This is a genomic window from Burkholderia lata (assembly GCF_000012945.1).
In the GTDB taxonomy this organism is placed as follows: domain Bacteria; phylum Pseudomonadota; class Gammaproteobacteria; order Burkholderiales; family Burkholderiaceae; genus Burkholderia; species Burkholderia lata.
In genome coordinates this window covers 346,029-403,699 of record NC_007509.1, presented here as the reverse complement: position 1 = coordinate 403,699, position 57,671 = coordinate 346,029, and the positions used below count along the sequence as shown (strand labels likewise).

Genomic DNA, 57,671 nt, shown 5'->3' with positions numbered 1-57,671 from the left:
ATGAAGAACAAGATGGGCGGCATGGACACGGCCGACCTCGACGCGACCGCCGTGCTCGGCACGCCCGACACCGTGCGCCAGCGCATTCGCGCACTGGAAGCCGATCTCGGGCTCGACGCGATCCTGTGGCACATCGACTATGGCGCGCAGCCGTACGAGCTGATGAGCAACAACCTGGAGGTGTTCGCCCGCGACGTGCTGCCTGGACTATGACGCCATGCCGATCCCTTCCGGACCCACAGCGAACCCGCCCATGACACCTTCCCTGTCACTCGACACGATCGTCGTCGGCGCCGGGATCGGCGGCCTGGCCGCCGCGCTCGCGCTGCGCCGCGCCGGCCATCGCGTCACGGTCCTCGAGCAAAGCCGGGCGTTCCGGGAAGTCGGCGCGGGGCTGCAGGTCGTGCCGAACGCCACGCGCGCGCTGCGCGCGCTCGGCGTGCTCGACCGGCAGCGGCTGGCCGCCGTCGCCCCGACCGCGACGATCCGCCGCCGCTGGCAGGACGGCAGCCTGCTCGGCTCCTTCCCGCTCGGCAACGAGGTTGAAGCCGCCTTCAACGCACCGTACTGGAACGCGCATCGCGCCGACCTGCATGCCGCGCTGCTCGACGCCGTGCGCGACCCGTACACGGCGGGCCCGCCGGTCGCCGTGCTCGGCGGCATCGCGGTGCGCGGGCTCGATGCATGCGGGCCGGACGGCGCGACGCTCGTCGATGCGGCGGGCACGCGCTGGCGCGCGGATCTGGTCGTCGCGGCCGACGGCATTCATTCGACGCTGCGCCACGCGCTGCTCGGCGACGACGCACCGCACTACAGCGGCGACGACGCGTATCGCGCGCTGATCGACGTCGACGCGATCGATCCGCAATCGCCCGTGTTCGAGATCGTCAAGGAACCGCAGGTGACGATCTGGCTCGGGCCCGGTCGGCACGCGATCCATTACTGGGTGCGCGATCGCCGGCTGCTGAACCTCGTCGTGATCGTGCCGGGCGACGGCAGCACGCGCGAATCGTGGAGCAGCAAGGGGGATCGCGCGACGCTCGAGGCCGAGCTCGACGGCTGGGATCCGCGCCTCGTCGGGCTGATCCGCTGCGCGTCGGACCTGAGCCGCTGGTCGCTGCACGACCGCCAGCCGCTCACGCGCTGGGTGTGGGACAGCGTGTGCCTGCTCGGCGACGCGTGCCATCCGATGCTGCCGTACCAGTCGCAGGGCGCCGCGCAGGCGCTCGAGGACGCGGTCGTGCTCGGCCGGTGCGTGACGGGGCTCGCGTCGAAGGAAGCCCTCGGCGCCGCGCTGGTCGAGTACCAGCGCTTGCGGATCGACCGCAGCGCACGGATCCAGCTTGCGTCGGCCGGCAACGGCGGCGTGTTCCACCTGCCCGACGGCCCCGAGCAACAGGCGCGCGACGCCGAGCTCAAGTCGCGCCGCGCCGACTTCAAGTCCTACCACTGGACCTGGGCCGACGCGTACCAGCTTTGACGCCCGCCCCGGCGCCGCGTGGCGCGAGCCATGCGGCACCGGGGCTTCTCGTGACAGGACCGCACCATGATGAACACCGTGGACATTGCGCAGCAACTGAAACAGGCGATGCGCGGCGTAGCCGCCACCGTCACGATCGTCACGACCGGTGGCGACGGCGCCGCAGCCGCACCGTGCGCGCTGACCGCCAGCTCGTTCACGTCGGTCGCGCTCGATCCGCCGACCGTGCTGGTGTGCATCAACCGGCGCGCCAGCATTCACGCGTCGATCACCGGCCACCGGCGCTTCTGCGTGAACGCGCTGCGAAGCTGCCACGTGCCGCTCGCGCTCGCGTGCAGCACGACGGGCTCCGATGCGCGTTTCGCGCACGACGCATGGCGCACCGACGCGGCCACCGGCCTGCCGTACCTCGAGAACGCGCAGACGTCGTTCTTCTGCGACACGCTCGAACAGGTCGAGGTCGGCTCGCATTCGATCCTGGTCGGACGGGTCACGCGCGTCGCGATGTCCGACGACGTGAACCCGCTGATGTACGTGAACGGCGCGTTCGCCGCCGTCCGCTCGCTGCCGCCCGATGCCGGCGCCGGCCAATGACACCCCCGATGCGTGCGTCACGCGTGATGCCGCGCGCAATCGTTGCGTGCGCTGCAGTTACGCTGCGCGCGCGTATCCCGCACTACCATTGCGCCGCATGCACGCGATGACACGGAGAAGCCGATGGCACCCGACCTGAACCTGCTGATTTCGCTCGACGCGCTGCTCGAAGAGGGTAGCGTCGTCGGCGCCGCACGCCGCATGAACCTCAGCCCGCCCGCGATGAGCCGCACGCTCGCGCGCATCCGCGAAACGGTCGGCGACCCGATCTTCGTGCAGGCCGGCCGCAAGATGGTGCCGACGCCGCGCGCGCTCGAACTGCGCGGCGTCGTCCGCGAGACCGTGGAGCGCGCGTCGCAGTTGCTCGCGCCTTCCGCGGAAATCGATCTCGGCACGCTCGACAAGCAGTTCAACGTGCGCGCGAACGACATCTTCGTCGGCCTGCACAGCAGCCGCCTGCTCGAGGAGATGGCGCGCGGGATGCCGCGCGCGATGCTGCGCTTCATGCCCGAGGAAGACGACATCGACGACGACGCGTTGCGCAGCGGCCGCATCGACCTGTTCATCAGCGCATCGCGCCGCCTGGGGCCGGAGATTCGCGTGCAGCCGCTGTTCACGACGACCTTCGTCGGCCTCGCGCGCGACGACCACCCGATCTTCGACGACGACATCACGCCCGAGCGCTTCGCGCGCTGGCCGCACATCGGCGTGTCGCGGCGCGGCAAGTCGGCGGGGCCGATCGACGACGCGCTCGCCGCGCGCGGGCTCGCGCGGCACGTGCTGCTCGTCGTGCCGACGCCGTATGCGGCGATCTTCGCGCTGCAGGCGTCGGACCTGATCCTGCCATTGCCCGAGCATCTCGCGCGCGGCGCGGTGCGGGCCGGGCTCGGCGTGCGCGCGTTCGAACTGCCGGTGCCGCTCGAAACCGTGCTGATCACGCAGGCGTGGCATCCGCGCTTCCAGAGCGACCCCGCGCACCAGTGGTTGCGGCGTGTCGTGCGCGGGCTGTGCACCGGCCAGCCGGCGCTGCATCCGGCGCACGCATGACGCATGCGCCGCATGCACTCGTCGAGTGCAAAGACGTCACTGTTCCGCATGCATCGCTCGACCGTAGACTGGCTTCGTCCTTTCTCATGGAGCGTGCGCAGTGCATGACGCAGCAGATCAGACGCGCGCCGTCGCGCCGCCGCCCCGCCGCCTGAATCGCGCGGCCGCGGCGCTGATCGCGCGCATCGACATCTTCACGCCACGCGGCGCGTATGTCGCGCGCTCGGTCATTGCCGCCGCGCTCGCGCTCGGCGTCGCCTACCTGCTCGAACTGGAAACGCCGTATTCGGCGGCGTCGACGGTGCTGCTCGTGATCAATCCCGTGCAGGGCGCGGTGATCGGCAAGGGTGTGTGGCGCGTGGTCGGCACGATCGCGGGGATGGTCGTCGCGTTCGTGCTGATGGGCTGCTTCGCGCAGCAGCCGCTGCTGTTCATCCTCGGCTTCGCGTTCTGGCTCGGCGTCTGCGTGGCGGGCATGACGCTGCTGCGGCACTTCCGCGCGTCGGGCACCGTGGTGGCCGGCTACACGATCGGCCTCGCGACCTACGGCGCGATGCAGCATCCCGAGCTGACCTTCGAGCACGTGATCGGGCGCGGCTCGACCGTCGCGATCGGCGTGCTGTGCATGAGCCTCGTGTCGATGCTGCTCGGCACGCGCGACGTGCACGCGAAACTCGACGCACTGGTCACGCGCGTCACGGCCGACGTCGCGCGGGTCATCGCCGCGCAGCGCAACGGCCTCGCGGCGGCGCCCGCCGACGACAAGCGGCACGCGCTGTTCGCCGGCATCTACGGCATCGACGATCTGCTCGCGCTCGGCAAGGCCGAATCGGAAGATCTCGCGCAACGCGCGGCTGCCGTGCGGCACGGGATGGCGTCGCTGTTCGGCGCGCTCGCGGGCGGCACGCCACCGTTGCCGGCCGACAGTCCCGGCGCGCAAGCGGTCGCGTCGCTGCAGCCGCGTCTCGCGGCCGCGTGGCAGGCCGCTGCCGACGCATTGGGCAGCGGCCGCGGCGGCGCGGCACACGCGCTTGCGCTGCTGGCCGATGCGCGCGAAAGCCTGCGTGCCGCGCTCGACGGCATCTCACTCGGCGATCCGCGCGACGACGCGGCGCTGCTGATCGCCGGCGAGCGGCTGATCGAACAGATCGACGACTACTGCGCGGCGCTCGACGGGCTCGTCGAATTGCAGCGCCCGCGGCCGGGCTATCGGCCCGCACGGGTGCGCTTTTACCGCGACACGGGTGCGGCCCTGCGCAACGGCGTGCGCTCGGCCTGCGCGATCGCGATCTCCGGTGCGTTCTGGCTCGCCACTGGCTGGAACCAGGGCGACATGATGCTGCTCGTCGTCGCACCGTACTGCGCGCTGCTCGCGACCGCTGGCAACCCGGCCGCCGGCGCGCAGGCGTTCATCAAGGGCACGGTGCTGGCCGTGCCGGCCGCGTTCGTGTGCGCGTTCGGCATCCTGCCGCGCATCGAAGGCTTTCCGTTGCTCGTCATCGCGCTCGCGCTGTTCTGGATGCCCGGCATCTATGCGACGAGCGTGCCGAAGACCGCGCTGGCAGGGCTCGCGTATCTCGTCGCGTTCAACACGCTGACCGGTGCGACCAATCCGTTCCGCCCCGACGTCGCGCTGTTCCTCAACCAGTCGGTCGCGTGGGTGCTCGCCACCTTCCTCACGCTGCTCACGTTCCGGTTGATCCTGCCGCGCAACCTGGCCACCGACGCGACGCGGCTGCGCCGCACGATCCGCGACGACACGCTCGCGCTCGTGGCCGGCAAGCGCGTCATGGCGGCGGGCTGGCAACAGCGCCAGCAGCACCGCATCGCGCAGCTCGGCGCGCTCCTCGCCGGCCAGCCGGCCGCGATGACGCAGGCGAGCATCGAGGCGCTCGCGGCGCTGCACGTCGGCAAGGAACTGCTGCGCATCCGCCGAGGCGCCGCGCGCGACGGGCTGCCCGACGCCGCGCAGCGCCGCGTGCGCGCCGGGCTCGCCGGCCTCGCACGGCACGCGTCCGCCCCCGCGCGCGCGGCCCGGCATGCACGACGTGCCGCGCACGCGCTTGCCGGCCTCGCCGCCGCGCAGCCGGGCAATACCGAACTGAAGTGGCTGATGGCCGCGTTCGCCGACGTCCATGTGCTGCTGCATACGTACGCCGCCTATTTCACCGCCGTTCCGGAGCGCGCCCGCGATGCTCAGTGAATTCCCGCTGGCCGGCATCTACCTGCCGCCATTCTTCGTCTATGCGTGCGCAACGGTGCCGATCTACATGGCCGTGCGCGCGCTGCTCGCCCGGCTCGGCGTGTTGCGCCGCGTGTGGCATCCAGCGCTGTTCGAGTTCGCGATTTCGCTCGTGCTGGTCGCCACGCTGATCCTCTACTTCTAGTCTCCCGTCGGAACGTATCGCGTCATGTCGCTCAAACCCCTCACCCGCTCCCTGCTGACGCTCGCCACGGTGGCCGTCGCGATCGTGCTGGTCGCCGCGCTCTGGCATGCGTATGTCCTCGCGCCGTGGACCCGTGACGCGCGCGTCAGCGCGCACGTCGTGCGGATCGCGCCCGAAGTGTCGGGCACCGTCGTCGACGTCGCGGTGGTCGACAACCAGCGCGTCGCGAAAGGCGACGTGCTGTACCGAATCGATCCGCAGCGCTTCACGCTGGCGGTGGAACAGGCGGAAGCGCAGGTCGCCGCGACCGCCGAGTCGATGCGCCAGAAGCGCGACGAAGCGCAGCGGCGCACCGGTCTCGACGATCTCGTGCCGCGCGAGGACATCCAGCGCTCGAGCCGCGCGGTGTCGATCGCGCAGGCCGAGCACCGCAAGGCACTGGCCGCGCTCGACGTCGCGAAGCTCGACCTCGAACGCACGACGCTGCGCTCGCCGGTCGACGGCTACGTGACGCAGCTGCGCCTGCGTCACGGCGACTACGCGGTCGAAGGCAAGCCCGGGATCTCGGTGCTCGACGCGCACAGCTTCTGGATCACCGGCTATTTCGAGGAAACCAAGCTGCGCCGCATCGCGACGGGTGCGCCCGCAACGATCCGGCTGATGGGCTTCGATCCGCTGCTGAGCGGGCACGTGACGAGCATCGGCCGCGGCATCGCGGACGAGAACGGCACGCTCGACGAGCTCGGCCTGCCGGCCGTCAACCCGACCTTCAGCTGGGTGCGGCTCGCGCAGCGCATTCCGGTCCGCATCGAAATCGACCAGGTGCCGGCTGGCGTGCTGCTGGCGGCTGGCATGACGTGCAGCGTCGAAGTCGGCGAACGCGGGCATGAGCGCACGCCGCGCGGGCGGCTCGCGTCGTGGCTGCACGCGTGGATGTGAGGATGGCGACGATGCGATGCCCGTTTCCTCCTTCACGCTTGACGTGCCGCGCGCGCGCCTTCATCGCGGCCTGCACGTGCGCGCTGGCTGCATGCACGACGGTCGGCCCTGATTACGTGTCGCCGCAGTCCACGCATCCGCCCTCCTGGAGCGCACCGCGCGACACGGTGACCACCGATCCCGCGCAGTTGCAGAACTGGTGGCGCACGTTCGGCGACACGCAACTCGATGCGCTGGTCGAACAGGCGATCGCGCACAACCAGGATCTCGCGATCGCGCGCCAGCGGCTGCTGCAGGCGCGCGCCGAACGCGACCAGATCGCGAGCCGCCTCGGCCCGACCGTCACCGCCGGCGGAAATGCCGATGCGTTGCGCTCGTCACGGGCGCTCGACTGGCCCCCAGGCATCGGCCAGTCGCGCACCTACCGGCTCGGCTTCGACGCGTCCTGGGAACTCGACCTGTTCGGCGGCACGCGGCGTGCGGTCGAATCGGCCGATGCGCAGCTCGATGCGCTCGACGACGATCGCCACGCGATCCTCGTGAGCCTGCTGGCCGAGCTCGCGTCGGACTACGCAGCGTTGCGCGCGACCCAGGAGCGGCTGCGAATCGCGACGGACAACGTCGCGAGCCTCGACGCCACGCGGCGGCTGACCGAGCAATCGAACCGGCGCGGCCTAGGCACGTCGTTCGCGGTCGCGCAGGCGCGTGCCGAACTGCAGCTCGCGCAGGCAACGTTGCCGCCGCTGCATCAGGACGTCGCGCGGTTCGCCCACGCGATCGGCGTGCTCGTCGGCGGTTTTCCGGAAACGCTGCGCGACACGCTGAGCGCGCCCGGCGCGACATTGCCGGTCGCGCCCGCCCTGCCCGTCACGTTGCCGTCGGACGTGATCCGCGAGCGCCCCGACATCCGCGCCGCCGAACGGCGGCTTGCCGCCGCGACCGCGCAGATCGGCGTCGCGCGCGCCGAGCAGTTTCCGCATTTCGCGATTCCGCTGAGCCTCGGCACGACGGCAAGCCTCGTGCAGGACCTGTTCTCGGGCGCGAGCGTCGCGTGGTCGGTCGCGCTCGACGGCACTCAGACGCTGTACGACGGCGGCCGTGCGAAAGCCGGCGTCGACGCCGCCCGCGCGGCGGCCGAGGCCGCCCGGCTGGCATACGAGCAGCGCATTCGCAGCGCATTTCGCGATGTCGAGGACGCGCTGGTGGCGATCGGCGCCGCGCGCGACCAGCAGGCCATGCTCGCCGCGGCGGTCGACAGCAGCCAGGATGCGCAGTCGCGTGCGACGCGGCTGTACCGCAACGGCCTCGGCGAATACCTGTCGGTGCTCACCGCACAGCGCGCGACGTACCGCGCCCGCGATGCGCTTGCCCTCAGCCGGCTCGCGCAGGTGCAAGGCGCGATCGCGCTCTACAAGTCGCTCGGCGTCGGCTGGCGCGATGCGCCGCCGCTCGCGCAGGCCGGCGCGCCGCGAGCGAACGCGCATTGAAGGCCGTCCTGCGACCGCCCCGACGCTTCGGCGTCGCTCATCCACCGGAGAAATTTCGATGCCTGCTCTCAATCCGAATGATTTCGCGTTACACGACATCCAGCTCTTTCCGGTCTGCGTGTTTCGCGCCGAACACGCAACGCCGGGCTACGCGCCCCGCTGGGAAGGCGAGATCGATACGCTGATGCGCCACGGCGAGCCGTTCGTGATCGTCTACGTCGAACTCGATACCGACGAGAGCCACGACGACCGCAAGCATCGCGCGGTCTGGCTCAAGCAGAACAAGGAAGCGCTGGGCGCCGTCTGCAAGGCGCTCGTCAGCGTCGAGCCCGATCCCGACCGTCGCGCGGAAGTGGCCGCGCAGGGCGAAGTCGCCGTCAAGGCATTCGGGATTCCGCATCATGCGGTGGCGTCGTTCGGGCAGGCCGTCTCGCTCGCCGCGCGGCTCACGCGGCAGCCTTCGGGGAATGATGCGCGACAGGCCGGACAACAGGCATGACGCGGCCGGTGCGTCACGCCAGGTTGCATTCACCACCGACACGAGGGCCGGCATGCGCTACCCCACCCTGACGATCACGGGCTCGCACACGCTTGCGTCATGTCCGTCGCGGCTTCCCGATCCCGGCGAAATCCTGTTGTGGCGACTGCGCGGCGAATGGCAGCTCGTCACCAGCGAGCGCGGCCATCTCTACCTGTCGAAGACGGAGCTGCGGCGTGCCCGCACGCATCCGAACCGCGTGCACGGCCGCCGCTTCGCGATCGGCCGGTCGGCGCTGCGCGCGATCCTGGGGACGCTGGCCGGCCGTGCGGCCGACGAGCTGACGCTGATCGACCGCGATGCCGACCATATCGCGGTCGCGGGCTGCGACTTGCTGGACGGGCTCGACGTCGTGGTCGGCCATGCCGGGATCTGGATCGTCATCGCGATCGCCCGTGGCCCGATCGGGCTGGGCATGGCGCAGACCAGCGCGCTCGCCGATCCGGTATCGCGCGATCAGTTGCGGCTGGACAGCATCTCGAATGCGTGCGGGAGCGGACACGGCGCGACGCTCGATTCGCTGGCGCCGCTCGCGGGCGCATTCCGCGAGGTCGATACGCCGCATGCCGGCCACTGGCGCCTGCTCGATATCCCCCTCTCCGGCCTCGCCTGCGCGGCTACCGTTGCCGCTCGCCAGATGGATCGGATTCATGCGGTGGGCTGGCGCGGTGAGCGGAAAGACTGGCTGGCCGATCGTGATCGGCATCTGCGGGCGGCGAAGGTGCGCGGCGAGGCCGCCTTGGTCACGGCCTGACAGATCGGCTTCGGGGTTCGCCGGCTGCATGCGTGGGCGACTCCCGTCGTTGGAATCGCCGATGGGAGCCGTTCATGGGAGGGAGTGAAGGGAGCCGGTTATGGGAGCGGGTGGTTTCGACGCGAGGGGGCGTACACGCCGGGTGACGTCGCGCCCCTTCCGATGATGCATGGCCACGCCCCCGGCGTCGCTCCTGTCGATCCCTTACCCGGCAACCATCGCACCCGCTTTCACGTGCCGGCCGGCACGACGCAGCAACTGCCAGCCGAACCCCATCATCCACAACGGCAGCAGAAGCACCACGACGATCTCACCCACCCCCGTCACGGCTTCGAACTCGGGAAAGAATCCGGAGACGAAGATGATCGCGAAAAACCACGCAACGATCTTCAGCAGGAACGACCCGTGCCAGCCGGCCTTCTTCAGATGATTGGCGACGATCGGCGCCCAGAAGAACACCAGCGGGCCTTCGGCCCACCACAGACCGCTTTGCGTGCCGTTGGCGACCGTCGCCCACGCCGCGGCCGCGGCGGCCCGCGTTGCGTCGTCGCCGCCCGCATACATGTGCGCCAGCGGATCGAGCACCGACAGCTGGAGTGCTGCGCCGGTGATGCCGAGCAGCGCGTACGCGCCGATCCCGAACGCGATCATGGTGCCGAGCGCGCCGAGTTCCTCCTTGAAGGTATGCACGAAGTACCCGCCGATCACGAGCACCGCGAGATAGAACCCGAACACGTCGGCCAGCATCGACAAGCGAAACAGGTCGCGTGTTTCGGCGGGCAGGCTCAGCATCGTCGCGCCGTGCAGCAACATGCCGGTATCCGTGCCGGCCACCATCGACACCAGCCCCACGTTCGCGTAGGCCAGCAGGCCGCCGACGATCGCGCTCCACGCCGTGAAGCGCGTGACCTTGCATGAATCGTTCCTCATTCTCTTTCTCCGCACACCATGCCCGGTTCCCGCGTGGAGAACCATTCGATAAGAAGTGACCGGCCCGGTCGCGCGACGCCTGCAACCCGTGTAACCCGTGTAACCCAACCCGGCGTGACGCATCGCACGCACCTCATGCCGCTGCGTTTCCTTGAGCGGCGGCAGCCGCCTCCTCCCTTTCCTGCAACTCGCGCCACATGATCTTTCCCGACCCGGACTTCGGCAGCGACTCGACGAATTCGACGACGCGCGGAACCTTGTAGGAAGCCATATGATCGCGCGCCCACGCGACCACGTCGTCGGGCGTCACGCCGCCGGGGTACGCCGGATCCAGCACGACGAAGGCCTTGACCGTCTCGCCGCGATGCGCGCTGCGCGTGCCGATCACGCACACTTCCTTGATCGCCGGATGGCGGTACATCATCGTCTCGACTTCGGCCGGCCACACCTTGTAGCCCGACGCGTTGATCATCCGCTTCAAGCGGTCGGCCATGAAGAAGTAGCCGTCCGCGTCGATGCGCCCGAGATCGCCGGTGCGCAGGAAGCGCTTGCCGTCGATTTCGACGAACGCCTGTTTCGTGGCCTCCGGATTGCGCCAGTAGCCTTGCATCAGTTGCGGCGCGTGCATGACGATCTCGCCCACCTCACCTTGCGGCACCGGTTCGAACGTGACCGGATCGACGATCCGCGCATCGACGTCGAACACCGGGATGCCGAGGCACTGCGGCTTGGGATGCGCCGGCGGATTGATGTGCGTCGCGGCGATCGTTTCCGACATTCCGTAGCCTTCGACGTAATCGAGCCCGACCGTGTCCTTGAGCTTCCGGGCGATCGCGTCCGGCATCGCCGCGCCGCCGCCGCGCATCGAGCGCAGGCTCGACAGGTCGTATTCGTGCAGGTTCGGATTCGACAGGAAATCCACCATCATCGTCGAGATCGACTGCCACACGGTGACGCGATTGCGGCCGATCGCGCGGCCCGCCGCATCGCGATCCCAGCGCGGCAGCACGACCACGGTCGAGCCGCGAACCAGCGGGCCGTTCAACCCGCCCTGCATGCCGGTGACGTGAAACAGCGGCAGCACCGCCAGGTGGATCGCGTCTTCGGGATCGTCGAACCAGTCGACGAAGCCGGCCGCCGTGCACGTGACGCTTCGATGCGTGTGCACGCAACCTTTCGGCTTGCCCGTCGTGCCGGACGTATAGGGCATCACGCACATGTCGTCGGGGCCCGCCGTCAGCGCGCCCGGTGCCAGCTGCTCGGCAAGCACATCGCGCCAGTGGGCCACGCCGGGCCCGTCGACGTGGCGCGGCGCGGCCACGAAATCGGGAAACGCGACGGCCGAAGGCTGCGCCACGTAGTCGCCATACGTCGCCACGACGACATGCGCGAGGCCACCCGCACCGCCCACGAGCGGCGCGATGCGCGGATACAGGTCCTGCGCGACAAACACCGTGCTCGCGCCGCTGTCCTCGATGTAGTGCGCCAGTTCGTCGGTCATGTTCATCGGATTGACCGGCACGACCACCGCGTTCGCACGCAGGATGCCGTAGTACGCAATCATCCATTGCGGGCTGTTCTGCATGTACAGGAGCACGCGGTCGCCCGCCTTCACGCCGCAACGCTGCTGCAGGAAACCCGCTACCTGCTCGGCTTCGTGCTGGAAGCGCGCGAACGAGACGGGCGTGTCGTAGAACAGGATGAACGGCTTGTCGGGATGGCGCGCCGCCGCGGCTTCCGCGTGACGGAACAGGTGCGTTGCGGGCGGGGCCTGACGCGTGGCCAGGTGCGCGGGCCAGAATGGCGATCGGATGGCAGACATGGTTCGGCAACTCTTCGTCAAAACTGCGGGTGATAAAGGGCTTCGGCGGGACGCGTCGTCCCTGGGTTGCATGCACGCATTCGTTTGGCAGCGTGAAGGTCCGACGCAGAGAAAAGTCGGACTTGCACCCTATCGACCGGTCTCGACGCCCGACGTCGTGAACCGGTGCGTTTCCGCCGCTGTCGCGTGCGCCGCGGACGCCACGCGGCTGACGCCGCGCATCAGGTCGACCGCCTTCTCAGCGATCATGATGGTGGGCGCGTTGGTGTTGCCGCCGATCAGCGTCGGCATCACCGATGCATCGACGATGCGCAGCCCGTCGATACCATGCACGCGCAACTGCGGATCGACCACGGCCATCGCGTCCGGCCCCATCCGGCAGGTGCCGACCGGGTGATAAACGGTGTCCGTGCGCTTGCGCAGCACCGCGCGGATTTCGTCGTCGCTGTGCACGTCGCGCGTGAACATGTCCTTCGTGGTCCACTCCGCGAGCGCGGGCGCCTCCATGAGGCCGCGCGTGATCTTGAAGCCCGCCACCATGTCCTCCAGGTCGCGCGGATCGTCGAGGAACGCTGGATCGATCAGCGGCGTGTCGGCCGGGTCGCGGCTGCGCAGCGCGACCGAGCCGCGGCTGCGCGGGCGCAGCAGGCACACGTGGCAGGACAGCCCGTGGCCGAGGTGCATGCGCCGCGCGTGGTCGTCGACCAGTGCGACCAGGAAATGCAGCTGGATGTCGGGCGCATCGAGGCCCGGTTGCGTCTTCAGGAACGCGCCGCCTTCCGCGAAATTCGACGTCAGCATGCCGCGCCGCTCACGGCGAAAGCGCATGATCTCGCGCAGCATCCGCAGACTGCCGCCCACCGAGACGCCCATCGTGTCGAGGCTGCGCGCGCGGTAGCTGAGAATGAAGTCGGGGTGATCCTGCAGGTTGCGGCCCACGCCGGGCAGGTGGTGCAGCGTCTCGATACCGACGCGCGTCAGCTCGTCCGACGGGCCGACGCCGGACAGCATCAGCAGTTGCGGCGTCTGCAGCGCGCCCGCCGCCAGCACCACTTCGCGCCGGGCGCGGAACGTCTTCAGCGTGCCGTTCTGCAGCACTTCCACGCCCACTGCACGCTTGCCCTCGAACAGGATGCGCCGGACCTGCGCGTGCGTTTCGACGGCGAGATTGGCGCGTTTGCCGAGATGCGGGAACAGGTAGCCGCGCGCCGCGCTCCACCGTTCGCCCTGCTTCTGCGTGACCTGGTAGATGCCGGCACCTTCCTGCTGCACACCATTGAAATCGTCCGTCAGCGGCAGGCCGGCCTGCCGCGCCGCGGCCAGGAAGCGCGCCTGGAACGGGTTGTCGGAACGCAGGTCGCTGACCCACAGCGGGCCGCCCTGGCCGTGCCACGCGTCGTCGATGCGTTCGTTGTGTTCGCTCAGGCGGAAGTACGGCAGCACTTCGTCGTACGACCAGCCGGGATTGCCGAGCGCGGCCCACGTGTCGTAGTCGCTGCGATGACCGCGAATGTAGACCATCGCGTTGATCGCGGACGAACCGCCCAGTGCCTTGCCGCGGGGCTGGTAGCCGATGCGCCCGTCGAGCCCGCGCTGCGGCACCGTCTTGAACGCCCAGTTGTTGAGACGGGTCGGCAGCATCGCGACCATGCCCGCCGGTATGTTGATGACCGCTCCGTCGCCGCTGCCCCCCGCTTCCAGCAGACAGACGCTGACGTCAGGGTCTTCGGTCAGGCGCCCTGCTACCACGCTGCCGCCCGAGCCGCCGCCCACGACGATGTAGTCGAACTGATGATTCATGGCATTTCTCTCGATACAGGATTCGGAAGTCACGCGAGACGCGACAGCGTGCGCAGCAGCAGGTCGAAGACGCGGCCGTACGGCGGATGAAACAGCACGGCGCCGTTCCAGCGGGTCTGGTGAAACACCGGCTTGAGCTTGCTGAAGGTATCGAAGCCCCACTGGCCGTGATAGGCGCCCATGCCGCTCTGCCCGACGCCGCCGAACGGCTGGTTTTCCTGCACCAGATGCCACAGGCAGTCGTTGATCGTCACGCCGCCGGACACCGTCTCGCGCAGCACGCGATCGCGGCGCGACGCGTCTTCACCGAACCAGTACAACGCCAGCGGGCGCGCGCGGCCCTGGATGTAGGCCAGCGCGTCGTCCAGGTTCGCGTATTCGACGATCGGCAGGACGGGGCCGAAGATCTCTTCGTTCATCAGCCGCGTGTCGGCCGGCGCGCCGATCACGATCGTGGGTGCGAACTTGCGCGACGACGAGCCGAACGTTTCGCCGGCCGGGTTGACTTCGAGGATGCGCGCGCCTGCGCGACGTGCTTCGTCGACCATCTCGGTGAGGCGCGCGCGGTGGCGCTCGCTGATGATGGCCGTGTAGTCGGGATTGGCCGCGAGCGTCGGATACAGGCGGGCGACGGCGCGCGTCAGCTGCAACGCGACGCTGTCGGCCGTTCCGGTGGGCACCAGCAGGTAATCAGGCGCGACGCAGGTCTGGCCCGCGTTCAGCAGCTTGCCGAACGCGATGCGCTGCGCGGCAACCGCGACGTTGCACGACGCATCGAGAATCGCCGGCGATTTGCCGCCGAGCTCCAGCGTCACGGGCGTCAGGTTGGCCGCGGCCGCCTGGGCGACGACCCGCCCGACCTGGGTCGAGCCGGTGAAGAACAGATGATCGAACGGCAGGCCGGCAAACGCCTTGCCGAGTTCGACGTCGCCCACCACGACATCCAGCTCGTCCGGTGCAAAGGTGTCGCGCGCCATCGACACGAGCAGGTCGGACAGCGCGGGCGTGAGCTCGGACGGCTTGATCAATACGCGATTTCCCGCGGCGAGCGCCGCGAGTGCCGGCCCGAGCGAAAGCTGCAGCGGATAGTTCCACGGCGAAATGATGCCCGTCACGCCCAGCGGTTGCGGCATCAGCCGGTTGTGGCCGGGACGGAAATGCAGCGCGGTCGGCACGCGGCGCGCGCGCATCCAGTGCTTCAGGTGCCGGCGTGCGTGCCGGAGGCCCGCGCGCACGATGAACACCTCGGCCAGCCGCGTTTCGTGCGTGGAGCGGCCCTGGAAATCGGCATCGATGGCGCGCACGATGTCGTGCTCGTGCGCATCGAGCCACGCAGCCAGCCGGTCGAGGCGCGCCAGCCGGGTGGCCAGCGCCGGGTTCAGCTCCAGCGCGAACGCGCGGCGCTGGCGCTCGAAGCGGGCCGCGAGGTCAGTCGGGTAGCCTTGGTGCATGGTGTCTCCTCCTGCTCGTCGATCGTGCGGTTACGTCGCATCACGACGAGCGTCTTGCAGAATGTTGCTGGTCTTCACGCGATTCACGCGATTCACGCGATTCACGCGCCTGCGGTCGGCTCGGCGGCCGGCAATTACGCGAGCCCCACGCCTTGACGTCACGCTCGATGCCACGCGCCCGTCGCGTGCCGCAGGCGACCCGGCTCACGCAATGTGCCTGCCGGTGCGCACGGGTTCCGCGGCAGCGCGTGTCGCACGGCGCCGGATATGGCCGTCGATCAGGCTCGTCAGCAGCGGCACCACACCGTCGGGGATGTCATGCCCCATGCCGCGCACCGTGACCATGTCCGCGCCCGGGATCGCCGCAGCAGTCGCGATGCCACCGCTCGGCGCGACCAGCAGGTCGCGATCGCCGTGCACGACCAGCGTCGGTGCCTGGATCCGGCGGATTTCGTCGGTCCGGTCTCCCGACTTGATGATCGCGCCGATCTGGCGGGTCGTGCTCTCGTGGTCGCGCGCCTGCTGGCCGCGATCCCACGCGTGGGCCGCGTACGCGCGTCGTGCGGCGTCGTCCGCCGGATACGCCTGCGTGCCGATGTGGGCCATGATGCGGCTGTACTGCTCCACCGCCGCTTCGCGCGTGCGCGGCGGCGGCGCGGTCAGCATCAGCATGCTCGACATGGCCGGCTGGCCGACCTTGCGTGCGCCGGTCGTGGAGATGATGGAAGTCAGCGACAGCACGCGCTGCGGATAGCGCGCGGCGAGCACCTGCCCGATCATGCCGCCCATCGACATGCCGACGACGTGTGCGCGCTTCAACTGCAGGCTGTCGAGCAGGCCGATCGTGTCCTGCGCCATGTCTTCCAGGTCATAGCCGTCCTTGACGGGCCAGCGCAGGAATTGGCGAAGCACGCTCGGCCCCGGCCGCGGGATGCGCGACGAGCGGCCGACGTCGCGATTGTCGAACACGATCACGCGATAACCGCATTGAATCAGCGCGTCGATCAGCGCCGGTGGCCAGAAGGTCAATTGCAGCGTCATGCCCGCGATCAGCAGCAACGGCTCGCCGTGGACGGGCCCGTAGATGCGATAGCAGAGACGCACGCCGCCCGGCAGGTCGCAGAATGCGTCCTGGCTTGCTTCCATCGTGTGAATCGTCATGATCAGGCTCCGACAGCGCGACGTGGCTCGACGCGATCCGTGCCGCCGGCTGCCGCCGCGCGCCGGAAGCGCAGGCACGGATCTTCGACCGAACCGTGCCGCAAGATTTCGACATCGAGGTGATAGTCCATCGACATGACCCACGGGACACCGGGGCCCTGGCGCGGCAGGCTCCCGATCGCGCGCTGCACGTAGCCGGCGCCGAAATCGAGCAGCGGGCGCGTCGGCATGTCGGCCGCGGGCAATTCAGGCACGCAGGTCGCGAGGCCGCCGCGCTCCATGTGCGCGAGCACGCGGCAGAAATGCTCGGCCAGCAGCCCGACCTTCAGCGTCCACGACGAATTCGTATAACCGATGGAGAACGCGAAATTCGGCACGCCGCTGAGCATCATCCCCTTGAAGGCCACCTTGCTGTGGAGATCCACCGGTTCGCCGTCGACCGTCAGCTTGATCCCGCCGAAAAACCGGATGTTGAGCCCCGTCGCCGTGACGATGATGTCGGCCGGCAACGTCTGCCCGGATTCCAGCACGATGCCCGTTTCCGTGAAGGTCTTGATGCGGTCGGTCACGACCGACGCGTGGCCGTCACGGATCGACTTGAAGAGATCGCCGTCCGGCACCGCGCACAGACGCTGGTCCCACGGGTTGTACGGCGGGTTGAAGTGGACGTCGACCGGATAGCCCTTCGGCAGCTGGCGCTTGGTCATGAAACGGATCAGGCGCCGCGCCGTCTTCGGCCGCGTGCGGCAGAAGTGCCAGATGAAGCGGGCGATCGCGATGTTCTTGCGCCGCACGAGTGCGTACGCCCACGTGTGCGGCATCACCTTGCGCAGCGTATTGGCGATGATGTCTTCCGACGGCAGGCTCACCACGTAGGTCGGCGTGCGTTGCAGCATCGTGACGTGCCGGGCTTTCCCGGCCATCGCCGGCAACAGCGTGACGGCAGTGGCACCGCTGCCGATCACCACCACGCGCTTGCCGCCGTAGTCGAGATCTTCCGGCCAGTGCTGCGGGTGAACCACCGGGCCGGAGAACTGCTCGATCCCGTCGAGCTTCGGCGTATGGCCTTCGTCGTGGTGATAGAACCCGGCGGCGCTGAAGAACCACCTGGCCTGGATCGTCTTGCGTTCACCCGTATCGACGCGCTCGACGTCGACGCTCCACAGCGCCTGCGCACTCGACCAGCTTGCGTGGATCACCTTGTGATTCGTGCGGATGTGACGGTCGATCCCGTATTCGGTGGCCGTCTCTCTCAGGTACGACAGAATCGCGTCCGCACCGGCGATCGCCTTCTTGTTCGCCCACGGCTTGAAGCCGTAGCCGTAGGTATGCATGTCCGAGTCGGAGCGGATGCCCGGATAACGGAACAGGTCCCACGTGCCGCCGGTCGCGCCGCGCGCTTCCAGGATGATGTATGACGTGCCGGGACGGTCCGTCTCGAGTTGACGAGCGACACCGATCCCGGACAGGCCGGCGCCGACGATGAGCACATCCACGTGCTCAGTGGACGGAAGAGTATGTACGGTCACGGCGTGTCTCCTGTTTGCGTCGAAATGCGCTATGTGTCGTCATTTTCATCAACCGAATCGGGTCGAACAAGGTGTCGAATGCACCGTATGCGAATACAATGAGTGCAACTTGCACCTCTTCATTTGGATAGCACTCCATCATGTCCCAGCCCCCCGCTCCCACCGCCCTGCCGACCTGGCCGTTGCCTTCGCCACGCATCCGGGAACTGATGCGCCAGGGTGCCGAAATCGCACTGAATGTACAGACGGAATGGCTGCAGGAACTCGACAAGGAAAACGTCGCGACCAGCCCGACGATGAGCGACCCCGTGCTCGCCGCGGCCGTGCGGCGAATCAACCGCAACGGGCTGATCCACTGGGCCACCGCCAACCTGGAGAACCCTTGCGCGCCGGTGTCCCGCTTTCTTTCGGCAGATATGCTAAGCAGTGCGCAGGAACTGGTGCGCCGCGGCCTCACCGACCTCGTGTTCGTCGCCGCCCGTTCGTCGCAGAGCGTGGTGTGGCAACGCTGGATGGACCTCGCGTTTACGCTGACGCAGGACCCGGTCGAGCTGCGCGAGTTTCTGGCCGTATCGTCGCGTTCGATCGCGGCCTTCATCGACACCAACATGGTCGGCATGGCCGAATTCATGCGCGCCGAGCGTGAAGCGCGGTTGCGCGGCACGCACGCCGATCGCCGCGAACTGGTCACGCAGATCGTCGAAGGGACGACCATCGGCGCGCAGGAAGCCAGCCGGCGGCTGGGCTACACGCTGGAGCAACGCCATCACGCCGCAATCGTCTGGAGCGAGGAAGCGGATATCGAACTGGGGTTGCTGGAGCGGGCGGCCGATGCGCTGGCGCAATGTGCGGGCACGCGCAATGCCCTGGTCGTCGTCGCGAACACGGCCACGCTGTGGGTCTGGACGTATCACGACGGCAAACCGCTCGACATGCCTTCGCTGCAGCGTGCGATCAACGCGCTGCCCGGCGTGCACATGGCTGTCGCGACCGCCGGGAGCGGCATGGAAGGATTCCGCCACGGCCACCTGGACGCACTCGCGACACAACGGCTGCTCGGCAGGCTGCACGCCGGCGTCGGCGTGGTGCATGCGGACAGCATGAGCCTGATCGCGCTGATGACCAATCATATGGAATCCCTCCAGCAGTTCGTGACCAACACGCTGGGCAACCTGGCCAGCGCCGACAAGTCGCTGCGCGACGCGCTGCGCGCGTTTCTCGCGGAAGGCTGCAGCGTGACCGACGCAGCCGAGAAAACCCACGTCCACCGCAACACGCTGCTGCGCCGGCTCGAGCGCGCCGAGTCGTTGCTGCCGCGCCCGCTCGCGCAGCAGCGCCTGCACGTCGCGGCCGCGCTGGAAGTGCTGCACTGGATCGCCAGCGATCCGAATTGAGCGGCACCATCGCATGCGTTAGCGGCAGGTTGTTTCCCTAGTCGCGTTGCCTGTCGTAGATGAGGCAACGCGCTATCTCCATGAACATCGCATCGAGCCGCTGCGTCAATCGCGCGGTTCCGGTTTGCAACGTCAGGCCGTCGGCCATCGCAATCAACAGCGTCGCAACGTGCAGGCTGTCGGCCGCGTCGAACGCCGGATTGACGGTGCGCAACAGCTTCGCAACCTCGCGCGTCAGCGTGCCGTACCAGTCGTCGAACAGCTTCAGGCATTCGGGGTCGATCGCAGCGAACGACAGGAAATGCCGGAACAGCGCGACGTATTGCGCATCCTTCGCGTCGCGCAGCGAGCGTGCCAGCACGCGTTCGATGACGTCGTCCGGCGATGCATCGCTGTCGATCAAGCCCTTCAGCTCGCCGAGATACGCCTCGATGACCGGTTCGATCACGGCCCGCAACACGGCTAGCCGGGTCGGGAAGTAATACTGCAGGTTGCTCACGCTGATGCCGGCGCCGGCCGCGACCGCTCGCTGCGAGAACGTCAGCGGGCCACCCTCCAGCAGCAGCTCCCGCGCGACCCGAACGATCGTGTTGCGCGTGCGCAGGCCCTGCGCCCGCAAGCCGTCGAGATCGCTGCCGGTCGAAGCGGCGTTCGGCGTGCGGCGGCTTCTGCCGCCGTGGTGCGCTTTGGTATCGGTCATCGTGTTCGTCGTAAGCGTGGCGTTCCGGCAGTCCGTCCCGGCGCGCATTGCATCGTGTCCAGGGCGGCCCGCATCCCTACCCGCGCCGCGCGTGACGGTTCACCCTTTCGTCCATCAGGTTCGCCATGCCCAGCACCGCCTTGATCGCGCACCAGCGTAGCGGCTCCGGCGGCATCGCGGGCGTCCGGTGCGTCAGCGCGTCGAGGAGTGGCGACTCCGCTCCGCTGATCCGGTTGGCCAGCACCTGCCCGATCAGCGACTGCGTGCCGACCCCATGCCCCGAGCATCCGGCCGTGTAGAACACGTTGCCGTGCGCACCGGTCGCGCCGACCACCGGCAGCGCATCGCTGGCGACCGAAATGTAGCCGCTCCAGCATGCCCGCACCGGCACGTCGCCCAGTTGCGGGAAACGCGCGTGCAGCGTCGCCAGCAGCGCGCGATACGCTGCGTCGTCCGGCACGTTCGGCGTCCGCGAACCGTAGACATAATCCAGCCGCTTGGTCGTCAGCAACAGCGTATTGCGCGCGGTGAGCCGGTGGCTCTCCATCGTGAAGTGTGGCGTCACGATGCCCTCGCGATTCGGCCAGCCCAGCGCCGCCAGTTGCGCATCGGACAGCGGCCCGGTTTCGAGGGCCGACACGCGCAGCGGCATCACCTTGTTGCCGAGCAGGCCGAGTTGCGGCGTATACGCATTGGTGGCGAGCACCAGGACCGGCGCGCTCGCACTGCCGCGCGCCGTCCGGATCCGCACGGTTTCGTTCGCGTCGAAGTCGAGCAATGCGGTGTTCTCGTAGAGCCGTACGCCCGCGACGAGGGCCGCGCGTCGCAGGCCCAGCACATACTTGCCGGGGTCGAGCGTACCGCCGCCCGGGAAGTGACAACCGAACAGGAACGCCGGTGGAATGCCACGCGCACGCATTGCCGCGCCATCGAGAAACTGCGCGGGCGAACCCAGCGCGATGCCGGTCTCCATGTCCTCACGCAAGCGCTTCTCCTGCGACGGATGCACACTGGCGCGAATGATCCCCGACGCACGATAGTCGCAATCGATTCCGTGCTCGACCAGCTTGCGTTCGACGTAGGCGACGCCTTCGTCGTAAAAGCCGACGATCCGTTTCGCCTGCTCGCGCCCCACGCGCTTCACGAACAGGTCGTATTCGAGCCCCTGCCCGCCCGCGAGATAACCCGCGTTGCGCCCGCTCGCGCCGAAGCCCGCGAACTCGCGCTCGATCACGACGACGCTGGCGCCGCGCGCGGTCAGCTCCAGTGCGGTGGACAGGCCCGCGAAGCCGGCGCCGACGACGATCACGTCCGCGTGAACGTCGCCCTCCAGCTGCGGCTGCAAATCGTCCGGCCGCTCGATCCATCCGCCGATAGGCCGGTAGGTTCGCAACGCACGGTCGGCCTGCGCCGTGTCGAAGCGCATTGCCTGGCCGGTCGAATCATCCTGAATCCCGTACTGCATATTGCTCATGTGTGCCTCCTTCATTTCGTGCCGCCAACAGGGATACCGCTCATCTCGGGTCGCCCTCAGCGTGACGTCAACACGCCGTCCTGCGAGAACAGCATCGGCGTGCCGCCCCTGGCCGGCAGCGCGGCGGTCAGCGTTGCGCGATCCGGGCGCTGCGCGACCTCGACCGGCGCCGCCCCCGCGGGCTGCTTCAACACCAGGCCATCGAGCCCGACGCCGATCAGGCCGTCGCCTGCCGCCACCAGGTCGGTGATCGAACTCCGCGTGCGACTGTCGACGGCGGTCCAGCGCTCGCCACCGTCGATGCTCTGGTACAGGCTGCCGAGCAGGCCGCCCACCACCACGCGGCCGTCCGGAAGCGCCACGCCGGTCCACAGCGAACCCTTGCCGCCCGTCTGCAGGTAGCGCCAGTTCGCGCCGCCGTCGGTCGACTTCAGCACCGTGCCCTGTTCCGCCGAGATGTAGAGCGCGCCCTTCCGGTCGCCGAACGCGTGATAGAGATTGCGGTCCGCCTTGCCGCCGCCCGGCGGCTTCGGCAGCGTCACCTTCGCCCAGGTCTTGCCGCCGTCATGGGTTTGCAGCATCAGCGACCACAGGCCGACCGCGAACCCGTCCTGCGGCGACGTGAACAGCACGGAGAACAGCGGCTGGTCGACCGACGTGTCGAGGCGCTGTGTCGTCCAGGTTTCGCCGCCGTCGTCGGTCGCGAGTATCGTCCCCCACTGGCCCACGGCCCAGCCGTGCTGCGCATCGGCGAACGCGACGGCCGACAGCGTCGCGGCAACCGGCACGCGCCGCGCCTGCCGCCAGGTCTTGCCGTCGTCGTCGGACAGCACCACGATGCCGTGATCGCCGACGGCGACGACCCGCGAGCCGGCACGCGTCGCGTCGGTCAGCATCATGTGCGTCGGCGCGGGCCATGCGTGCGCCGGCTTCGCGGCCCATTCCGCGACCGTTCCGCGGGATTGCGCGAACGCGGCTGCGGCGGCGCACAGCCCGATACAGGCAACGAGTGTCTTGATCATCTGGAGATCTCCATGAAAGTGGGCGGGCGTCAGTGGCTGAAGAGCCCCGGCGCACGGGCCGGCTTGCGGCGCGGGAACCGACGCTCCAGCACCGAGGCCAGCGCGGGCAGCGCCGTCATCGCCATCAGCAGGTTGACGAGGAACATGAACGCCAGCAGCTTGCCCATGTCGGCCTGGAATTTCAGCGCGGAGAAGCTCCACGTCGCCACGCCGATCGCGAGCGTGATCGCCGTGAAGATCGTCGCGACGCCGACTTCGAGCAGCGCGTGCTGCACCGCCTTCACGATCGTCTGCCCGCTCGCGAGATGCACCTGCAGCCGGTTGTAGATGTAGAACGCGTAATCGACGCCGATCCCGACGGCCAGCACCATCACCGGCAGCGTCGCGACCGTCAGCCCGATCTGCAGCTCCTTCATGAACCAGTAGCCGATGAAGGTCGCAACCGACAGCGGCGCGCAGCAGGCGATCATCGCGCGCCAGTTGCGGTACGCGAGGAACACGAGGATCAGGATCGCGCCGTACACGTACAGCATCATCGGCAGCTCGCTGTCCGCGACTTCCTCGTTGGTGGCCGCCAGCACGCCCGCGTTGCCGGCGGCAAGACGCACGGTGATGCCGGGGAACGGATGCGACGCGCGGTACTGCTTCACGTCGTCGAGAATCCGGTTGATCGTCGTGGCCTTGTGGTCGGTCAGGAACAGGTGCACCGCCGACATCGTGCAATCGGCCTCCATGAAGCCCTTCACGCGGCCGACGTCGACCGACACCGCGCCGTAGTTCTCCGGGTCGATCGGCACCACGTTCATCTTCGGATAGTCTTCGTTGTAGCCCTGGTTGTACGCGCGCAGCATGCCCGAGTACGACTGCACCGACACCACGCCCGGCTCGGTGCGCATCGCGGCCGCGAAGTCGTCTTCGTACAGGCCGACCGCCGGGTTGTCGCAGGCCTTGCCCGTCGACTCGATCGCCACCGTCAGCCAGTCGAGGCCCATGTCGTAGTTGCCGGCGATCGCCGTCGCGTCGCGGTTGAAACGCGCATCCGCGCGCAGCTCCGGCGCACCGGGCTGCAGCGTGCCGATCACGCGGTCGCGGCTTTGCCACGCGGCCAGCGCGAACACGACCAGCGTCAGCGCGACGGTTGCACCCGCGTACTTCGGCTGCGCGATGCGCGCCAGCGGGCGCAGCCATGCCGAGCGCCGCTCGCCGCGCTTGAGCGCGCTGTCCGCATAGCGCTTCGTGAAGTTGAAGCACGATGCCGCCACCGGCAGCAGGATCAGGTTCGTCACGATCTTGTACGCCACGCCGAGCGATGCGGTGATCGCGAGCTCGCGCACCATCGGAATCGGGATCAGCAACAGCGTGATGAACGACACGAACGCGGTGATCAGCGCCAGCACGCCCGGAATCAGCAGCCCGCTGAAACTGCGCCGCGCCGCTTCATACGAGCTGTGCCCGTGCGAAATCTCGCGCACGATGAAGTTCACCTGCTGCACGCCGTGCGACACGCCGATCGCGAACACCAGGAACGGCACCAGCACCGCGAGCGGGTCGAGGCCGAAACCGAGCAGCTTCAGCGTGCCGAACTGCCAGACCAGCGACGTCAGCGAGCAGAGAATCAGCAGCACCGTGAAGCGAACCGAATGGCAGTACCAGTACACCGCGAGCGCGGTCAGCAACAGCGCGATCGCGCAGAAGCCGAGCACGCCCTTCGCGCCGTCGGCGATGTCGCCGATCTGCTTCGCGAAGCCGATGATCTGCACGTCGTAACCGGCATCCTCGAACGGCTGGCGGATCTTCTGTTCCAGCAGGTGATTGAACGCGACGTAGTCGAGCACCTTGCCCGCGCTGTCCCGCTCGTTCAGCTCGGCCGTGATCATCGCGCTGTCCTCGCCGTGCGACACGAGCGTGCCGACATAGCCGCCGAGCGTCGTCGCGCGGCGGATCTTCTCGACGATCTCCGGTGTCAGCTGATCCGGCGTGATCGTGCCGGAGATGATCGGCTCCGCGCGAAAACCCTCGTCGGTGATCTCGTTGACGAACGCGTTCGACGTCCACAGCGACCGCACGCCGATCCGGTCGACGTTCGGCAGGTAGGTCACCGCCTGCGTGACCTTGTACAGCCGCGTCAGGCCGTCCGGCGTCCAGATCGAACCGTGCTTCGCGCGCACGACGACGGTGATCCGGTTCGCACCGAGCAGGTCGTTCCGGTATTGCTGGAACGTGCGGATGTACTCGTGGCCGATCGGCATCTGTTTCTCGAAGCCGGCATCCATGCGCAGTTGCATCGCGAACACGGCCATCGCGACGGTGAACAGGCCGATCGCCGCGAGCACGATCGCGCGATGACCGAAGAAAAGCCTTTCAAGGCGGCTGACCAGACGATTAAGCACTGCATGACCCCTTCATGTTTTCCGGCGATGCGCGACACGCGCGCCCGCTTCCGCTTGAACCCGTCAGAAGTTCCGGGTGGCGAACACACCGATGAAATTGCGGTCCGCGTACGGATTCCCCACCGACTGATGGCCGCCGAAGAACGCCGCGAAGTTGATGCCCGCCTGCCACGTCGGCGGATTCTGGTTGAACAGCACGTAGACGTTGACCGACTTCGCGCCCTGCATGTAGTTGGCCGTGAAGGTCGGCGTATAGCCGTACAGGCCCGTGCTGAACGTCACGCCCGGCGTGACCTGCCAGCCGGGAATCAGCGAGCCGTCATAGGTCCAGTTGAAGTCGATCGTCGCGCCCACCGAGCTCGACGTGCCTTGCCCCTGCGTGATCGGGTAGCCGAGCCCCGAGTTGTTGTTCAGCCACGGGAAATAGCCGGCGGCCGGCACCTGCGTGACCGGCTGCCCGCCCACCGTGCGCGTGACGTCCGAACCGAGGCCCGGGTAGTAGATCCACGTGAGTTCCCAGGTCAGCGTCGCGGAATCCGCGGCGATCAGCTTCAGGAACGGATACTCGCTGCGCGTCAGCGCGAGCAGCCCGTTCACGTCGAGCTGAAGCTTCTTCTTGTCCGCCCACTGCTGGCAGTTGACGCCTTGCACGCCGTTCGTGATCAGGTCGGTCGGGCCGCCCGCGCCGTAGCAGCTCGATAGCGCGACCGCATCGCGCGGCCGGTACGACAGCTCGGTGCCGATTGCCCACGGCCCGATGCCGAAGTTCGCGCTCGCGCCGAACAGCTGGCGGTTTTGCAGATACGACCACTGCGCGGTGCCGTTCGCGAGCGTCGACAGCACCGGTGATTTATCCGTGTAGTTCAGGTAGTAGAACGCGAAGTTCGCATCGAACGAGCGCGGCGAATAATTGAACTTCACGCCGAACTGCGGCCGGTATTTCGCGGGCAACTGCGTCGAGACCGGAATGCCGAGGTCGTTGAATGGCGGCCCGGCGAACGCGCCGTTCACGAGCCCGTTCTTGATCGCGTTCAGCGTATCCTGGTTGCCGGCCGCGGCCCCGCCGCCGATCGCATTGGCGATCGTGCCCACGCCCGGCCCGACCAGGTTGGGGTTGTTCGCGTTGATCGTGAACGGTTCCGCACCGCGGCCGACGACGTTCGCCAGCGACCAGTACGACCCGACCGGCGGGATGCGGTTGCCGTTCCACTGGAACTGGTAATAGGCCTCGGTACTGAAACCGTGGGACAGATCGGCGGCAAGGCTCAGCATCGGCGCCGGCAGCAGCGCCTGCTTGAGCTGCGAACCGGGAATCAGCAGTTTCTGCGTGTCGAGCGAGTTGGTCGCGTTGATGCCGCTCTGCGCGAACATGCTCTCGCCCCAGTTGATCACCTGGTTGCCGAGCCGAACGTGTGCGCTGTGCCCGTTGATCGTGAAATCCTTCTGCGCCCACAGATCGAGCAGCTGCGCGTTGTACACGACCTGCGCGGCAGCCGTGCTCGACAGCGGCGTTCTGGCCGTTCTCCCGGCGAGGAAGTCATACATCCCCGTGCCGCGCACCATGAACTTGAGCCCTTCGCTCGGCATCTTCAGCAACAGCTCGCTGGTCGCGCTCACGTAGGTGCTGAACGGCTGGCCCTTGCGGTAGTTCAGGTCGCCTTCGTCGCCGTAGCCCCACTGGTTCGTATTGGCGGCCGCGCCGCACCCGTACGCGTTCGGATCGCCGGTCAGCGAACAGCTCGGACTCTTGGTCCGGATTCCGCCGCCCGCGGTGAGATTGGACACCCACGATCCCTGGACGCTGCCGTCCCCGAGCGTGAACTCGTAGCCGTACGCAGTCGACGTCGCCGCACCCAGCATGGCAATCGACACCGTAGTATGCCTAACTATGTTGCTTGCTTTCATCGTCCCACCCATCTCCAGACCGGATGCCGACGGCGCGAGCGCGCACGTCGGATTCATTTTTTTATATGTCTATGGCAATCAGCGTTCGCTGACCGATCTCAGCGATTCCGCCGTGAAGAAATCGGACTTGAAGCGCGGATCGTTGATCTCCTGGTACCAGCGGATGTCCTTGCCCTGGCCGATCGTCGACGAATCCATCACGTAGCGCCCGTTCAGGAGGTCGTATTGCGCCATCGGCTCGTTGTCGCAGGTGCCGCCCAGCTCCCAGACCGGAATCGGGTAGCTCTCGCGCACCTTCCACAGCTTGCCCTGCGCGTCGTAGTCCTCGCCGATGAGCGCAAGCCAGCTGTCCTCGTCCAGGTAGAACACCTTCTTCGATGCGACGTGGCGCGCGCTCGGCTTGACCGTCGCCTCGACGACCCACACGCGATGCATCTCGTAGCGCCGGTTCGCCGACGCGATGCCGTCGGGCGTCGCGACGTCGTGCAGCTTGCTCTTGAACTTGTACATGCCGAACGCGTTATACGGAACGAGCATGTCGCGCTTGCCGACCAGCTTCCAGTTGAACCGGTCGATCGAGCCGTTGAACATGTTGGCTTCGTCGATCAGGTACTGGTTCTCGAAGCCGATCAGCGGAGCATCGTGCGTATAGGCCGGCATGCGTCTCACGCGGCGCTGGCCCGGAAAGTAGTAGTAGGTTTCCGAATCCTTGTTGAAATACTGGCGCTGCACGAAGGCCTGCCCGGCAAGCGCGGCCGGCGAGGTGGCCGAGAAGTACGCGGCCAGGCTGAGCTGGTCGACATCCTTCGGCCCGCTCTTGCCCGTCTTGCCCGACGGGAAGTAGAAGACCTGCGGGCCGATCCCGTCGATCCATTCGCCGCCGCCCGGACGCGGCGAGATGGTCGTGACGTCCAGCGGCCATTCGATGCCGATGCCGCGATAGCGGTTCTCGTAGTTCAGGATCGCTTCGGCGCCGGTCTTCGGCTGGGGAAACGGCACGCCGGGCAGGACCGCCGCCTCGAGCGTCTCGCCGTCCGACGCGAGCTTCGCGGCCGTGAGGTTGGTCTTCGTGTTCTGCTCGGCGAACTCCGGCAGCTGGCACTCGCGGTGCGACGGATAGACATCCATCCGGTAGCCCTTGCGCTGCTTGATCAACGCGATCTGGCCGGGCGACAGCATGCTTGCGTACTTGTCGACGTTCGCGGCATCGATCGAGTAAAGCGGCTTCTCGCTCCGGTGCTTCCAGAAATCGCCGCGCGTCTTGCCGTATTCCCAGCCCGACTGCGGCTCCTGCCTGCCGGCAAAGGCAGGAATGGATCCGTCCTTGCTCGCGCCGCGTTCGGCCCCCACCGCGGTGAGGTCGTCGGCCATCGCACTGCCGGCCATCATCAACAACGCCGCCGCGATTGCGGACACGGTTCCGATCGTGTGCTTCTTCATCATGCTCTCCTTCCGAGACTCAGCTTTCATTCACCGGTTGTGTGGCCGTCGGGCAGCTGGCGTTCGTTTCGTTGCGATTTCTCGCGGCGAACGCGCCGTTTTCCGGCCAGCCGTCGCGGGACTTCCGCGACCGCGAAGCGCTCGGCATTCCTTTCGCCGACGCGCGCCATGTTGTAAGTAATACGAAATATATTGAATGCTCTTCCGTCACACATGCTGCATGCCCTGCGTGCCCCTTCCATCGCCGGTTCGGGGCTCGCCGCATCCGGCTGAACCAGCCTCAGGTGCCGGATGCAGCGGCTGAGAATGCTTCCTTACGTCGCAGTCGCAGCCGCCGCGCCGGCCGCGCTAACGGCCCGACTTTTTCCTCAAACAGCGCCCGACCCGACCACCGCCACCGCCCGCACTTCGACGCACAATTCGGGCAGCGCGAGCTGCGTCACCCCGACTGCTGTCCACGACGGATAGCGATCCGGGAAGTATTCGTCCTTCACGGCCCCGAAGGCTTCGACCTCGGCGCGCAGGTCCGTATGAAAAGTCATCAGTTCCACCACGTCGGCCAGACTCGCACCGGCCTCGACCAGAATCGCCTTCAGCGATTCGAACGCGATGCGCGCCTGCGCCTGTACGCCGTCGCCCGGCCGCATGTCCGCGCCGATTCCGACCTGGCCGGACACCCAGATCGTGTCGCCCACCCGCGTGGCCGGAGCGAAATGGTAGGTGTCGTACCACGCCTTGAACCCGGGTGGAATGATCGGTTGACGCTTGCTGGTTGTTGCCATGACGGGAATCCTCCGGATTCAGACGAGTTGACGGAAACACGGCGCGCGAAACGGATCACCCGCCTTCAATGACGCGATTTCCTCGACGAACAGGATCCCCGCCGGCGTAAAGCCCGACGCACTGTTGTCCGGCAGCGGGCTGAAGGTGGCGTCGTCGCCGAAGAAGCGCAGCACGAGCGTGTGGCGATCGGGGAAATCCGGATCGACCACGCCGCCGCCGTGCAGCACGCCCGGGTGCAGCAACAGCACGTCGCCCGGCTTCGTGGCCCACGAGAGAATGTCGTACTTGCCCGGATCGGCGCGACGTTCGGCTTCGATGTCGGGCATCCGCGGCCAGACGCCACCGCCATGCAGCGGCTCGGTGGGATCGTCGACGTTCTGGAACGTGGTGCCGTCGTGACGCACACCACGATGCGAACCCCGCACGATCTCGAGCGCATTGCGCTTCGGAACGGCTTCGAAGCTGATCCACGCATTGCCGAAGTGCATCCCCGCCCACGGCAGGTACGAGGTGTCCTGGTGCCACAGCGAGCGCGCGCCCTTGCCGCCTTGCTTCAGGAAGAGTTCCTCGGCGAAATACCACGCGTGCTTCGATCCCCACAGGTCGGCGAACAGTCGACCGAGCGGCAACGTGTCGACCAGCTCGTCGAGGCGCTGCTTCGCATACGGATTCGCGTTGTCGACGTGCGACCGGAATTCGGTGCCGTCGAGCATACTCGACGCCATCGGTCCCGGATTTTCGATACCCCAGTCGAACGCCCGCCGGCATTGAGCCAGTTGTTCCTCGTTCAGCAGACCTTCGATCAGAACCGCGCCGTCCTCTGCGAAAGCCCTGCGCTTGACATCATCCATCTGTCACCTCCTGTTGGTTCGCCCCTGCCCTATTTGCGGGTGCTGTGTACCGTCTCAAAAGTAGTTCGGAATAACAATGTTAGGTAATGATGATAAATTTAGAACGAAATAAAAAGAGCGGGTATTCCCGGTGCGGATGCAGTGCGTAGACAAAGCGGGATGACAGCCGCGCTCCCGACCGGCCGCGCGCCAGCAGGCACGCCGACTGGCGAGCAAGACGAAAGTCAGGCGAGGGGCCAACACCCCTCTTTCCTGTGACGATTACTTGACGGCCTTAAGGTGACGTCGACAGCGTCGTTTCGATACCGGTCAATCCAGAATGAATGCGCATCACGATGCCTCCAGGCTGCCGGTGGGTCGATATCGAGACTGCCCAACGAAGATCCAGGGATACACCAAGGCTCATGCCCGCGCGTCTCGCACCGGAGCGCCATCGGTCACACACGCTATCGGTCGCAGTACGCTCCGGAAGCGATTCAGCACTGCACGCCCCAATGACACAGTGGCCGTCTCCGGCGTGTGTCATCGAGCGACGCAAATGCCTCGATGCGCTGCGCCACGCACTTACGCGAGGCGACGGTTCCCGTTCCGGGTCGAGCGCAACCGGCTGGCGTCATGCGCCTGACCTGCGCGTTCCAGCGCGCAATAGGCGTAATAGAGCACGACCGTCACGTACGACCACGTCACCAGTGCGAATACGTAGAAATTGACCACGACGTTGTGCGCATCCCCGGGTATCGGATAGAAATCGTAGATGCATGCGATCGCGAACGAGGTCACCATTGCAACAGTCGACGTCATCGCATGGAACCGCTCGCCGGCCGCCAGCAATTTCCGGACGAATCCTGCGAGATAGATCGTCAGCAGCCCCCACATCGCGACATAGAAGTAAGGCAGCGCCTTGCCGACGACGCCGGACACGAGCACGACGGTGCCGACAGCGGATATCGCGAACAGCGCGACGTCCTGCCACCCCGACGGCTTGTAGCCGCGCGTCACGGCCATCAGCCCCGCGACGGCGACGATCGGCATCCCGAAGCCCCGGGAGAACGCATCCAGAAAATGCGAGATGAGCCCCGACAGCTCGAAGTGAGTCGCGAAATAGATCAGCGCATTCGACGACGACACCGTCACGATGAACCACTCGATCCCGAGCAGGTAATTACGCTTCTTGAGAAACTTCCAGCCATAGATGGCGGTGGTGGTCGCCAGCAACGCACTGGCAAGGCAAAGCACGAGAGTTCTGGTGTCCATGATCAAACACTCCATTCCGATTGCGTACGGTTCATCATTCCTGCTCCGGATTCAAACTTGCCAGGTACTGGGCGACGGCCTCGCGGTCCTTCTGCGACAGCGCCGCGGTGACGCGCTGCATCGTGCCGGTCGCTTCGGTGCGCGTGCCGGCGGCAAACGCGTCCATCTGCTTCAGCAGATAGTCGTGCCCCTGGCCCGCCAGCCGCGGGAACTGCGCCTGGCCCGTCAGGCGCGCGCCGTGACACGCTGCGCACGCCGCCTTCTCGACCAGCAGCTTGCCTTGCGCCGCGAGTTGCGGATCGGCCTCGAAATAGCGGTTGCGGCGGGCCGGCTGCCGCGCGTAGTAGTCGGACAGCGACTTGATGTCGGTCTCGCTCAGGCTCATCGCCAGCGGCGCCATGTTCGGGTTCGCGCGCTTGCCGCTCGCGAAGTCGTGAAGCTGGGCCGCCACGTAGGACGCCGGTTGCCCTGCGAGGCTCGGATAGCCCTGCTCGAGCGAGGTGCCCTTGTCGCCGTGACAGCCGAGGCACGTGTCGGTCTGGTGCGGCCACGGGCCGCCGTCGGCGCGATACGCGTCTTCCGACGCGGCGACGAACTGTTGGAGCCGATACAGGTTCAACAGGGACGGCCCGAAGATGACGAGCGACACGGCGACGAGCCCCGCAACGGCGAGCAAAATGCGTTTTTTCATGATTGCTCTCCTATGCGCGGCGCAAGCCGTTCAGCGCCTGCAATGCACCCTGGTGGCCCGAGCGCACGGCGCCATCCATGTAGCCCGCCCAGATGTTCGCGGTTTCGGTCCCCGACCAGATCAGGTTGCCGCACGGCAGATGCAGTCCGTCGCCGTGCGCGCTCCAGAAACCCGGCGGAATCGCGGACACGCACGTGATCGTCCACGGATCGACGCGGCTCCAGTCGTGGTCGTGATACGACACGGGCGACAGCGCATCGTCGCCCCATGCCTGCGCATAGATTTCCGTGAGCATGCGTTGCGCGGCCTTCCGGTCCGATGGCAGCATCGCGTTCCGGACGAACGCATTGATGATCCCGATCTCGCCACCGGGCGGCGAGTTGTCGTAGGCCCAGATGACCGGCCCGCCCGCCTGGAAGATATGGCCGTTCAGCCCCTTCTCGCGCCAGAACGGACGGCGATAGACCATCGCGGTCTTGCGCGCCGGCGAGTGAGCGGGCCATGCGCGTTGCAGCGACGCCCGCCTCTCCGGCAACGGCGGCTCGAACTGCACCTGGTTGCACAGGGCCGGGTGGATGGCCATGATGACCTTCCGCGCTCGCACGTCCCCGTGATCCGTATGCAGTGTGACGACGTCGCGATCCCAGTTTGAGATCCGGCGCACCGGCGTCGACAGGCGCACCTTGTCGCCCAGGTGCGCGGCCATCTTCGTGCTGAGAATTTGCGATCCGCCGATGAAGCGCGTTTCCTGTGCGCTGTGCTTGATGGAGTCGAGCTGCGTGTAGTCGCACGACGCCGAGTTGATCATCGACAGGAAGTGCAGCAGCCCCATCTTGACCGGCGGAGCACCGCCGGACAGCGTGCACGAGCCGTCCCAACCGATCCGGTCCTCGGGCTTGATGTCCTGCTTCACCATCCAGTCGGCCACCGACAGCTTGTCCAGCTCGCCGACCCGAGGCGAGGTCCACGGCGCACCCGACGGCACATCGCGCGACATCGTGCTGAGCTTCGACGAAATGGCTTCGTCGGTGCCGAACGTGCCTTTCAGGTCGACCGCCACGCGGCCTTCGCCGCCCAGGATGACCGTCTTGCCGTCGTAGTAGCTCGGGAACGTGCCGACCTCCAGCTCGCGAGCGAGATCGGCGACAGCGGTCTGGCCCGGCCCGATCCACTGCCCGCCGACCTCGGTGACGTAGCCGCCTTCCACGTTGTAGTTGAGTGTCCGGCCGCCGACGCGGTCGCGCGCCTCGAGCACCACGAACGATTCGCAACCGGCCTGGCGCAAATCGCGCGCCGCCGTCAGGCCGGCCAGCCCCGCGCCGATGATGGCCACGTCGAGCACGTCGCCCGCATTGCCGGACGGGCCGCCTTCGCCGGCGCTCGCCTGCCGTGCGCCGATCGCCAGCGTGCCCACGACTGCGGCTGACGCACCGGCGTACTTGAGCCACTGCCGTCGATGCAGATCGGCTGCTCCATTGGGGAAAGACTTCTTTGGCATGGTGTGTTCGCTACTGCAATGAAATTCACTCGGGAGCCATCCATCAGGATGACGAACGATAGGCGGCCCGTTCGGCACGTCGTTCCGAACCGATCGGAATGCGCCCGCCATCCCTGCCCCGCTTTGGGCGCCAGGCAAGTCGACGAGTCATGCAATCCATTTGTAGGAATATGTGACAAACGTAGGTCATGATACATACAACCAGAATAAAACAAAGACAGGGGATTACCCTGCCTTCGGAGCATCTGTGCATGCCTGTACGCGCCGATGTTCGCGGCGAATCATTCATCGCACGAATACGGGCCGATTCACAAAATAAACTTCAGTGCGGCGCACGCGATCGCTATGCTTGGCGTCACGAATTCACGCGTGAAAGCGCGTCGAACCGCCGGCATTTGCCGTGCCGCACGGCGTGGATGCGCCGGCCACCCACTTGCGGCGGCGAATCGATTCCCCGTCTCGTCGGTGGGGCACGGCTTCATGGGAACAGGAATGTCAGGCGCCTGCGTAGAAATCCCCGTCGATATCTCGTCGCGATTCAACGTCCTCGGCTATCCGAACGGGGGCTACCTCACCAGGCTCGCAGCCGAAACGCTCGGCGGCCGCAGCGCGCATCCCGATCTGCTGTCGATCAATGCGAGTTTTCTCGGTCATCCCGTTTCCGGCCCGGCAACGGCTCGCATCATTGACTTCGGATCGACGAAAAGCCTGTCGCGCGCGACGTTGTCGCTCATGCAGGACGGGGACCTCAAGGCGTTCTACGTGGCGACGTTCACCGATTTCTCCCGGACAACCGGTGCCTCGGCATCGCATTGCGCAGGACCGCAGTTGCCCGTCACGCCTTATCACGCATGCGTGCGCATCGACACGCTAGCGTTCCCCGATCCGATGCGGTCGTTCATCTCGCAGTTCAACCTGCGCCTCGCACCCGGGGTATTGCAGAACAGCGTGCCCGAATCCACCGCGACCATCGAGGGATGGATTTCTCTGGAGGACGAAGCATCGTCGACGCTCGCGTCGCTGGCCCTCTTCGCCGATGCGTTCCCGCCACCGATCTACAACATCATCGATCGCACCGAGTGGCAATCCGTGCCGACGATCGAATATGCGGTACACGTCAAGGCCAACCCCGGCCCCGGACCCATACACGCACGCTTCCTGACGAAGGAGGTTCGCAATGGCTTGCTGGTGATCGACGGAGAATTGCGGGATATGGACGGACGGCTCGTCGCGGAATCGCGTCAGCTCGCGAAATTCCGCGGGACGTTCGGCACCCCATCACGAGCAAGCTGAATGCCCCCGCACGTCGTCGGTGCCGAACAGCACGCTCTCCGCGCGGGATCGCACGCGGCGGCTGCAAAAGAAAAAAGACAGGGGCATGCCCTGTCTTCTCGTGTCACCTGGCCAGGCTGCGGCCGCTACCGGCTTTTGCCGCCGGACGCCTTGCCTTCCACCAGGTTGTACACCGACGCGAGGAACCTCGCATCGAGCCCCTCCGTCTGCCGCCCCATCGTGTACTGGAGTGCCAGCCCGTCAGCCATCGCGACGAGCAGCATCGCCACGTGCTCGCCGTCCGCCGCCTTGAGGCTCGGATTCACGGAGCGGACCAGCGCGGTGATGGCTTGCGTCAGGGACGCATACCATTCGTCGATCAGTCGCGCGCATTCCGGATCGATCGACGCGAACGACATGAAGTGTGCCCACAGGGCCGTGCCCTTGACGTCCTTCGCGTTCTCGAGCGCCATCCCGAGCAATGCATCGAGCGTCTCACGCGGCGATGCGCCGCTTTCGAGCGCGCGCTTCAGCTCGGTCAGGTATGCCTCGATCTCGGGCTCCATGACCGCGCGCAGCACGGCGAGCCGCGTCGGGAAGTAGTACTGGAGGTTGCTGACGCTGATGCCGGCGCGCTGCGCGACCGCGCGCTGGGAAAACTCCAGCGCACCGCCCTCGAGCAGAAGTTTCCGCGCCACGCGCACGATGAGTTTGCGCGTACGAACGCCCTGGGCCCGAAGGCCTTCAGGCTGTGCGCCGGTGGGTGCAGCACTCGATGTGCGCCGTTTCCTGGTCGGTTGCTCAATAGGCACTGTCATCGCTTCCGTCGTGATCTGGGCGTTCCCGCCTTCCTGATGTGATGGGACCGGCGTTTCGCCGGTCGCGAACGACTATACCCGATGCCGACACCAATTTCCATCCGGGGCGCCGCCGCCCGGCGGCCGTGAGCGGTAGCCGCGATTCGCCGCGTCACGCGTGCCGGGGCCGCGCCGCGCCTGACGGTTCCGGCGCGGTGCGGTGCGACCGCCCACCCGCGTCGTCGCGACACGCAGGCGGGATCGCCACATCACGCCGGGCGTTACCTGACGCTGCCGCCTTCGTGCCCGGAAGACACGTTGGCGAGGTAATACGCCACAGCGCGGATGTCGTCGCCGGATAACCTCGCGACCGCGGCATGCATCGCACTGGCCGAATCGGCACGATTCCCGGTCTTGATGGCCGTGATCTGCTTCACGAGATCCGCCTCATCGTGATTCGCGAGGCGCGGCGCACGATCCGTCGATGCGGTCGCCGCCGCGGCGTGCGCCGGCACGATACTCGCCAGATAATGCGCAACGGCCCGGATGTCCTCGTCCGACAACGCCGCGGCCACGCCATTCATCGCACCCGTCTCGTCATGCCGCTTGCCAGCGCGGAACGCGACGAGCTGGTCGGCCAGATAGGCTTCGCCCTGCCCGGCAAGGCGAGGCGCGCGTTCGTTGCCCGCCAGGCCCGCGCCGTGACAGGCGACGCAACTCCTCGCCTGCACCACCGTCATGCCGCGCGCCGCGAGCGCCGCATCGACCCGGATCTTCTCGTTCTGCACCGGCGCCTGCCGCGCGAAATACGCGGCCAGCAGCTTCATCTGTTGCTCGTCCATGCCGCGCGCAAGCGGCCCCATGCTTGGGTCCGGCCGGCGGTCGCTGGCGAACGCGCGCAACTGGGCCTCGAGGTAGGCCGCCGGCTGGCCGGACAGCGCCGGATATCCGCCGTTGCCCGACTGCCCGCGCGGGCCGTGACAGATAAAGCACGTCTCCTGCGGCTGCGGCCACGGGCCGGCATCGGCCTTGAGCGCGTCGACTTCGCGATCCAGCGCTTTCCCGAAGCGGTAATAGCCGTACAGATCGCGCCCGAACAGCACGCCGGCCGCCGACACCGCAGCCACCACGACTACGCCGATAATCCATGCTCGCTTCACTCAAGCCTCCTTCGTCCGATGCGCGAGCGCACCCAATACCTGCAGCGCGGCGCGATGCCCCGAACGCACCGCGCCATCCATCGCGCCGGCCCAGATGTCGGCTGTCTCCGTTCCTGACCAGATCAGCCGACCGACCGGCGGGTGCAGGTACTCGCCCCATTTCGTCCAGAAGCCGGGCGGAATCGGATGAATGCAGGTCAGCGACCACGGATCCACCTTGCCCCAGTCGTAATCGTGGAACTGCGTCGGGCGCAGCGCCTTGTCGCCGAGCGCCTGTGCGTAGATCGCGGAAAGCGTCTGCTCCGCCACCTTCGCGTCGCTCGCGAGCGCGCCCGGTGCGATGAAGCCGTTGATGACGCCGATCGACCCGTCCGGCGGCGAATTGTCATAGGCCCACAGCAGCGGGCTGTTGACCGGGATGACCTGCCCGTTGCACCCGTCGTCCCGCCAGAACGGCCGGTCGTAGACATGCACCGTCTTGCGCATCGGCGCATAGGCGGGCCACCGGCGCTGCAACTGCGCGCGACCGTCCGGCAACGGCGGATCGAACACGACCTGGTTGCACAGCGCCGGATTCAACGCGACGATCACGCGGCGCGCGCGCACCACGCCCTGGTCGGTAGTGAGTTCGACCACCTCGCGATTCCAGCCGGCAATCTTGCGCACCGGGCAGGACAGCTTCACCCGTTCGCCAAGTTCGTTCGCCATCCTGATGCTCAGCACCTGCGAACCGCCGACGAAACGCGACTCCTGCGCGCCGCCCTTGATCGACTCGAGCTGGTCGTAATCGCTGTTCGCGCTGTTGATCGTGGCCAGGTAGTGCAGCAAGCCGAGTTGCGCCGGCGCCGTGCCGAGCGACAACCGGGCCGCCAGGCTGAACGAGAATTTCTCTTCGTTGGTCAGGCCTTGCTGCGCGAGCCACGCGCCCAGCGACATGGTGTCGAGCGCCGCCGCATTCGGCGCCTTCCACGGCGCCGCCGACGGTACGTGCTTCGCCATCGCGTTGAGCCGGGCCGCGATCACCGGGTTGCCGCCCACCGTGCCCTGCGTGTCCTGGGCCACCCGCGCACCGTCCGCGAGAAACACCGTCTTGCCCGCGTAGTAGGTATCGAAGGTATCGACCTTCAGCTCGCGCGCGAGATCGACGATCGCCGTCTGGCCGGGACCGAACCATTGGCCGCCGGCTTCGGAGATTCGTCCGCCACCGAGGTCGTGGTTGTAGGTGCGCCCGCCGACGCGATCGCGCGCCTCGAGCACCACGAACGATTCACATCCGGCACGCTTCAGGTCGCGCGCGGCAGTCAGCCCCGCGAGCCCGGCGCCGATGATCGCGACGTCGAGCACGCCGTCGTTCCCGGTGACTGCGTTGGCCGCATGCGCGAGCGACACTTCGCCGGCCGCGAGCGACGCCGCGCCCACCGCCGCGAGGCGCAACAGGTTGCGCCGGGTCTGTGCATCCGGCCTGGGTTTGCGATTCATTTTTCTGTTCCTTCCGTCCTCGTCAGTTTGTCCTTGCACCGGCACGCCGCGATGGCGCACGGTCATGCCATCGGCTCGCCGCACGGGCTGCCCGCGAACACCCGCGTCACCGCCGCGTCGATCCACGCGTCGGTCAGGTGCCACCGTCCGCTCGCGCCGTCGGGCAACACGTCGTCGCCGAGCCCCGTCAAGCCGAGCGTCAACAACTCGACCGGCAACGGCAGCCGCCCGTCGGACGGCTCGGCACGCCCGGAGGCACGCGCCGCCACCCGGTCCCGCCGCTCGTTCAGAAATGCAGCGAACCGCACGCGAAACGACGGGTCGTGCACGGCAAGCAGTGCCGCTTCCATCCACATCACGCACGCGTCAGGCTGGCGATAGCGCTGCCTGAAGTACGCGTGCATCGCGCGCTCCGTCACCTCGCGGTCATGGCACGCTTCGACGATACGCATCAGTTCACGCCCGACGTCATCGTGGTCGCGCTTCAGCAGTTCGAGCAGCACGACCGTCTTGTCGCGGAAATTCGAATAGAACGCGCCGCGCGTATAGCCCCCCTCGATGGCGATACGCTCGATGCTCGCCGCCGCATAACCTTTTTCGGCGAAGATCGTGCGTGCCGCTCTCAGCAGACGCTCCCGTGTCTCGCCATCGCCTTTCTTTCCGCGCCGAGGCGTCGCCCTCACCGCATGCGCCGACGGATCCTCGACATTGATTCCACACTTCGCCAGATCCTCACTCATGTCAGGATTCCTATTCGAATGAGGTAAATTCATGCCACCGGAGCAGGCGTGCGGCCCCGGCCCTTTCGACATGCCGCGTCCGGTCCAGCGCGCAGTAGGCGTAATAGATCGCAACCGCGAAATATGACCACGTCAGCAACGCCAGCACGGGAAAGCTGAATACCGCGCCGTGCGCATTGCCGGGCATCTTGTACAGGTCGTCGACGTACGCGACGATCAGCGACAGCACGAGCGCCAGCGTCGTGGTCATCGCATGCCATGCTTCCCCGGCGCGCACCAGCCGCACGACGAAATAGGCCAGGTAGAGCGCCAGCAACGCCCACATCGCGACATAGAAATACGGCAGGACGACATCGACGAATTCGAGTGTCATCAGCGCCATCGTTCCCACCGCGGCAATCCCGCACAACATGACGACCTGCTGGGCCATCGGTCGGTATTCGTGCGTGACGGCCATCATGCCGGCCGCCGCAATCACCGGGATGCCGAACCCTCGCGTGAACGTGTCCAGGAAATGCGCGACGCCGGACGCGCATGACCAGCCCGTCGCCATGAAAACCAGCGCATTGACGGAGGACGCCGTCACGACCCACCAGGCGACGCCGAGCAGCGGGTTGCGCTTCCGGACGAACTTCAGTCCGTAGGTGCCGGTCGCCCATGCCAGCAAGGCGACGGACAACCCGATGTCAGGAGATCTGAAATCCATCATGAAACTTCCCGTACCGATTCGGTTCGATGCTTCATTGCTTTCCCGGCTCAACGTTCGCCCGGCTCGATTGCGCGCGCCCATCGGCGTGCTCGTGTTTGCCGTTCGCATCGGCAGTGACACCACAACCTTCGGCGCTCGCCGCCCCTTCCATCCAACACCGTCGGATCAAGCGAATCGGGATACTTCACAAATAGAAAACGTTGACTACTGTAGGTCATGATACATAACAACTGACCATGAAAAAAAGCAGGGTATTCCCCTGCCTCGAAAACGCCTGGACCGCTTGAAATCATCAGGAACGGATTCAGACACCGACGGGCAACACGCCTGTCGGCCCGTTCCGCGCGGCAACGCCGGTGTCGCTCGCATTGCAACGCACGCCGAACCATCGTGTCATTTGATGGCCAATTTCGTGCGGTAATATTGCGATTCGATGGAATGAATAGCAGGATCCCGAGCGGACACCATGATTGAAGAACCCATACCGTCCCGCACACCTCGCGCTGTTCGGCCGCTGCCTCTGTCGGTCGGGAACGTTTCCGTCGATACCCGCCCGGCCTTTTCCGGTCTCGAGCGACATCGCACCTCCGGCGCACCTGCCGCGGGAAACCTCGACGCACCGACGCACGCCTTTTACCCACCCCAATCACGCCCTTCCCCTGACGCCACCGCAATCCAGCCGCACGACCGTCCCGTCGTCAATCGACGCAACGCCACGCTTGGGAGCACGAAATGAAACTCAGTGGGCTGGGCCGCAAGATTGCGGTGTCGATGGCCGAGCTGGCGCTCGGCATCATGTTGGTCGTCGTACTGATGGTCTACGGGTTTTACTACGTGATGTTCCGGCACTGGAGCGAGGTGTGTTACCAGTCCAGCTGGTTTCCGTCGAACTCCGAGTGGCTATGGCTGGGCACCACGATCCTGATCGGCCTGGTCATCGCGATCATCGTGTCGACCCGGCTCGCGCATCGCATTCTGGTGCCGCTCAACTCGGTCGCGGACAGCATCCGTCGCGTCGCCAAGGGCGACCTGACCGCGCGCGCCGTCGCCGGCGATCGATCGATTCGTGAAGCCGCGCTGATCGCGGACGACTTCAATGCACTCGCGGCCCAGCTGCAGCGCATGACGGACGAGCAGGCATTCTGGAATGCCGCGATCGCGCACGAGCTGCGTACGCCGGTCACGGTCCTGCGCGGGCGGTTGCAGGGGCTGGCGGAAGGCGTGTTCCAGCCGGGCGAGGCGCTGTTCCGGAGCCTGTTGACCCAGGCGGAAGGACTGACGCGCCTGATCGAGGATCTCCGCGTGATCAGCCTCGCCGAAAGCGGGCACCTGAGCGTCAGCCTCCAGGCGACCGATCTGACGACGCACGTCAAGGCGGTCGTCGAGATGTTCGAGGATTCGCTGGCCGCGGCCGGTCAACACATGGTGCTCGATCTCGATATGCGGGCCGTCCACTGCGACCCGTTCCGGATGCGCCAGGCGCTGCTCGCACTGCTGGAGAATGCACGGCGCTATGCGGTGCCCGGCGCGATCCGCATTCACACGCGCGTCGAAAACGGTGCATGCCACTTGCAGGTCGAAGACGAAGGGCCGGGCATTCCGGCCGATTACGCCGCGCAGATTTTCGATGCGTTCAGGCGCGTGGACGATGCGGATTCCAGCCAGAAGGGCGGCAGCGGCCTGGGGCTGGCCGTGGTCGCGGCCATTGCGCAGGCTCACGGCGGAGCGGCATCGTGCCGTCCGACCGTGCGCGGCGGCACGGTGTTCGAGTTGCGCTGGCCCGACAGCCCCGCTTCGCCGCGGATCGCACCATCGAACCGGAAGGATGCACCGTCCGCCACACAGCGCGCCGTCGATACCGATCCACGGTAAGCCTCCCGGCGAGCGGTCGACGCACCTCGTGCGCCGGGCCACCGCCCCGCATCCTCGCGCCCCCGCCCGCCACCACGGCAGAACGGGAGGCGCGCCGGCCGCCCATGCCGAAGCGCTCCTCGCAGTAACGGCACCTGAGGCACAGGGTCGGCGATGCCGATGGCAAGCTCGGCCCCGTCATTTCATCAGATGATTACGGCAGTCCGGGATCCCCGCACCACCCACCCCGCTTCCAGATAGCGCCGAGCCGCCCCGGAGCCCGTCATCGTCGGGCTCGCCCCGCCTCCAGACCGCCCTCCCGCCAATCTTTCACCCCCTCCATCAAACCTCCATCTTTCCGCACAAAAAACTCCATCGGGCGCACGCACACTTCGATCCGAAAATGCGGGCCACTGGGTGCCTGCGTCCCATGGAGTCCACATGAAAAATCAGAAACGAGCCTGCTACGGCGCCGTGTGCGCGCTGGTGGCGGCGATGCTGGCGGGCTGCGGGCCCTCCGAACAGCAGGCCGCTGCGCCGGCCACCCCGGTTGCGGCGATGACGCTGGCCGGCGCGCCCCTCGACCTGACCGAAGACCTGCCGGGCCGCGTCGCGGCCGTCCGGATCGCCGAGATCCGGCCGCAGGTCAGCGGCATCGTGCAGCGACGGCTGTTCTCACAGGGCACGGAAGTACGCGAAGGCCAGCCTCTGTTCCAGATCAACCCCGCGCCGTTCAAGGCGGACATGGACACGGCCGCGGCGGCGCTGCAACGCGCGGAAGCCGCGCTCGCACGGGCAAAGGTGCAGACCACCCGGCTCAAGCCGCTGGTCGAGGCCGACGCGATCAGCCGCCAGGTGTATGACGACTCGGTGTCGCAACGCGACCAGGCTGCCGCCGACGTCGCGCAGGCTCGCGCAACGCTCGCACGACGCCAGCTCGACCTGAAGTTCGCGACCGTCGAAGCGCCGATCACCGGCCGCATCGACCAGGCCCTCGTGACCGAGGGTGCGCTGGTCGCGAGCAGCGACAGCCAGCCGATGGCACGCATCCAGCAAATCGATCAGGTCTACGTGGACGTGCGCCAGCCGGCCGCGTCGCTCGAATCGCTGCGCGGCGCGCTCGCGGCCCAGCCGGACACCGCTGGCAACGGGCTGCCGGTCGACGTGCTGCGCGACGACGACTCGCGCTACGACGTGAAGGGCCGCATGCTGTTCTCGGGCGTCAACGTCGACCCGGGCACCGGCGACGTGCTGCTGCGCGTGCTGGTCGACAACCCGAAGCGCGAGCTGCTGCCGGGGATGTACGTGCGCGCCCGCATCCCGCGCGGGCACTACGAGAACGCGCTGACCGTGCCGCAACAGGCGATCGTCCGTGCCGGCGGCAAGCCGCAGGTCTGGGTGCTCGACGCGAAGAGCCAGGCACACCTGAAGGCCATCGAAGTGGGCGAGCTGACGAACCGCAGCTATCGCATCAAGTCGGGTCTGCAAGCGGGCCAGAAGGTCGTCGTCGAAGGCATGGAGCGCCTGAGCGACGGCGCGACCGTGACGGCGACCGCATGGAAGGCGCCTGAAGCGGTCAAGACCGCTTCGTCGCACTGAGTCACGGGGAGCCTCCAGTCATGTCCCAATTCTTCATCCGGCGCCCGGTCTTCGCGTGGGTGATCGCCCTCTTCATCATCCTGCTGGGCCTGATCGCCATCCCCGAACTGCCGGTTGCGCGCTACCCGTCGGTCGCGCCGCCGACCGTCACCATTACCGCCACCTACCCGGGCGCCACGCCGCAAACGATGACCGACAGCGTGCTGAGCCTCATCGAGCGCGAGCTGTCCGGCGTCCGGAACCTGCTGTACTTCGAATCGGCGTCGGATACCTCCGGCCAGGCGAAGATCACCGCGACCTTCAAGCCCGGCACCGATTCGGCGATGGCGCAGGTCGAAGTGCAGAACAAGCTCAAGTCGGTCGAACCGCGCCTGCCGCCCGTCGTGCGGCAAAACGGCGTGATCGTCGAGTCTGCCTCCACCGGCTTCCTGTTGTTCGTCGGCCTGAAGTCGGAAAGCGGCCGCTATGACGAAAACGCGCTGGCCGACTACATGGCGCGCAACGTCGTCGAGGATCTGCGACGTGTCGAAGGCGTCGGCAAGGTGCAGCTGTTCGGTTCCGAACAGGCGATGCGCATCTGGGTCGATCCGCAGAAGCTGATCACCTACGGCCTGTCGATGAACGACCTGACGACGGCCGTCGCCCAGCAGAACGTGCAGATCGCCCCGGGCAGCCTCGGTGCGGCGCCCGCGCTGCCGGGCCAGCGCGTGACGGTCCCGCTCACCGCGCAAGGCCAGCTCACGTCGCCCGAGCAGTTCGCGAAGATCGTGCTGCGCGCGAACGCGAACGGCTCGAAGGTCGTGCTCGGCGATGTCGCACGGGTCGAACTCGGCCCGCAGTCGTTCACCTTCGTCAACAGCGAGAACGGCAAACCCGCCACCTTCGCCGGCGTGCAGCTGGCGCCGGGTGCCAACGCGGTGAAGACCGCCGAGGCCGTGCGCGAGCAACTGGACATGATCGCCAAGACGATGCCGGCCGGCATGACCTACTCGATCCCGTTCGATACCGCACCGTTCGTGAAGATCTCGATCGAGAAGGTGATTCACACGCTGATCGAAGCGATGGTGCTCGTGTTCCTGGTGATGTACCTGTTCCTGCAGAACGTGCGCTACACGCTGATCCCGGCAATCGTCGCGCCGGTGGCGATGCTCGGCACCTTCACGGTCATGCTGTTGACAGGCTTCTCGATCAACGTGCTGACGATGTTCGGCATGGTGCTCGCGATCGGCATCATCGTCGACGATGCAATCGTCGTCGTGGAGAACGTCGAACGCCTGATGGTGGAAGAAGGCCTGTCGCCGAAGGACGCGACGATCAAGGCCATGAAGGAAATCACCGGCGCCATCATCGGCATCACGCTGGTGCTGACGGCCGTGTTCCTGCCGATGGCGATGTCGAGCGGTTCGGTCGGCGTGATCTATCAGCAGTTCACGATGTCGATGGCCGTGTCGATCATGTTCTCGGCCCTGCTCGCACTGACGCTGACGCCGGCCCTGTGCGCGACGATGCTCAAGCCGGTCGAGCATGGCCACCACGAGAAGCGCGGCTTCTTCGGCTGGTTCAACCGCCGCTTCGACCGCATGACGAACTGGTACGAAACGCGCGTCGGCAAGCTGGTCGGCCGCACGGGCCGCGTGATGCTGCTGTTCGTCGCGATTTCCACCGCGCTGGTGTTCGGCTTCCGCATGCTGCCGTCGTCGTTCCTGCCCGAGGAAGACCAGGGCTACTTCATGACCGGCTTCCTGCTCCCGTCGGATTCGACCGTCGAGCGCACGGGCGACGTGGTCAAGACCCTCGAGAAGCATCTCGCATCGCGCCCGGGCATCGAGTCGAGCATCTCCATTATCGGCTACGGCTTCTCCGGCCTCGGCTCCAACGCGGCACTGAACTACGCGGTGCTCAAGGACTGGGACAAGCGCGAAGGGGCAACCGCGATGGACGAAGCGATGCGCGCGCAGGCTGCGATGGGCGGCGTGACGGAAGGCACGGTCATGAGCCTGTTGCCGCCCGCGATCGACGGGCTGGGCACCAGCTCGGGCTTCACGATGCGCCTGCAGGATCGCGCGAACCAGGGCTACGCAGCACTCAAGGCGGCTGAAGCCAAGCTGCTCGAACTGGCCGCGCAAAGCAAGGTGGTGACCGGCGTCTATCCGGACAGCCTGCCGGCCGGCACGAGCGTGAAGCTGGACATCGACCGTGAGAAGGCCGAAGCACTCGGCGTGTCGTTCACGACCATCAGCGACACGCTGTCGGCCGCGATGGGTTCGACCTACGTGAACGACTTCCCGAACGCGGGCCGCATGCAGCAGGTGATCATCCAGGCCGATGCGCCGGCACGCATGCAGATCGAGAACGTGATGAAGCTCTACGTGCGCAACGCGACCGGCGGCATGGTGCCGCTGTCCGAAGTGGTGCGTCCGGTCTGGTCGGAAACCCCGCTGCAGCTGGTGCGCTTCCAGGGTTACCCGTCTGCACGTATCTCCGGCGGCTCGGCCCCCGGCTACTCCAGCGGCGCGGCCATGGCCGAGATGGAACATCTGGCTGCGCAATTGCCGCCGGGCTTCACCGTGGCGTGGACCGGCCAGTCGCTGCAGGAGCGTGAGTCGGCTTCGCAGGCGCCGATGCTGATGGCGCTGTCGATGGTCGTCGTGTTCCTGGTGCTCGCGGCGCTGTACGAGAGCTGGGCGATTCCGCTGTCGGTGATGCTGGTGGTGCCGCTCGGCCTGATCGGCGCACTCGGCGCGGTGATGTTGCGCGGGATGCCGAACGACGTGTTCTTCAAGGTCGGGATGATTACCGTGATCGGCCTGTCGGCGAAGAACGCGATCCTGATCGTGGAGGTCGCGAAGCAGTTGCGCGAGGAAGGCATGGGGCTGATCGAGTCGGCCGTGCAGGCATCCAAGCTGCGTCTGCGCCCGATCCTGATGACCTCGCTCGCGTTCGGCCTCGGCGTCGTACCGCTGATGATCGCGACCGGCGCAAGCGCCGAAACGCAGCACGCGATCGGCACCGGCGTGTTCGGCGGGATGGTGACCGCCACCGTGCTGGCCATTTTCTTCGTTCCGGTTTTCTACGTGTTCGTGATGAGCATCCAGGAACGCATCTCGGCATGGCGCGCGTCCGGCAAGAAGCCCGCCACCGTGACCCACGAACATGAAGGTTGATGCCATGCGATCACTCATTCTTTCCGCCGCGGTTTCCGCCGCGCTCGCGCTGTCGGCGTGCTCGATGGCGCCGAAGCTGGTCAAGCCCGAAATGCCGGTGCCGACCGCCTATACGACCGCTGCCGCGGCCGACCAGCACGCGAACGCGGCCGATCTCGGCTGGCGCACGATGTTCGGCGACCGTCGCCTGCAGCGCCTGATCGAGCTCGCGCTCGAGAACAACCGCGACCTGCGCCTGGCCGCGCTGAACGTCCAGGCTGCCGAAGCGCAGTACGGCATCCAGCGTTCCGCGCGCCTGCCGTCGATCGGCGCCGGCGCGAGCTTCACGCGCCAGCGCACGGCCGCCGACTCGCAATCGAACCCGCCGCTGCTCGAAAACACGCAGAACCAGTACGGCGTGAACGTCGGCCTCAGCGCGTTCGAGATCGACCTGTTCGGCCGCGTGAAGTCGCTGTCCGACGCGGCGTTTGCGCGCTACCTCGCGACCGATCACGGCCGCCGGGCGGTGCAGATCGCGCTCGTCGGCTCCGTGGCCAACGCGTATTTCGCCGAGCGTCTCGCGCAGGAACAGCGCGCGCTGTCCGAACGCACGCTGAACGACTGGCGCCAGTCGCTCGACCTCGCGCGCCGCCTCAAGCTCGCGGACCAGGCCAGCGGCGTCGACATCGCGCAGGCCGAAGGCCAGGTCGCGAGCGCCAGCGCCGATCTCGAGGCGCGTTCGCGCGCCGTCGAGCAGGCGGGCAACGCGCTGCGGCTGCTGGTCGGCACCGACCTGCCGAAGAACCTGCCCGATCCGCTGTCGCTGGAACGCCAGCCGGTGATGACCCAACTGCCGGCCGGGCTGCCGTCGGAATTGCTGTACCGCCGGCCGGACATCCAGCAGGCCGAGCAGAATCTCGTCGCCGCCAACGCCGACATCGGCGCGGCGCGCGCGGCATTCTTCCCGCGCCTGTCGCTGACCTCGTCGATCGGCTTCCTCAGCCCGGGGCTGGGCAGCCTGTTCGACGGCGGCCAGCGCGTGTGGAGCTTCGCGCCGCAGGTCACATTGCCGATCTTCCAGGGCGGCCGGCTGCGTTCCGAGCTGAATCTCGCGGAAGTGCGCAAGTCCAGCGCGGTCGTCGAGTACGAACGCTCGATCCAGACCGCGTTCCGCGAAGTGGCCGACGGCCTCGCCGGGCGCGAGACCTTCAGCCGCCAGATCGACGCGCAGTCCCGCGTAGTCAAGAGCGCCGAGCGCCGTACCGATCTCGTGAACCTGCGCTATCGCGCCGGCATCGAGGATCGGCTGGAACTGCTCGACTCGCAGCGACAGCTGTATGCCGCGCGCCAGGCGTTGCTGGATCTGCGCAACGCCGAACTGGACAACGCGGTCGCGCTCTACAAGGCGCTCGGTGGCGGGCTGACCGACACCGACGTGCCGCCCGCCAACAACGTGGCGAACAACTGAGCCATGCACCGTCGCGAATCCGTTCGCGACGATTGAAAGCACGGTGAAGTCCGGCGGCGCACGTGCCGCGCCGCCGGCCCACCTACCGGTCACGCTCACTTCCAGTGAACCCGATGAACCCTCTGATACTCATTGCCGAAGACGATCCGGAGATCGCCGAAATACTCGACGCCTACCTCGCCCACGACGGCTTTCGCACCTATCGCGTCGGTCACGGCCAGGCCGTGCTCGACGTGCAGCCCGTGCTGAAGCCCGATCTGATCCTGCTCGACGTCAGGATGCCGCAGAAGGACGGCTGGGAGGTCCTGGTCGAACTGCGTCGCCGCGTCGACACGCCGATCGTCATCATCACGGCGCTCGACCGCGAGATCGATCGCTTGCAGGGGCTGCGTTTTGGCGCGGACGACTACATCACGAAGCCGTTCAATCCGGCCGAAGTGGTCGCGCGCATCCGCGCGATCCTGCGTCGTCTCGAAACGGCCTCGTCCGGGCGCTTCATCAAGGTCGGCAACCTTGAAATCGACACGCAAAGCTACCTGACCACGGTCCGCACGGACAGCGGAGAAACCGGCGTCTCGCTGACGCTGACCGAATTCCGGCTGCTCGCGCACCTGGCCGGCTCGCCGAACCGCGTGTTCACGCGCAGCGAACTGATCGACGCCTGCCTCGCCGACGTCGATGCGCTGGAGCGCACCGTCGACAGCCATATCAGCCGGCTGCGCAAGAAACTCGAATGCGCGGGCGCGTCAGGGACGCCGGAGGTCATGCGCGGCGTCGGCTACCGGCTGCGCAGCACCCAGTGAATGCATGTCATGGATCGCGGCTGCGCGTGGCGATGATAGTCGGACTCCTGACGATTGCCGTCGTGCTGACGATCGCGACCGGTTGGTTCGTCGTCTACGGTCTGCTTCTTGCCGTTTCGTCTGCTGCGACCGACAACCCGGTAGCGGTCGTGATCCGTGAGACGCCGAGCTATCTGATGCTCGCCGCCGTGCTGCTGACCGCACTGGTCGCAACGGTCGTCGACCTCGTCAGGCTGGCGCGCAGAACGGGCTGACAGTAACAGGCCAACGCGCATCGCGCGCCTGCGGCCGCGCTGCGATTCCGCTGTTTTTGAGTCGTTATCGGAAACCTTCTTTTCCAGAGATCTGATCAACTGCATGCGCGCAGCGAGGTACGAAATGAGCAATCAGGCAAATGTCTCTTCGTCAATCGATGGCGATTCTCGCGAACTGGAACGAATCGATGATCCACCCGTTGGCTGCGGAAAGTTGATTCCGATCGACGCAATCGAACCTGAGCAACGCTGGCGCCACATGATGCACGCACTCAACACCTGCAGCGACGGCACGCGAATCAACCGGCTGCGCAGGGATTGCGTAGTCGATTCACGGAGAAAAATGCCTTCGGGCGATCGATCGAAGTGCAGCGCAGCGATCGATATCCTCGATCAACCGACGGCCAGCACGGTGGTGCTTTCGTGGCGGGATTCAACTGGCGGACATTACGGCTATCAAAATTGGCATAAAGGATTTGCCAGACGACCAGGGTTATGCGCGATGAGCGGCATGCCCATCACCCCGGGCGACGAGATTTTTCGGCCAAGCGTACGGAATGGCCGACCGACGAACTGGTCCGCGATGATCCTCGCGATTCACATCTCCTGCATCGACTTTGCCCGGATCACGAAATAGAAGGCGCGCCCTTCAAACGCCCTGCCGGACGCCGAAACTGTCCGGCCCCTGGAACCCGGCCTCTCATAGCGCCTTCCGTCCAGCTGAAGCGCTCATGGGTAGCCCACCGCCCAAGCGCTGACAACAGAACCCTCACCATGGCTATTTTCGAATTGATGATCGCGCTGCTGCTGGCGATCCTTGTCTTGCACTACGTCGGGCACAAGCTCGGGCTCCCCCCCGCCGTCGCCCTGATCATCGGCGGCGGCTTCATCGCCTTTCTGCCCGGCCTGCCCGAGGTGCATATCGACCCGGAACTGGTGCTGGTGATTTTCCTGCCCCCGTTGCTGATGGACAGTGCCCTTGGCATTTCACTCGACCATCTGCGCCGGCACATGCTGGGTGTCGGGGCACTGGCGATCGGTGCGGTGCTCTTCACGACCGTCGTGGTGGCCCTCGTCACTCACTGGCTCGTGCCCTCCCTGCCCTGGGCGGCCTGCGCGGCACTGGGCGCACTGGTCGCGCCGCCGGATGCGGTATCGGCCCGCGCCGCGCTGCAGCAAGTCAAACTGCCGCGCCGCCTCCTGATCCTCCTGGAGGGAGAGAGCCTGTTCAACGATGCGACGGGCCTCGTGCTGTTCCGCTTTGCGGTGGCAGCGGGCGTGACGGGCCTGTTCAGTCCGGCCGAAGCTCTTGGCAGCTTCACACTGCTGGCACTGGGCGGCGTACTGATCGGCGCCGTCGTGGGGGGCGCCTGGGTGATCCTGATGCGCCATCTCGACGAAGACAGCCTGGTCATCGCCGCCAGCCCGCTGTGTGCGTGGGGTTCCTATCTTCTGGCCGAACGCTTCCACGTCTCGGGGGTAATCGCCACCGTGACGACGGGCCTCATCTGTGCGTGGTTCCAGCATCGCGTGCTCAGCGCGTCGGCGCGCCTGTACGGCACGGGCTTCTGGACCGTCACGATCTTCATTCTCGAGGCGTTCGTCTTCCTGATCATCGGCTCCTCGCTGCACGAGTTGATCCAGCGGGGCGACGGGCTCGACGCGATGCTCGCGGAGATGGGCGTACCGGTGCTGATCGTCGTTGTTTCCGTCATCGTCGCGCGGTTTGCCTGGGTGTATGTGTCGGACGCCGCGCTCATCCTGTTGCGGCAGTTGGGCGTGACCCGCTTCCATCCGCTCGGGCTTGCCGATGCCACGGTACTGAGCTGGGCCGGCATGCGAGGGGTCATCACCCTGGCGCTCGCCGCCAGCCTCCCGGACAGTTTTCCGGGGCGCGATTTCATCCTCGTCACCGCCATTGCCGTCATCCTCGCCACCGTGCTGGTGCAGGGCCAGACGCTCGGCGCGGTGATCCGCTGGACGGGGCTCGCGGCGCCGGAAAGCGACAAGCCTCGCCTGAGCATGAGCGAGGCGGAGGCCGTGATTGCCAAGGTGCAGTACGAGTTGATGGCAAAACGGGCCTACAACGCGGCAGGCGAACTCGTTCACCCGATGCTCCTGGACATCCACAAGCACAAGGCCGAGGACATGGCCCGCTACGCGCGGCACGCCGACGAATACAAGTCCGAGCTCGATGCGCGTTCGGATACCGTGCTGGAATTGATCGCGGCGGGACGGACCGAGCTCATGCGCCTCTACCGCGCCGGCGACATCGACGAGCACACGCTGCACGAACTGACGCGCGACCTCGATCTCGAGGAACTCCGTGCCATCTCCGCCAAGGCGTGACGAGATCGCGCTCGATGGGGACGCAACGCATCCAAGCCCGCCACGGCTCCATCATTTCTCCATCAAACCGCACCAAAGCGTCCATCGACGCCGAGCACACTGCGAAGCAAGTCATCGAGTACGCATGCGCGAGCAACACGAATCCATGGACACGTTTCCGACCCTGATCGCCTGCGAGCATTGCGACAGCGTCTACCGACGCCGCGCGCTGGCGCCTCACGAGGTCGCGCGTTGCGAGCGATGTTCCGCCGTGCTGTTTCGATCGAGCTGGCTCGATATCGACCGGTGGCTCGCGCTGGCGATCGCGGCGAGCGTGGTGTTTGCCATCGCCAACCTCTGCCCGATCATGCGGATCAGCGTGCAGGGGCTGCATAGCGAAGCCACGCTGTGGCAATCCGCGCTCGCGCTGGCCCACGGTTTCGCCGCGCCGATCGCGATTCCGACGGCGCTGGCCATCGTGGTGGTGCCGTTCCTGCAGATCGCCACGCTGATCTGGTTGCTGGCCTTTGCCCGTGCCGGACATCGCGCGCCCGCATTCGGCCCGCTGATGCGCTTGCTCGTCGCGCTGCGGCCCTGGAGCATGATCGAGGTCGGCTTGCTCGGCATCCTGATCGCCATCATCAAGCTGTCCAGCATCATGCAGATCATTCCCGGCGCCGGCTTGTGGGCCACGGCCGTGTTGATGGTGCTGATCCCGCTGATCGCGGGCCACGATGCGCGCCAGCTGTGGGACTGGGTCGTGCCGGTGGAAACCTCCGGAGGCCGCCCGTGAGCCTGCCCGTGCGCGCCAGTCAGCTGGGCATGGTCGGGTGCCATGCGTGCGGCCTCGTGTGCCGCACCCGCACCTCCGCCGCGCAGGATGCTCATTCGCATGGCGCCGAAGCGGAACGCTGCCCGCGCTGCGGGTCCGCGCTGCACGCGCGTCGCTCGAACAGCCTCGTGCGCGCGTGGGCGCTCCTGATCGCCAGCCTGATCTTCTACATTCCGGCCAACCTGTTGCCGGTGATGCGCACCACGCTGCTCGGCAGCCACAGCGAATCGACGATCCTCAGCGGCGTCGTGGTGTTCTGGAAAGGCGGCTCGTACGGCATCGCGTCGGTGATCTTCATCGCGAGCGTCGTCGTGCCGTGCACGAAGTTTCTCGCGATCGGCACGTTGCTCGTGACGACAGGCCGGCGCAGCGTGTCGGCCATGCGCGAGCGGACCGTGCTGTACCGCGCGGTCGAGCTGGTCGGCTACTGGTCGATGCTCGACGTGCTGGTCGTTGCAATCATCTGTGCGCTGGTGAAGTTCGGTCCGCTGTCCGAGATCGAGCCGCGCGCCGGCATTTTGTTTTTCGGCATGGTCGTCATTCTCACGATGCTGTCTGCGATGAGTTATGACCCACGCCTCATTTGGGACGCCGAGGAAGCATGAATCCTGCATCCGGCCCGCAAGGCCTCGAACCCCACGACCCGCCCGTGACACGCAACCGCGCGCGGCTTTCGCTCGTCTGGCTCGTGCCGCTCGTCGCGGCATTGATCGGCCTGTCGATGGTGATCCACGCGTGGTTGTCCGTCGGACCGGAAATCACGATCACGTTCAACACCGCGCAAGGCCTCGAAGCCGGCAAGACGCCGGTCAAGTACAAGGACGTCGTGATCGGCACCGTGACCGCCATCTCGCTCAGCGACGACAGTTCACACGTGGTCGCCACGGTGTCGTTCGTGAAGAATGCGCGCAACCTGATTCGCGACGACACGCGCTTCTGGGTCGTGCGACCCCGCGTCGGCATGAGCGGCGTTTCGGGCATCGATACGCTGTTCTCCGGCGCGTACATCGGCATGGACACGGGCCGCTCGGAAAATTCGCGGAAGGCCTACACCGGGCTCGAAACGCCGCCGACCGTCATCAACGGCACGCCGGGGACGAGCTTCGCGCTGCGCGCCACCGATCTCGGCTCGCTCGATATCGGTTCGCCGGTCTATTACCGCCATCTGATGGTGGGCCACGTCGCGTCGTACAAGCTCGACATGCAGAGCCGCGACATGAACCTGCAGGTGTTCATCGATGCGCCGTACGATCGCCTGGTGACCACCGATACGCGCTTCTGGAATGCGAGCGGCATGGATCTGTCGCTCGACGCGAACGGCCTGAAGCTGAAGACCCAGTCGGTCGCGACGATCGTGGGCGGCGGCATCGCGTTCGCGACACCGGAAGACAGCGATGCGGCGGCCGCCCGTGCAGGCCGCCTGTTTACGCTCGCCGACAACGAAACTGCCGCGATGGCCGTGCCGGACGGGCCGTCCCAGCTCATCCGGCTGCGCTTCGAACAGCCGTTGCGCGGGCTCGCGGTCGGCGCGCCCGTGGAATTTTCCGGCATCGACATGGGCAAGGTCGTCTCGACCCAGCTCGACTTCGACCGGACCACCCGGCGCTTCCAGTCCATCGTCATGGTGAAGGTCTATCCGTATCGGCTCGGCCCCGTCATCGAGAAGCTGCAGAAGACCGAAGGCAACGGCAATCCGCGCGCGGCCCAGTTTCTCGCGGGCCTGGTCGAGCATGGGCTCCGTGCGCAGGCGCGTACCGGCAACCTGCTGACGGAGCAGCTCTACATCTCGTTCGATTTCGTGAAAAACGCGCCGAAGGTGCCGTTCGATGCGAACGCCACGCCGCTGACCTTGCCCACCGTGCCGAGTACGTTCGACAAGCTGCCGGAGCAGCTCGCCGACATCGTCGACAAGATCAACAAGATGCCGCTGGATTCGATCGGCAAGCATGTCGATTCGAGCCTGACGAACCTGGACGCGACGCTCAAGCAGGTCAACGGCCAGTTGCTGCCGTCGACGACGCGCATGCTCGACCAGGCGAACCAGACGTTCGGCACGTTGCGCCAGGGCATCGCCGACGACGGCCCGCTTCAGGAAAACCTGACGAACACGCTGACCGAAGTCCAGCGTACCGCCCGCTCGTTGCGCACGCTCACCGACATGCTGGGCCGCCGTCCCGAATCGCTGCTCCGGGGAACCGGGGCCGATCACGCGCCGAGCGCGCCTGTCGCCCCTTCAACCTCGCCTGTCCAGCAGGAGCCACGACAACCATGAGTTTCCCGATCCGCGCCAGGACAATCGCCCTGGGCGCCGGCGCCGTCATCGCGCTGACCGCCTGCGCGTCGAACCCGGTGCATTACTACACGCTCGTCTCGCCGGCCACGGCCACGTCCACGTCCACGTCCACGACGCCGACAACCGCGCACGCCGCCGCGCCGCTGGCGATCAACGTGTTGCCGGTCGGCATCCCCGCGCAGCTCGACCAGCAGCAGATGGTCGTGCGCAGCGGCACGGGCACCGCGGTGATACTCGACAACGAACGCTGGGTCGCCCCGCTCGGCGACGAGCTGCGCGCGGCGCTTTCGTCGGCGCTCGTCGAGCAACTGGGCGCGCGCAACGTCACCGGCCTGCCGCGTCCGTCGAACCAGACCGTCATGAGCATCCGCACGCAGGTGCGCCGCTTCGATGCGTGGCCCGGGAGCATGGCCCAGTTCGAAGCCGATTGGGTCGTCGGCGTGCAGCAGGACGCGCCGGGCACGCGCATTTCGTGCAGCACACGGCTCAACGAGGCCGCCCCTGGAAGCTATGCCGACATGGTGCGCGTGCAACAGCGCATGATCGAGCAGTTCGCCGCGCGGATCGCGAGCACGGTACGCAGCTTCGGCAACGGGCGCCCTGCCTGTCCGTCTGATTCGTAAACCGCCCCGCCCAGGGGAGCCGTCCATGGGAGCGCGCGAAGGTATACGGTTATGGGAACCGGCTACCTTGAAGCTTGACGCGCCTTGTTACGCGCGCCGCCGGTAAGTGCCCGGCGTGCTCCCGGTCCAGTGCCGGAACGCGCGATGAAACGCGCTCGGATCGTCGAAGCCGATGTCGGCGCCGATCGCCGCGATCGTGTCGGGCGTATCGGTCAGCCGCTGGATCGCGATGTCGCGTCGCAGTTCGTCCTTGAGCACCTGGAACGTCGTTCCTTCGGCAGCGAGGTGGCGGCTCAGCGTGCGCACCGAGCAATGCAGGTGCTCGGCCGCCTGGTCGATCACCGGCAGGTCGGGCAACGCTTCCGACAGGTACTGCCGCACGCGATGGCACACGAGCTGTTCGCTGAACGATTCGAAGATCCAGTCGCCCGGTGCGCGCGCGAGGAACTTGCGCAGGTTGCGCTTGCTCTGCCGGATCGGCGCGTCGAGGTAGTCCGCACTGAAGCGCATCAGCGTGCGCTCGCAGTCGAACTGCACGGCGCCGGTGAAGAAGTACAGGTGATCGACCGCATGGCGCGGCCGCGGGCACGCGAATTCGATCTGCAGCAGCGGGATCTTCTGCCCGATCAGCCAGGAGCACACGCCGTGCACGAGCTTGAGCATCAGCTCCTGGCCGAGCGCGCCGATCGGGCCGATGGCGTCGTTCGGGCGCAGCACCGCCTGTGCGACGAGACCGTCGCGCTTCGATTCGACGAAGAAATCGTCGAGCAGGATATGGAAGAATTGCCCGAAACGATGCAGCGCCGTTTCGAGGTTGCGCGCATCGAGCAGGCTCAGGCACAGGTACTTCAGCGTGCCGCCGCGCAGCGGGCGCGAGAAGATGCCGGGCATCTCGTCGTCGAGGTCGATCGCGAGCGTGCGGTACAGCGTCGAGAACTGCTCCTCCGTCACGCGCGCATGCGGTTCGCCGAGCAGCTCGATCGGGATGCCGGCCCCGCGCAGGTAGCGCTCGACCACGTCGCGCTGCACGCCCGCGCTTGCGAGAAAGCCGTTGACGAGCGAGATCGGCACCGTCGCGCTCGGCGACGGCAGCGCACGCCCGGCTGCTGGCCCGGGCTGGGCGGAAAGTGAATCTGAACCGGTCATCGCGTCCCCGTCGATCGAACCGCTCGCATTGTACTTGAGCGGCCCGCGCGGAGCCTTCCGGGCCTTCGGCGCGCCGGATGCTGCACGGCGCGCCGACGCCATCCGTCGATGCATCAGTCGGTGCGGCTGAGTTCCCGGCGCAGGATCTTGCCGACGGTCGACTTCGGCAGCCGGTCGACGAAGCGAATCAGCTTCGGCACCTTGTAGCCCGCGAGGCTCTCGCGGCAATGCGCGACGAGCTGCTCTTCCGTGACGATCGCATCCTGCGCCAGCACCACGAACAGCTTGACGGCCTCCCCCGTGCGCGCGTCCGGCACGCCGATGCATGCGCATTCGGCGACGCCCGGCACCCCGGTGGCCACGGCTTCCACTTCGTTCGGGTACACGTTGAAGCCCGACACGATGATCATGTCCTTCTTGCGGTCGACGATCCGCAGGAAACCGGCTTCGTCGAACACGCCGACGTCGCCGGTGCGGAAATAGCCGTCGGCCGTGAACGCGGCCGCATTCGCGTCCGGTTTCTGCCAGTAGCCGCCCATCACCTGCGGCCCCTTCACGCAGATCTCGCCCGCGCTGCCGATCGCCACCTCGTTGTCCTGGTCGTCGAGCAGCTTCACGTCGGTCGACGGCAGCGGCAGGCCCGTGGTGCCCGTGAACGAGTCGATCGCCTGCGGATTGAACGACACGACCGGCGACGTTTCCGACAGCCCGTAGCCCTCGCGGATGAAATTGCCCGTCACGGCCTTCCAGCGCGACGAGATCACGTCGATCACGGCCGCGCCGCCGCCGGCCGACAGCTTCAGCCGCGACCAGTCAATTTCCGTCAGGCGCGGATGGCCGGCGAGCCCCGCGTACAGCGTGTTCACGCCGACGAACACCGTCGGCCGCGCGGCCTTCAGCACGTCGATGAAGCCGTCCATGTCGCGCGGGTTCGCGATCAGCCAGTTCTGCGCGCCGATCGCGAAATAGGACAGGAAGTTCACCGTCAGCGCGAAGATGTGATACATCGGGATCGCCGTGACGACGACCTCCTCGCCCGGCTCGCGCGCGGCCGGCACGATCGCCCCGAACTGCTCGATGTTCGCGACGAGGTTGCGGTGCGACAGCGCGGCGCCCTTCGACAGGCCAGTCGTGCCGCCGGTGTACTGCAGCAGCAGCAAGTCCGCGCCGCCGAGCGCGACCGGTTCGAACGCGAGCGCTTCCCCGGCGGCGATGGCGTCCGCGAGCGGGATCGAGCCGGGCGGCAGCGCGTCGCACGTACCGGCCGGCGCATCGACGACGCCGAGATCGCCGCGCCCGACGCTCAGCACGGTGCGCACGCGCGTGCCGCCAACCACTTCGGCGAACGTGCCCATCGACCCGCCGCACACCACGGCGACTTCGACGCCCGCGTCGTTGAGCTGATGCTCGAGCTCGCGCGCCGTGTAGAGCGGGTTCACGTTGACCTGGATCGCGCCGATCTTCGCGACCGCGACGAACGCGACCGGGAACGCGAGCACGTTCGGCAGCATCACGGCCACGCGATCGCCCTTGCGGACGCCCACGACCTGCTGCAGATAGGCCGCCAGCGCGGTCGACAGGCGGTCGACGTCGGCATAGGTGAGCGTGCGGCCATACGAGTGGAACGCCGGGCGATCGGCGTAACGGTGCATCGCGTCGTCCAGCAGCGCGCTTACGGAAGGAAAGCGATCGGGATCGATCTCGGCGGGGATCGAGCCATACGACCCGGTCCAGTGTCTCTTCGTCATGTCTCACTCCACGGGGGACGGCGCGCCGGCCGCGCCGTTCGCACGACGGCCTGCACGCCGGAGAAGCGCGGACCATCGCCTGATCGGCGACTATCGCCCGCGCGG

Annotated in this window: 48 protein-coding genes (1 of these 48 only partly in view); 24 read left to right on the top strand and 24 right to left on the bottom strand. The window is 66.9% G+C overall.

Annotated elements, in window-relative coordinates:
• From BCEP18194_RS01650 to BCEP18194_RS01605, 10 genes are all read left to right on the top strand, one after another.
• Positions 1-213, top strand: the 3' end of a protein-coding gene (locus BCEP18194_RS01650; protein ID WP_244272841.1) for an LLM class flavin-dependent oxidoreductase. Its footprint begins 834 nt before the window's first position; the window shows 213 of its 1,047 coding nt (coding positions 835-1,047); the start codon falls outside the window, past its left edge; the stop codon is at positions 211-213.
• Between the two features lie 40 nt (positions 214-253).
• Positions 254-1,480 carry an FAD-dependent monooxygenase gene (locus tag BCEP18194_RS01645; protein ID WP_041492424.1) on the top strand — a complete coding sequence of 409 codons (1,227 nt, stop codon included), beginning with the start codon at positions 254-256 and terminating at the stop codon, positions 1,478-1,480.
• Between the two features lie 66 nt (positions 1,481-1,546).
• Complete coding sequence (locus tag BCEP18194_RS01640) at positions 1,547-2,074, top strand: flavin reductase family protein (protein ID WP_011349548.1); 528 nt, start codon at positions 1,547-1,549, stop codon at positions 2,072-2,074.
• A gap of 123 nt (positions 2,075-2,197) precedes the next feature.
• The gene (locus tag BCEP18194_RS01635) at positions 2,198-3,121 is read left to right on the top strand and encodes a LysR family transcriptional regulator (protein ID WP_011349547.1); all 924 of its coding nucleotides are present in this window, start codon (positions 2,198-2,200) and stop codon (positions 3,119-3,121) included.
• 100 nt (positions 3,122-3,221) lie between these two features.
• A complete protein-coding gene (locus BCEP18194_RS01630; protein WP_011349546.1) occupies positions 3,222-5,324 on the top strand; it encodes an FUSC family protein in 2,103 nt (700 codons plus the stop codon).
• Positions 5,314-5,508 (top strand): DUF1656 domain-containing protein, encoded by a 195-nt coding sequence (locus tag BCEP18194_RS01625; protein ID WP_011349545.1) that lies wholly within the window; start codon positions 5,314-5,316, stop codon positions 5,506-5,508. The genes BCEP18194_RS01630 and BCEP18194_RS01625 overlap by 11 nt, the downstream gene beginning before the upstream one ends.
• 24 nt (positions 5,509-5,532) lie before the next feature.
• Positions 5,533-6,447 carry a biotin/lipoyl-binding protein gene (locus BCEP18194_RS01620; RefSeq protein ID WP_011349544.1) on the top strand — a complete coding sequence of 305 codons (915 nt, stop codon included), beginning with the start codon at positions 5,533-5,535 and terminating at the stop codon, positions 6,445-6,447.
• A 2-nt stretch (positions 6,448-6,449) separates the two neighbouring features.
• Positions 6,450-7,934: an efflux transporter outer membrane subunit gene (locus tag BCEP18194_RS01615; RefSeq protein ID WP_341864754.1), complete on the top strand. Its 1,485-nt coding sequence runs from the start codon at positions 6,450-6,452 to the stop codon at positions 7,932-7,934.
• A 58-nt stretch (positions 7,935-7,992) separates the two neighbouring features.
• Positions 7,993-8,433 (top strand): hypothetical protein, encoded by a 441-nt coding sequence (locus tag BCEP18194_RS01610; protein WP_011349542.1) that lies wholly within the window; start codon positions 7,993-7,995, stop codon positions 8,431-8,433.
• Positions 8,434-8,485: 52 nt separating this feature from the next.
• The gene (locus tag BCEP18194_RS01605) at positions 8,486-9,226 is read left to right on the top strand and encodes a hypothetical protein (RefSeq protein WP_011349541.1); all 741 of its coding nucleotides are present in this window, start codon (positions 8,486-8,488) and stop codon (positions 9,224-9,226) included.
• Positions 9,227-9,430: 204 nt separating this feature from the next.
• Here BCEP18194_RS01605 and BCEP18194_RS01600 read toward each other — a convergent pair whose 3' ends face one another.
• The 6 genes from BCEP18194_RS01600 to BCEP18194_RS01575 form a co-directional block, all read right to left on the bottom strand.
• Positions 9,431-10,156 (bottom strand): hypothetical protein, encoded by a 726-nt coding sequence (locus tag BCEP18194_RS01600; RefSeq protein ID WP_041492422.1) that lies wholly within the window; start codon positions 10,154-10,156, stop codon positions 9,431-9,433.
• A gap of 133 nt (positions 10,157-10,289) precedes the next feature.
• Positions 10,290-11,978 (bottom strand): long-chain fatty acid--CoA ligase, encoded by a 1,689-nt coding sequence (locus BCEP18194_RS01595; protein WP_041492421.1) that lies wholly within the window; start codon positions 11,976-11,978, stop codon positions 10,290-10,292.
• Positions 11,979-12,107: 129 nt separating this feature from the next.
• Positions 12,108-13,778, bottom strand: coding sequence for a GMC family oxidoreductase (locus BCEP18194_RS01590; protein ID WP_011349538.1), 1,671 nt, complete (start codon positions 13,776-13,778; stop codon positions 12,108-12,110).
• Positions 13,779-13,807: 29 nt separating this feature from the next.
• Positions 13,808-15,229 carry a coniferyl aldehyde dehydrogenase gene (locus BCEP18194_RS01585; RefSeq protein ID WP_011349537.1) on the bottom strand — a complete coding sequence of 474 codons (1,422 nt, stop codon included), beginning with the start codon at positions 15,227-15,229 and terminating at the stop codon, positions 13,808-13,810.
• Between the two features lie 204 nt (positions 15,230-15,433).
• Positions 15,434-16,390 (bottom strand): alpha/beta fold hydrolase, encoded by a 957-nt coding sequence (locus BCEP18194_RS01580; protein WP_011349536.1) that lies wholly within the window; start codon positions 16,388-16,390, stop codon positions 15,434-15,436.
• A 2-nt stretch (positions 16,391-16,392) separates the two neighbouring features.
• On the bottom strand, positions 16,393-17,919 hold the full coding sequence (locus BCEP18194_RS01575; RefSeq protein WP_011349535.1) for a flavin-containing monooxygenase: 1,527 nt from the start codon (positions 17,917-17,919) through the stop codon (positions 16,393-16,395).
• 140 nt (positions 17,920-18,059) lie between these two features.
• Between BCEP18194_RS01575 and BCEP18194_RS01570 the strand changes: the two genes are divergently transcribed.
• Positions 18,060-19,313, top strand: a complete 1,254-nt coding sequence (locus tag BCEP18194_RS01570; protein WP_050781531.1) for a PucR family transcriptional regulator — start codon at positions 18,060-18,062, stop codon at positions 19,311-19,313.
• Between the two features lie 37 nt (positions 19,314-19,350).
• On the opposite strand, the gene BCEP18194_RS01565 is transcribed toward BCEP18194_RS01570, so the two are convergent.
• From BCEP18194_RS01565 to BCEP18194_RS01515, 11 genes are all read right to left on the bottom strand, one after another.
• Positions 19,351-20,013 carry a TetR/AcrR family transcriptional regulator gene (locus BCEP18194_RS01565; protein ID WP_208860690.1) on the bottom strand — a complete coding sequence of 221 codons (663 nt, stop codon included), beginning with the start codon at positions 20,011-20,013 and terminating at the stop codon, positions 19,351-19,353.
• A 76-nt stretch (positions 20,014-20,089) separates the two neighbouring features.
• Positions 20,090-21,478 carry an FAD-dependent oxidoreductase gene (locus tag BCEP18194_RS01560; protein ID WP_425266310.1) on the bottom strand — a complete coding sequence of 463 codons (1,389 nt, stop codon included), beginning with the start codon at positions 21,476-21,478 and terminating at the stop codon, positions 20,090-20,092.
• A gap of 65 nt (positions 21,479-21,543) precedes the next feature.
• The gene (locus BCEP18194_RS01555; RefSeq protein ID WP_011349531.1) at positions 21,544-22,509 is read right to left on the bottom strand and encodes a WD40/YVTN/BNR-like repeat-containing protein; all 966 of its coding nucleotides are present in this window, start codon (positions 22,507-22,509) and stop codon (positions 21,544-21,546) included.
• A 29-nt stretch (positions 22,510-22,538) separates the two neighbouring features.
• Entirely contained in the window at positions 22,539-24,899 is a 2,361-nt protein-coding gene (locus tag BCEP18194_RS01550; RefSeq protein ID WP_011349530.1) for an efflux RND transporter permease subunit, read from the bottom strand.
• A gap of 63 nt (positions 24,900-24,962) precedes the next feature.
• Positions 24,963-26,804: a DUF1302 domain-containing protein gene (locus tag BCEP18194_RS01545; RefSeq protein WP_011349529.1), complete on the bottom strand. Its 1,842-nt coding sequence runs from the start codon at positions 26,802-26,804 to the stop codon at positions 24,963-24,965.
• A 78-nt stretch (positions 26,805-26,882) separates the two neighbouring features.
• The gene (locus BCEP18194_RS01540) at positions 26,883-28,247 is read right to left on the bottom strand and encodes a DUF1329 domain-containing protein (protein ID WP_041492420.1); all 1,365 of its coding nucleotides are present in this window, start codon (positions 28,245-28,247) and stop codon (positions 26,883-26,885) included.
• 365 nt (positions 28,248-28,612) lie between these two features.
• Positions 28,613-29,026 (bottom strand): RidA family protein, encoded by a 414-nt coding sequence (locus tag BCEP18194_RS01535; protein ID WP_011349527.1) that lies wholly within the window; start codon positions 29,024-29,026, stop codon positions 28,613-28,615.
• Between the two features lie 18 nt (positions 29,027-29,044).
• Entirely contained in the window at positions 29,045-29,878 is an 834-nt protein-coding gene (locus BCEP18194_RS01530; RefSeq protein ID WP_011349526.1) for a phytanoyl-CoA dioxygenase family protein, read from the bottom strand.
• Positions 29,879-30,442: 564 nt separating this feature from the next.
• Positions 30,443-31,132, bottom strand: coding sequence for a hypothetical protein (locus BCEP18194_RS01525; RefSeq protein ID WP_011349525.1), 690 nt, complete (start codon positions 31,130-31,132; stop codon positions 30,443-30,445).
• Positions 31,133-31,166: 34 nt separating this feature from the next.
• Positions 31,167-31,823: a c-type cytochrome gene (locus BCEP18194_RS01520; protein WP_011349524.1), complete on the bottom strand. Its 657-nt coding sequence runs from the start codon at positions 31,821-31,823 to the stop codon at positions 31,167-31,169.
• 10 nt (positions 31,824-31,833) lie between these two features.
• Positions 31,834-33,321 carry a flavin monoamine oxidase family protein gene (locus BCEP18194_RS01515; RefSeq protein ID WP_041492419.1) on the bottom strand — a complete coding sequence of 496 codons (1,488 nt, stop codon included), beginning with the start codon at positions 33,319-33,321 and terminating at the stop codon, positions 31,834-31,836.
• A gap of 267 nt (positions 33,322-33,588) precedes the next feature.
• Between BCEP18194_RS01515 and BCEP18194_RS01510 the strand changes: the two genes are divergently transcribed.
• A complete protein-coding gene (locus tag BCEP18194_RS01510) occupies positions 33,589-34,614 on the top strand; it encodes a thioesterase family protein (protein ID WP_081436522.1) in 1,026 nt (341 codons plus the stop codon).
• 125 nt (positions 34,615-34,739) lie between these two features.
• Here the strand turns inward: BCEP18194_RS01510 and BCEP18194_RS01505 are convergent, their stop codons facing one another.
• The 5 genes from BCEP18194_RS01505 to BCEP18194_RS01485 all read right to left on the bottom strand — a co-directional run bounded on the left by BCEP18194_RS01505 (position 34,740) and on the right by BCEP18194_RS01485 (position 39,475).
• The gene (locus BCEP18194_RS01505) at positions 34,740-35,411 is read right to left on the bottom strand and encodes a TetR/AcrR family transcriptional regulator (protein ID WP_011349521.1); all 672 of its coding nucleotides are present in this window, start codon (positions 35,409-35,411) and stop codon (positions 34,740-34,742) included.
• 260 nt (positions 35,412-35,671) lie between these two features.
• The gene (locus BCEP18194_RS01500; RefSeq protein ID WP_011349520.1) at positions 35,672-36,550 is read right to left on the bottom strand and encodes a c-type cytochrome; all 879 of its coding nucleotides are present in this window, start codon (positions 36,548-36,550) and stop codon (positions 35,672-35,674) included.
• Positions 36,551-38,029, bottom strand: coding sequence for a flavin monoamine oxidase family protein (locus BCEP18194_RS01495; RefSeq protein WP_011349519.1), 1,479 nt, complete (start codon positions 38,027-38,029; stop codon positions 36,551-36,553). It abuts the gene before it with no gap.
• Positions 38,030-38,091: 62 nt separating this feature from the next.
• The gene (locus tag BCEP18194_RS01490) at positions 38,092-38,769 is read right to left on the bottom strand and encodes a TetR/AcrR family transcriptional regulator (protein WP_011349518.1); all 678 of its coding nucleotides are present in this window, start codon (positions 38,767-38,769) and stop codon (positions 38,092-38,094) included.
• Positions 38,770-38,779: 10 nt separating this feature from the next.
• Positions 38,780-39,475 carry a hypothetical protein gene (locus BCEP18194_RS01485; protein ID WP_041492418.1) on the bottom strand — a complete coding sequence of 232 codons (696 nt, stop codon included), beginning with the start codon at positions 39,473-39,475 and terminating at the stop codon, positions 38,780-38,782.
• A 735-nt stretch (positions 39,476-40,210) separates the two neighbouring features.
• On the opposite strand from BCEP18194_RS01485, the gene BCEP18194_RS01480 reads away from it, so the two are divergent.
• The 12 genes from BCEP18194_RS01480 to BCEP18194_RS01425 all read left to right on the top strand — a co-directional run bounded on the left by BCEP18194_RS01480 (position 40,211) and on the right by BCEP18194_RS01425 (position 54,672).
• Positions 40,211-41,350, top strand: a complete 1,140-nt coding sequence (locus BCEP18194_RS01480) for an ATP-binding protein (RefSeq protein ID WP_011349516.1) — start codon at positions 40,211-40,213, stop codon at positions 41,348-41,350.
• 420 nt (positions 41,351-41,770) lie between these two features.
• Entirely contained in the window at positions 41,771-42,928 is a 1,158-nt protein-coding gene (locus BCEP18194_RS01475) for an efflux RND transporter periplasmic adaptor subunit (RefSeq protein ID WP_011349515.1), read from the top strand.
• 20 nt (positions 42,929-42,948) lie between these two features.
• Positions 42,949-46,092 (top strand): multidrug efflux RND transporter permease subunit, encoded by a 3,144-nt coding sequence (locus tag BCEP18194_RS01470; RefSeq protein WP_011349514.1) that lies wholly within the window; start codon positions 42,949-42,951, stop codon positions 46,090-46,092.
• Positions 46,093-46,096: 4 nt separating this feature from the next.
• Entirely contained in the window at positions 46,097-47,539 is a 1,443-nt protein-coding gene (locus tag BCEP18194_RS01465; protein ID WP_011349513.1) for an efflux transporter outer membrane subunit, read from the top strand.
• Between the two features lie 113 nt (positions 47,540-47,652).
• Complete coding sequence (locus BCEP18194_RS01460) at positions 47,653-48,342, top strand: response regulator (RefSeq protein ID WP_011349512.1); 690 nt, start codon at positions 47,653-47,655, stop codon at positions 48,340-48,342.
• A gap of 62 nt (positions 48,343-48,404) precedes the next feature.
• A complete protein-coding gene (locus tag BCEP18194_RS01455) occupies positions 48,405-48,596 on the top strand; it encodes a hypothetical protein (protein ID WP_157687091.1) in 192 nt (63 codons plus the stop codon).
• Between the two features lie 124 nt (positions 48,597-48,720).
• Positions 48,721-49,233, top strand: a complete 513-nt coding sequence (locus tag BCEP18194_RS39065; protein ID WP_157687090.1) for a DUF3331 domain-containing protein — start codon at positions 48,721-48,723, stop codon at positions 49,231-49,233.
• A gap of 137 nt (positions 49,234-49,370) precedes the next feature.
• Positions 49,371-50,945, top strand: coding sequence for a Na+/H+ antiporter (locus BCEP18194_RS01445; protein ID WP_011349509.1), 1,575 nt, complete (start codon positions 49,371-49,373; stop codon positions 50,943-50,945).
• A gap of 124 nt (positions 50,946-51,069) precedes the next feature.
• A complete protein-coding gene (locus tag BCEP18194_RS01440) occupies positions 51,070-51,717 on the top strand; it encodes a paraquat-inducible protein A (protein WP_011349508.1) in 648 nt (215 codons plus the stop codon).
• Positions 51,714-52,361, top strand: coding sequence for a paraquat-inducible protein A (locus BCEP18194_RS01435; RefSeq protein WP_011349507.1), 648 nt, complete (start codon positions 51,714-51,716; stop codon positions 52,359-52,361). The genes BCEP18194_RS01440 and BCEP18194_RS01435 overlap by 4 nt, the downstream gene beginning before the upstream one ends.
• On the top strand, positions 52,358-54,028 hold the full coding sequence (locus BCEP18194_RS01430; RefSeq protein ID WP_011349506.1) for an intermembrane transport protein PqiB: 1,671 nt from the start codon (positions 52,358-52,360) through the stop codon (positions 54,026-54,028). Before BCEP18194_RS01435 ends, BCEP18194_RS01430 begins: the two co-directional genes overlap by 4 nt.
• On the top strand, positions 54,025-54,672 hold the full coding sequence (locus BCEP18194_RS01425) for a PqiC family protein (RefSeq protein ID WP_011349505.1): 648 nt from the start codon (positions 54,025-54,027) through the stop codon (positions 54,670-54,672). The genes BCEP18194_RS01430 and BCEP18194_RS01425 overlap by 4 nt, the downstream gene beginning before the upstream one ends.
• Positions 54,673-54,759: 87 nt before the next feature.
• Here the strand turns inward: BCEP18194_RS01425 and BCEP18194_RS01420 are convergent, their stop codons facing one another.
• A complete protein-coding gene (locus tag BCEP18194_RS01420) occupies positions 54,760-55,920 on the bottom strand; it encodes an AraC family transcriptional regulator (RefSeq protein WP_041492415.1) in 1,161 nt (386 codons plus the stop codon).
• An 11-nt stretch (positions 55,921-55,931) separates the two neighbouring features.
• A complete protein-coding gene (locus BCEP18194_RS01415) occupies positions 55,932-57,566 on the bottom strand; it encodes an AMP-binding protein (protein ID WP_011349503.1) in 1,635 nt (544 codons plus the stop codon).
• Positions 57,567-57,671: the final 105 nt, after the last annotated feature.

What these genes read in the sequence shown, in the direction of transcription:
- BCEP18194_RS01645 (WP_041492424.1), top strand. Translation starts at nt 254, where the DNA reads ATGACACCTTCCCTGTCACTCGACACGATCGTCGTCGGCGCCGGGATC.
- BCEP18194_RS01640 (WP_011349548.1), top strand. Translation starts at nt 1,547, where the DNA reads ATGATGAACACCGTGGACATTGCGCAGCAACTGAAACAGGCGATGCGC.
- BCEP18194_RS01635 (WP_011349547.1), top strand. Translation starts at nt 2,198, where the DNA reads ATGGCACCCGACCTGAACCTGCTGATTTCGCTCGACGCGCTGCTCGAA.
- BCEP18194_RS01625 (WP_011349545.1), top strand. Translation starts at nt 5,314, where the DNA reads ATGCTCAGTGAATTCCCGCTGGCCGGCATCTACCTGCCGCCATTCTTC.
- BCEP18194_RS01620 (WP_011349544.1), top strand. Translation starts at nt 5,533, where the DNA reads ATGTCGCTCAAACCCCTCACCCGCTCCCTGCTGACGCTCGCCACGGTG.
- BCEP18194_RS01615 (WP_341864754.1), top strand. Translation starts at nt 6,450, where the DNA reads ATGGCGACGATGCGATGCCCGTTTCCTCCTTCACGCTTGACGTGCCGC.
- BCEP18194_RS01610 (WP_011349542.1), top strand. Translation starts at nt 7,993, where the DNA reads ATGCCTGCTCTCAATCCGAATGATTTCGCGTTACACGACATCCAGCTC.
- BCEP18194_RS01605 (WP_011349541.1), top strand. Translation starts at nt 8,486, where the DNA reads ATGCGCTACCCCACCCTGACGATCACGGGCTCGCACACGCTTGCGTCA.
- BCEP18194_RS01600 (WP_041492422.1), bottom strand. Translation starts at nt 10,156, where the DNA reads ATGAGGAACGATTCATGCAAGGTCACGCGCTTCACGGCGTGGAGCGCG.
- BCEP18194_RS01595 (WP_041492421.1), bottom strand. Translation starts at nt 11,978, where the DNA reads ATGTCTGCCATCCGATCGCCATTCTGGCCCGCGCACCTGGCCACGCGT.
- BCEP18194_RS01590 (WP_011349538.1), bottom strand. Translation starts at nt 13,778, where the DNA reads ATGAATCATCAGTTCGACTACATCGTCGTGGGCGGCGGCTCGGGCGGC.
- BCEP18194_RS01585 (WP_011349537.1), bottom strand. Translation starts at nt 15,229, where the DNA reads ATGCACCAAGGCTACCCGACTGACCTCGCGGCCCGCTTCGAGCGCCAG.
- BCEP18194_RS01580 (WP_011349536.1), bottom strand. Translation starts at nt 16,390, where the DNA reads ATGACGATTCACACGATGGAAGCAAGCCAGGACGCATTCTGCGACCTG.
- BCEP18194_RS01570 (WP_050781531.1), top strand. Translation starts at nt 18,060, where the DNA reads ATGTCCCAGCCCCCCGCTCCCACCGCCCTGCCGACCTGGCCGTTGCCT.
- BCEP18194_RS01565 (WP_208860690.1), bottom strand. Translation starts at nt 20,013, where the DNA reads ATGACCGATACCAAAGCGCACCACGGCGGCAGAAGCCGCCGCACGCCG.
- BCEP18194_RS01560 (WP_425266310.1), bottom strand. Translation starts at nt 21,478, where the DNA reads ATGCAGTACGGGATTCAGGATGATTCGACCGGCCAGGCAATGCGCTTC.
- BCEP18194_RS01555 (WP_011349531.1), bottom strand. Translation starts at nt 22,509, where the DNA reads ATGATCAAGACACTCGTTGCCTGTATCGGGCTGTGCGCCGCCGCAGCC.
- BCEP18194_RS01545 (WP_011349529.1), bottom strand. Translation starts at nt 26,804, where the DNA reads ATGAAAGCAAGCAACATAGTTAGGCATACTACGGTGTCGATTGCCATG.
- BCEP18194_RS01540 (WP_041492420.1), bottom strand. Translation starts at nt 28,247, where the DNA reads ATGATGAAGAAGCACACGATCGGAACCGTGTCCGCAATCGCGGCGGCG.
- BCEP18194_RS01535 (WP_011349527.1), bottom strand. Translation starts at nt 29,026, where the DNA reads ATGGCAACAACCAGCAAGCGTCAACCGATCATTCCACCCGGGTTCAAG.
- BCEP18194_RS01530 (WP_011349526.1), bottom strand. Translation starts at nt 29,878, where the DNA reads ATGGATGATGTCAAGCGCAGGGCTTTCGCAGAGGACGGCGCGGTTCTG.
- BCEP18194_RS01525 (WP_011349525.1), bottom strand. Translation starts at nt 31,132, where the DNA reads ATGGACACCAGAACTCTCGTGCTTTGCCTTGCCAGTGCGTTGCTGGCG.
- BCEP18194_RS01520 (WP_011349524.1), bottom strand. Translation starts at nt 31,823, where the DNA reads ATGAAAAAACGCATTTTGCTCGCCGTTGCGGGGCTCGTCGCCGTGTCG.
- BCEP18194_RS01515 (WP_041492419.1), bottom strand. Translation starts at nt 33,321, where the DNA reads ATGCCAAAGAAGTCTTTCCCCAATGGAGCAGCCGATCTGCATCGACGG.
- BCEP18194_RS01510 (WP_081436522.1), top strand. Translation starts at nt 33,589, where the DNA reads ATGTTCGCGGCGAATCATTCATCGCACGAATACGGGCCGATTCACAAA.
- BCEP18194_RS01505 (WP_011349521.1), bottom strand. Translation starts at nt 35,411, where the DNA reads ATGACAGTGCCTATTGAGCAACCGACCAGGAAACGGCGCACATCGAGT.
- BCEP18194_RS01495 (WP_011349519.1), bottom strand. Translation starts at nt 38,029, where the DNA reads ATGAATCGCAAACCCAGGCCGGATGCACAGACCCGGCGCAACCTGTTG.
- BCEP18194_RS01490 (WP_011349518.1), bottom strand. Translation starts at nt 38,769, where the DNA reads ATGAGTGAGGATCTGGCGAAGTGTGGAATCAATGTCGAGGATCCGTCG.
- BCEP18194_RS01485 (WP_041492418.1), bottom strand. Translation starts at nt 39,475, where the DNA reads ATGGATTTCAGATCTCCTGACATCGGGTTGTCCGTCGCCTTGCTGGCA.
- BCEP18194_RS01480 (WP_011349516.1), top strand. Translation starts at nt 40,211, where the DNA reads ATGAAACTCAGTGGGCTGGGCCGCAAGATTGCGGTGTCGATGGCCGAG.
- BCEP18194_RS01475 (WP_011349515.1), top strand. Translation starts at nt 41,771, where the DNA reads ATGAAAAATCAGAAACGAGCCTGCTACGGCGCCGTGTGCGCGCTGGTG.
- BCEP18194_RS01470 (WP_011349514.1), top strand. Translation starts at nt 42,949, where the DNA reads ATGTCCCAATTCTTCATCCGGCGCCCGGTCTTCGCGTGGGTGATCGCC.
- BCEP18194_RS01465 (WP_011349513.1), top strand. Translation starts at nt 46,097, where the DNA reads ATGCGATCACTCATTCTTTCCGCCGCGGTTTCCGCCGCGCTCGCGCTG.
- BCEP18194_RS01460 (WP_011349512.1), top strand. Translation starts at nt 47,653, where the DNA reads ATGAACCCTCTGATACTCATTGCCGAAGACGATCCGGAGATCGCCGAA.
- BCEP18194_RS39065 (WP_157687090.1), top strand. Translation starts at nt 48,721, where the DNA reads ATGAGCAATCAGGCAAATGTCTCTTCGTCAATCGATGGCGATTCTCGC.
- BCEP18194_RS01445 (WP_011349509.1), top strand. Translation starts at nt 49,371, where the DNA reads ATGGCTATTTTCGAATTGATGATCGCGCTGCTGCTGGCGATCCTTGTC.
- BCEP18194_RS01440 (WP_011349508.1), top strand. Translation starts at nt 51,070, where the DNA reads ATGCGCGAGCAACACGAATCCATGGACACGTTTCCGACCCTGATCGCC.
- BCEP18194_RS01430 (WP_011349506.1), top strand. Translation starts at nt 52,358, where the DNA reads ATGAATCCTGCATCCGGCCCGCAAGGCCTCGAACCCCACGACCCGCCC.
- BCEP18194_RS01425 (WP_011349505.1), top strand. Translation starts at nt 54,025, where the DNA reads ATGAGTTTCCCGATCCGCGCCAGGACAATCGCCCTGGGCGCCGGCGCC.
- BCEP18194_RS01420 (WP_041492415.1), bottom strand. Translation starts at nt 55,920, where the DNA reads ATGGCGTCGGCGCGCCGTGCAGCATCCGGCGCGCCGAAGGCCCGGAAG.
- BCEP18194_RS01415 (WP_011349503.1), bottom strand. Translation starts at nt 57,566, where the DNA reads ATGACGAAGAGACACTGGACCGGGTCGTATGGCTCGATCCCCGCCGAG.